Source organism: Streptomyces sp. NPDC091387, from assembly GCF_044756945.1.
Lineage (GTDB): Bacteria > Actinomycetota > Actinomycetes > Streptomycetales > Streptomycetaceae > Streptomyces.
Genome location: NZ_JBIVTZ010000020.1, coordinates 1 through 56,125, shown reverse-complemented (window position 1 = coordinate 56,125; position 56,125 = coordinate 1). Strand labels below are relative to the sequence as shown.

Annotated in this window: 53 protein-coding genes and 1 pseudogene (1 of these 54 cut by a window edge); 36 read left to right on the top strand and 18 right to left on the bottom strand. The window is 71.7% G+C overall.

The genetic code is table 11. The annotated features are described in order from the left end of the window. The 3 genes from ACIQM0_RS32690 to ACIQM0_RS32680 all read left to right on the top strand — a co-directional run. Positions 1–201, top strand: the 3' portion of a protein-coding gene (locus ACIQM0_RS32690; RefSeq protein ID WP_363027321.1) for a DUF4229 domain-containing protein. The gene continues 54 nt to the left of window position 1, outside the view; 201 of the gene's 255 nt are visible here — the last part of the coding sequence; its start codon lies beyond the left edge, outside the window; the stop codon is at positions 199–201. Between the two features lie 397 nt (positions 202–598). After that, the gene (locus ACIQM0_RS32685) at positions 599–1,945 is read left to right on the top strand and encodes a dicarboxylate/amino acid:cation symporter (protein ID WP_401293728.1); all 1,347 of its coding nucleotides are present in this window, start codon (positions 599–601) and stop codon (positions 1,943–1,945) included. A gap of 255 nt (positions 1,946–2,200) precedes the next feature. Next, positions 2,201–2,836: a TetR/AcrR family transcriptional regulator gene (locus ACIQM0_RS32680; RefSeq protein ID WP_401293868.1), complete on the top strand. Its 636-nt coding sequence runs from the start codon at positions 2,201–2,203 to the stop codon at positions 2,834–2,836. 79 nt (positions 2,837–2,915) lie between these two features. Here ACIQM0_RS32680 and ACIQM0_RS32675 read toward each other — a convergent pair whose 3' ends face one another. Next, the gene (locus ACIQM0_RS32675) at positions 2,916–3,263 is read right to left on the bottom strand and encodes a hypothetical protein (protein WP_401293725.1); all 348 of its coding nucleotides are present in this window, start codon (positions 3,261–3,263) and stop codon (positions 2,916–2,918) included. Positions 3,264–3,286: 23 nt separating this feature from the next. Between ACIQM0_RS32675 and ACIQM0_RS32670 the strand changes: the two genes are divergently transcribed. Then, a complete protein-coding gene (locus ACIQM0_RS32670; RefSeq protein ID WP_401293723.1) occupies positions 3,287–4,015 on the top strand; it encodes a hypothetical protein in 729 nt (242 codons plus the stop codon). A gap of 22 nt (positions 4,016–4,037) precedes the next feature. Here the strand turns inward: ACIQM0_RS32670 and ACIQM0_RS32665 are convergent, their stop codons facing one another. Together ACIQM0_RS32665 and ACIQM0_RS32660 are read right to left on the bottom strand one after the other, a co-directional pair. Beyond that, positions 4,038–4,898 carry a MaoC family dehydratase gene (locus ACIQM0_RS32665; RefSeq protein ID WP_401293720.1) on the bottom strand — a complete coding sequence of 287 codons (861 nt, stop codon included), beginning with the start codon at positions 4,896–4,898 and terminating at the stop codon, positions 4,038–4,040. 4 nt (positions 4,899–4,902) lie between these two features. Next, positions 4,903–6,222, bottom strand: a complete 1,320-nt coding sequence (locus ACIQM0_RS32660) for a 3-oxoacyl-ACP reductase (RefSeq protein ID WP_401293717.1) — start codon at positions 6,220–6,222, stop codon at positions 4,903–4,905. A 76-nt stretch (positions 6,223–6,298) separates the two neighbouring features. Between ACIQM0_RS32660 and ACIQM0_RS32655 the strand changes: the two genes are divergently transcribed. The 10 genes from ACIQM0_RS32655 (at position 6,299) to ACIQM0_RS32610 (ending at position 19,795) form a co-directional block, all read left to right on the top strand. Further along, positions 6,299–7,576, top strand: a complete 1,278-nt coding sequence (locus ACIQM0_RS32655) for an acetyl-CoA C-acetyltransferase (RefSeq protein ID WP_401293714.1) — start codon at positions 6,299–6,301, stop codon at positions 7,574–7,576. Positions 7,577–7,766: 190 nt separating this feature from the next. Next, complete coding sequence (locus ACIQM0_RS32650; protein WP_401293711.1) at positions 7,767–9,671, top strand: AMP-dependent synthetase/ligase; 1,905 nt, start codon at positions 7,767–7,769, stop codon at positions 9,669–9,671. A gap of 110 nt (positions 9,672–9,781) precedes the next feature. Then, entirely contained in the window at positions 9,782–10,414 is a 633-nt protein-coding gene (locus tag ACIQM0_RS32645) for a hypothetical protein (protein WP_401293708.1), read from the top strand. A 109-nt stretch (positions 10,415–10,523) separates the two neighbouring features. Continuing rightward, positions 10,524–11,468, top strand: coding sequence for an LLM class F420-dependent oxidoreductase (locus ACIQM0_RS32640; RefSeq protein ID WP_401293705.1), 945 nt, complete (start codon positions 10,524–10,526; stop codon positions 11,466–11,468). Between the two features lie 10 nt (positions 11,469–11,478). Continuing rightward, positions 11,479–12,264 (top strand): SDR family NAD(P)-dependent oxidoreductase, encoded by a 786-nt coding sequence (locus ACIQM0_RS32635; protein ID WP_401293702.1) that lies wholly within the window; start codon positions 11,479–11,481, stop codon positions 12,262–12,264. Between the two features lie 124 nt (positions 12,265–12,388). After that, positions 12,389–13,510 carry an LLM class flavin-dependent oxidoreductase gene (locus tag ACIQM0_RS32630; RefSeq protein ID WP_363027295.1) on the top strand — a complete coding sequence of 374 codons (1,122 nt, stop codon included), beginning with the start codon at positions 12,389–12,391 and terminating at the stop codon, positions 13,508–13,510. A gap of 127 nt (positions 13,511–13,637) precedes the next feature. Further along, positions 13,638–15,377 (top strand): D-aminoacylase, encoded by a 1,740-nt coding sequence (locus ACIQM0_RS32625; protein WP_363027293.1) that lies wholly within the window; start codon positions 13,638–13,640, stop codon positions 15,375–15,377. Beyond that, the gene (locus ACIQM0_RS32620) at positions 15,374–16,837 is read left to right on the top strand and encodes an aldehyde dehydrogenase family protein (protein ID WP_401293697.1); all 1,464 of its coding nucleotides are present in this window, start codon (positions 15,374–15,376) and stop codon (positions 16,835–16,837) included. Before ACIQM0_RS32625 ends, ACIQM0_RS32620 begins: the two co-directional genes overlap by 4 nt. Before the next feature lie 213 nt (positions 16,838–17,050). Further along, a complete protein-coding gene (locus ACIQM0_RS32615; protein ID WP_401293694.1) occupies positions 17,051–18,433 on the top strand; it encodes an MFS transporter in 1,383 nt (460 codons plus the stop codon). Between the two features lie 57 nt (positions 18,434–18,490). Continuing rightward, positions 18,491–19,795: a DUF4157 domain-containing protein gene (locus ACIQM0_RS32610; RefSeq protein WP_401293691.1), complete on the top strand. Its 1,305-nt coding sequence runs from the start codon at positions 18,491–18,493 to the stop codon at positions 19,793–19,795. A gap of 17 nt (positions 19,796–19,812) precedes the next feature. On the opposite strand, the gene ACIQM0_RS32605 is transcribed toward ACIQM0_RS32610, so the two are convergent. Next, positions 19,813–21,357 carry a CehA/McbA family metallohydrolase gene (locus ACIQM0_RS32605; RefSeq protein ID WP_401293688.1) on the bottom strand — a complete coding sequence of 515 codons (1,545 nt, stop codon included), beginning with the start codon at positions 21,355–21,357 and terminating at the stop codon, positions 19,813–19,815. A gap of 219 nt (positions 21,358–21,576) precedes the next feature. On the opposite strand from ACIQM0_RS32605, the gene ACIQM0_RS32600 reads away from it, so the two are divergent. The 7 genes from ACIQM0_RS32600 to ACIQM0_RS32570 all read left to right on the top strand — a co-directional run bounded on the left by ACIQM0_RS32600 (position 21,577) and on the right by ACIQM0_RS32570 (position 26,370). After that, positions 21,577–22,242: a DinB family protein gene (locus tag ACIQM0_RS32600; RefSeq protein WP_401293685.1), complete on the top strand. Its 666-nt coding sequence runs from the start codon at positions 21,577–21,579 to the stop codon at positions 22,240–22,242. Positions 22,243–22,330: 88 nt separating this feature from the next. Beyond that, positions 22,331–23,176 (top strand): LLM class F420-dependent oxidoreductase, encoded by an 846-nt coding sequence (locus ACIQM0_RS32595; RefSeq protein ID WP_401293682.1) that lies wholly within the window; start codon positions 22,331–22,333, stop codon positions 23,174–23,176. A gap of 74 nt (positions 23,177–23,250) precedes the next feature. Continuing rightward, positions 23,251–24,279, top strand: a complete 1,029-nt coding sequence (locus tag ACIQM0_RS32590; protein WP_401293679.1) for a phosphotransferase — start codon at positions 23,251–23,253, stop codon at positions 24,277–24,279. Positions 24,280–24,412: 133 nt separating this feature from the next. Then, a complete protein-coding gene (locus tag ACIQM0_RS32585) occupies positions 24,413–24,754 on the top strand; it encodes an ArsR/SmtB family transcription factor (protein ID WP_401293676.1) in 342 nt (113 codons plus the stop codon). A gap of 3 nt (positions 24,755–24,757) precedes the next feature. Next, the gene (locus ACIQM0_RS32580; RefSeq protein WP_401293673.1) at positions 24,758–25,264 is read left to right on the top strand and encodes an SRPBCC family protein; all 507 of its coding nucleotides are present in this window, start codon (positions 24,758–24,760) and stop codon (positions 25,262–25,264) included. Continuing rightward, on the top strand, positions 25,264–25,884 hold the full coding sequence (locus ACIQM0_RS32575; RefSeq protein WP_401293671.1) for a dihydrofolate reductase family protein: 621 nt from the start codon (positions 25,264–25,266) through the stop codon (positions 25,882–25,884). Before ACIQM0_RS32580 ends, ACIQM0_RS32575 begins: the two co-directional genes overlap by 1 nt. A gap of 87 nt (positions 25,885–25,971) precedes the next feature. Further along, positions 25,972–26,370 (top strand): hypothetical protein, encoded by a 399-nt coding sequence (locus ACIQM0_RS32570; RefSeq protein ID WP_401293669.1) that lies wholly within the window; start codon positions 25,972–25,974, stop codon positions 26,368–26,370. Here ACIQM0_RS32570 and ACIQM0_RS32565 read toward each other — a convergent pair. Then, positions 26,367–27,038, bottom strand: coding sequence for a class I SAM-dependent DNA methyltransferase (locus ACIQM0_RS32565; protein ID WP_401293666.1), 672 nt, complete (start codon positions 27,036–27,038; stop codon positions 26,367–26,369). The two genes, ACIQM0_RS32570 and ACIQM0_RS32565, sit on opposite strands and share 4 nt — an antisense overlap. Before the next feature lie 360 nt (positions 27,039–27,398). On the opposite strand from ACIQM0_RS32565, the gene ACIQM0_RS32560 reads away from it, so the two are divergent. Further along, a complete protein-coding gene (locus tag ACIQM0_RS32560) occupies positions 27,399–28,454 on the top strand; it encodes an NlpC/P60 family protein (protein WP_401293663.1) in 1,056 nt (351 codons plus the stop codon). 121 nt (positions 28,455–28,575) lie between these two features. Further along, a pseudogene (locus ACIQM0_RS32555) lies at positions 28,576–28,734 on the top strand (RraA family protein); the annotation flags it as partial. A gap of 32 nt (positions 28,735–28,766) precedes the next feature. Here the strand turns inward: ACIQM0_RS32555 and ACIQM0_RS32550 are convergent. Further along, positions 28,767–29,762: a hypothetical protein gene (locus ACIQM0_RS32550; protein WP_401293661.1), complete on the bottom strand. Its 996-nt coding sequence runs from the start codon at positions 29,760–29,762 to the stop codon at positions 28,767–28,769. Between the two features lie 336 nt (positions 29,763–30,098). Next, the gene (locus ACIQM0_RS32545; RefSeq protein WP_401293865.1) at positions 30,099–30,776 is read right to left on the bottom strand and encodes an HAD family hydrolase; all 678 of its coding nucleotides are present in this window, start codon (positions 30,774–30,776) and stop codon (positions 30,099–30,101) included. Positions 30,777–30,960: 184 nt separating this feature from the next. On the opposite strand from ACIQM0_RS32545, the gene ACIQM0_RS32540 reads away from it, so the two are divergent. The 5 genes from ACIQM0_RS32540 to ACIQM0_RS32520 all read left to right on the top strand — a co-directional run bounded on the left by ACIQM0_RS32540 (position 30,961) and on the right by ACIQM0_RS32520 (position 35,710). After that, positions 30,961–33,540: a bifunctional FO biosynthesis protein CofGH gene (locus tag ACIQM0_RS32540; protein WP_401293658.1), complete on the top strand. Its 2,580-nt coding sequence runs from the start codon at positions 30,961–30,963 to the stop codon at positions 33,538–33,540. 199 nt (positions 33,541–33,739) lie between these two features. After that, complete coding sequence (locus tag ACIQM0_RS32535) at positions 33,740–34,078, top strand: hypothetical protein (protein ID WP_401293656.1); 339 nt, start codon at positions 33,740–33,742, stop codon at positions 34,076–34,078. Positions 34,079–34,139: 61 nt separating this feature from the next. Continuing rightward, complete coding sequence (locus tag ACIQM0_RS32530; protein WP_401293655.1) at positions 34,140–34,499, top strand: hypothetical protein; 360 nt, start codon at positions 34,140–34,142, stop codon at positions 34,497–34,499. Between the two features lie 249 nt (positions 34,500–34,748). Continuing rightward, positions 34,749–35,123, top strand: a complete 375-nt coding sequence (locus tag ACIQM0_RS32525) for a PadR family transcriptional regulator (protein WP_385032126.1) — start codon at positions 34,749–34,751, stop codon at positions 35,121–35,123. Next, the gene (locus tag ACIQM0_RS32520) at positions 35,120–35,710 is read left to right on the top strand and encodes an HAAS signaling domain-containing protein (RefSeq protein WP_401293652.1); all 591 of its coding nucleotides are present in this window, start codon (positions 35,120–35,122) and stop codon (positions 35,708–35,710) included. The genes ACIQM0_RS32525 and ACIQM0_RS32520 overlap by 4 nt, the downstream gene beginning before the upstream one ends. Before the next feature lie 77 nt (positions 35,711–35,787). Here the strand turns inward: ACIQM0_RS32520 and ACIQM0_RS32515 are convergent, their stop codons facing one another. Continuing rightward, positions 35,788–36,696 carry an aminoglycoside phosphotransferase family protein gene (locus tag ACIQM0_RS32515; RefSeq protein WP_401293650.1) on the bottom strand — a complete coding sequence of 303 codons (909 nt, stop codon included), beginning with the start codon at positions 36,694–36,696 and terminating at the stop codon, positions 35,788–35,790. A 229-nt stretch (positions 36,697–36,925) separates the two neighbouring features. Between ACIQM0_RS32515 and ACIQM0_RS32510 the strand changes: the two genes are divergently transcribed. Next, the gene (locus ACIQM0_RS32510) at positions 36,926–38,041 is read left to right on the top strand and encodes an ADP-ribosylglycohydrolase family protein (protein ID WP_401293647.1); all 1,116 of its coding nucleotides are present in this window, start codon (positions 36,926–36,928) and stop codon (positions 38,039–38,041) included. Between the two features lie 119 nt (positions 38,042–38,160). On the opposite strand, the gene ACIQM0_RS32505 is transcribed toward ACIQM0_RS32510, so the two are convergent. Both ACIQM0_RS32505 and ACIQM0_RS32500 read right to left on the bottom strand, forming a co-directional pair. After that, positions 38,161–39,741: a sodium:solute symporter family protein gene (locus ACIQM0_RS32505; protein WP_401293644.1), complete on the bottom strand. Its 1,581-nt coding sequence runs from the start codon at positions 39,739–39,741 to the stop codon at positions 38,161–38,163. Positions 39,742–40,199: 458 nt separating this feature from the next. Next, positions 40,200–40,982: an SDR family oxidoreductase gene (locus tag ACIQM0_RS32500; RefSeq protein ID WP_401293642.1), complete on the bottom strand. Its 783-nt coding sequence runs from the start codon at positions 40,980–40,982 to the stop codon at positions 40,200–40,202. A gap of 79 nt (positions 40,983–41,061) precedes the next feature. Here ACIQM0_RS32500 and ACIQM0_RS32495 point away from each other — a divergent pair, with 79 nt between their 5' ends. Beyond that, positions 41,062–41,931 carry a hypothetical protein gene (locus ACIQM0_RS32495; protein ID WP_401293639.1) on the top strand — a complete coding sequence of 290 codons (870 nt, stop codon included), beginning with the start codon at positions 41,062–41,064 and terminating at the stop codon, positions 41,929–41,931. A 104-nt stretch (positions 41,932–42,035) separates the two neighbouring features. Here ACIQM0_RS32495 and ACIQM0_RS32490 read toward each other — a convergent pair whose 3' ends face one another. The 3 genes from ACIQM0_RS32490 to ACIQM0_RS32480 all read right to left on the bottom strand — a co-directional run bounded on the left by ACIQM0_RS32490 (position 42,036) and on the right by ACIQM0_RS32480 (position 44,354). After that, the gene (locus ACIQM0_RS32490) at positions 42,036–42,242 is read right to left on the bottom strand and encodes a DUF397 domain-containing protein (protein ID WP_363070652.1); all 207 of its coding nucleotides are present in this window, start codon (positions 42,240–42,242) and stop codon (positions 42,036–42,038) included. A gap of 268 nt (positions 42,243–42,510) precedes the next feature. After that, on the bottom strand, positions 42,511–43,380 hold the full coding sequence (locus tag ACIQM0_RS32485; protein WP_401293635.1) for a helix-turn-helix domain-containing protein: 870 nt from the start codon (positions 43,378–43,380) through the stop codon (positions 42,511–42,513). 251 nt (positions 43,381–43,631) lie between these two features. Next, positions 43,632–44,354 carry a GPP34 family phosphoprotein gene (locus ACIQM0_RS32480; RefSeq protein WP_024491270.1) on the bottom strand — a complete coding sequence of 241 codons (723 nt, stop codon included), beginning with the start codon at positions 44,352–44,354 and terminating at the stop codon, positions 43,632–43,634. Positions 44,355–44,533: 179 nt separating this feature from the next. On the opposite strand from ACIQM0_RS32480, the gene ACIQM0_RS32475 reads away from it, so the two are divergent. The 4 genes from ACIQM0_RS32475 to ACIQM0_RS32460 all read left to right on the top strand — a co-directional run bounded on the left by ACIQM0_RS32475 (position 44,534) and on the right by ACIQM0_RS32460 (position 50,275). Beyond that, positions 44,534–47,164 (top strand): serine hydrolase, encoded by a 2,631-nt coding sequence (locus ACIQM0_RS32475; RefSeq protein WP_401293632.1) that lies wholly within the window; start codon positions 44,534–44,536, stop codon positions 47,162–47,164. A gap of 261 nt (positions 47,165–47,425) precedes the next feature. Then, entirely contained in the window at positions 47,426–49,234 is a 1,809-nt protein-coding gene (locus tag ACIQM0_RS32470) for an MFS transporter (RefSeq protein WP_401293629.1), read from the top strand. Between the two features lie 136 nt (positions 49,235–49,370). After that, on the top strand, positions 49,371–49,886 hold the full coding sequence (locus ACIQM0_RS32465; RefSeq protein WP_401293626.1) for a hypothetical protein: 516 nt from the start codon (positions 49,371–49,373) through the stop codon (positions 49,884–49,886). 32 nt (positions 49,887–49,918) lie between these two features. Further along, positions 49,919–50,275, top strand: a complete 357-nt coding sequence (locus ACIQM0_RS32460; protein WP_401293623.1) for a winged helix-turn-helix domain-containing protein — start codon at positions 49,919–49,921, stop codon at positions 50,273–50,275. A 147-nt stretch (positions 50,276–50,422) separates the two neighbouring features. Here the strand turns inward: ACIQM0_RS32460 and ACIQM0_RS32455 are convergent, their stop codons facing one another. Together ACIQM0_RS32455 and ACIQM0_RS32450 are read right to left on the bottom strand one after the other, a co-directional pair. Further along, the gene (locus ACIQM0_RS32455; protein WP_401293620.1) at positions 50,423–51,664 is read right to left on the bottom strand and encodes an MFS transporter; all 1,242 of its coding nucleotides are present in this window, start codon (positions 51,662–51,664) and stop codon (positions 50,423–50,425) included. A gap of 46 nt (positions 51,665–51,710) precedes the next feature. Next, positions 51,711–53,096 (bottom strand): NAD(P)-binding domain-containing protein, encoded by a 1,386-nt coding sequence (locus tag ACIQM0_RS32450; protein ID WP_401293617.1) that lies wholly within the window; start codon positions 53,094–53,096, stop codon positions 51,711–51,713. Between the two features lie 105 nt (positions 53,097–53,201). Between ACIQM0_RS32450 and ACIQM0_RS32445 the strand changes: the two genes are divergently transcribed. Continuing rightward, positions 53,202–53,594 (top strand): ArsR/SmtB family transcription factor, encoded by a 393-nt coding sequence (locus ACIQM0_RS32445; protein WP_401293614.1) that lies wholly within the window; start codon positions 53,202–53,204, stop codon positions 53,592–53,594. Positions 53,595–53,705: 111 nt separating this feature from the next. Here the strand turns inward: ACIQM0_RS32445 and ACIQM0_RS32440 are convergent, their stop codons facing one another. The 3 genes from ACIQM0_RS32440 to ACIQM0_RS32430 form a co-directional block, all read right to left on the bottom strand. After that, on the bottom strand, positions 53,706–53,852 hold the full coding sequence (locus ACIQM0_RS32440; protein ID WP_401293884.1) for a hypothetical protein: 147 nt from the start codon (positions 53,850–53,852) through the stop codon (positions 53,706–53,708). Positions 53,853–53,939: 87 nt separating this feature from the next. Beyond that, positions 53,940–55,079 carry an ACR3 family arsenite efflux transporter gene (gene arsB / locus ACIQM0_RS32435; protein WP_401293611.1) on the bottom strand — a complete coding sequence of 380 codons (1,140 nt, stop codon included), beginning with the start codon at positions 55,077–55,079 and terminating at the stop codon, positions 53,940–53,942. Continuing rightward, a complete protein-coding gene (locus tag ACIQM0_RS32430; RefSeq protein WP_401293608.1) occupies positions 55,076–55,384 on the bottom strand; it encodes an ArsR/SmtB family transcription factor in 309 nt (102 codons plus the stop codon). Before ACIQM0_RS32430 ends, arsB begins: the two co-directional genes overlap by 4 nt. A 124-nt stretch (positions 55,385–55,508) precedes the next feature. On the opposite strand from ACIQM0_RS32430, the gene ACIQM0_RS32425 reads away from it, so the two are divergent. Further along, the gene (locus ACIQM0_RS32425; RefSeq protein WP_401293863.1) at positions 55,509–55,949 is read left to right on the top strand and encodes an arsenate reductase ArsC; all 441 of its coding nucleotides are present in this window, start codon (positions 55,509–55,511) and stop codon (positions 55,947–55,949) included. Positions 55,950–56,125: the final 176 nt, after the last annotated feature.

The following is a 56,125-nucleotide window of genomic DNA, read 5'->3' as shown; positions in this document are numbered from 1 at the left end:
TTCGGGCTGCTGCCCTCCGGGGCGGGAGGCTCCAACGTCATCTGGGTCATCCTGCTCGCCCTCGTGCTCTCCGCGCCGCTCAGCTACGTGCTGCTGCGCAAGCAGCGCGACGAGATGTCCGAGCAGATCATCACCACGGTCGACCGGACCAAGGCGCGCCTTGAGGCGAACCGGACCCGCGAGGACAGCGTCACCCAGTGAGTGCCGGGTAAGGGAAATGTAAGCTCCCTCACACCCACCCCTCTTCTTTTCGAAACCCCAGCGCCGGAGCGATCGCTCCTGTACTGGGGTTTTCGCGTTCTCCGGGCCCGGCGGGGGCTGTTCGTCCCCGATCGCACCCAAAGAAGACCTTTGAGGTTCTCAAAGTTCAAGTGTTAACGTGTTCGACATGACGACAGCTGTGCGCCTTCGATCTGCCGCGAGCACCCCGCTCGTGGCGCGCCTGCACGTCGATCTCTGCCGCTGTATGTCCGCGGTCTGTTGCCGCAACGTCTGAACGGCATCATGCAGCGGCGCCGCTCCTGACGCGGGCGCCGCACCCCCCGTCCCCCCGCACGCCGTCCCCGTGCGCCCCGATGCGTCACATCTGGAGTGTTTCGTGTCCGCGAATCCCGCGTCCACCACGACCGATGAGCCCTCCGGCTCCGGTTTCCGCATACCCAAGGTCCCGTTCTGGGCGCAGATCGTCGCCGGCCTCGTCCTCGGCGTCCTGCTCGGCTGGCTCGCCCGCAGCCAGGACATCGGCTGGCTCTACACCACGCTCGACAAGGTCGGCCACATCTTCGTCCAGCTGCTGAAGCTGGCCGTCGCGCCCCTCGTCTTCTTCGCGATCCTGGTGTCGATCACCAACCTGCGCAAGGTCAACAACGCCGCCCGGCTGGCCGGCCGCACCGTCCTCTGGTTCATGATCACCTCGCTGATCGCGGTCGCCATCGGCCTCGCGATCGGCCTGATCACCAACCCGGGCTCCGGCACCGGCCTCTCGCCCAAGGACGGCGAGCTCTCCGAGACCAAGGGCTCCTGGCTCGACTTCCTGACCGGCATCATCCCGGACAACGTCATCACGCCGTTCACCGAGCTGAACGTCCTTCAGATCGTCTTCATGGCCGCCGTCGCGGGTATCGCCGCGATCCAGCTCGGAGACAAGGCCAAGCCGATCCTCACCCTCAGCGAGTCGATCCTGGAGCTCCTCCAGAAGGCCCTGTGGTGGGTCATCCGCCTCGCCCCCATCGGCACCATCGGCCTCATCGGCTACGCGATCGCCGACTACGGCTGGGACCTGATCGGCAAGTACGCGACGTTCACCGCCGACGTCTACATCGGCTGCGCCCTGGTGATGTTCGGCGTCTACCCGCTGCTCCTCGCCACCGTCGCCAAGGTCAGCCCGCTCCAGTTCTTCAAGGGCGCCTGGCCCGCGATCCAGCTGGGCTTCGTCTCGCGCTCCTCGGTCGGCACCATGCCGGTCACCCAGCAGGTCACCGAGCGCCTCGGCGTCCCGAAGGAGTACGCCTCCTTCGCGGTCCCGTTCGGTGCGACGACCAAGATGGACGGCTGCGCCGCGATCTACCCGGCGCTGGCCGCGATCTTCATCGCCCAGATCTTCGACGTCCAGCTGGGCGTCGGTGACTACATCCTGATCGCGTTCGTCTCGGTGATCGGCTCCGCTGCCACCGCCGGTCTCACCGGCGCCACGGTCATGCTGACCCTCACCCTGTCGACGCTCGGCCTCCCGCTGGAGGGCGTCGGCCTGCTGATGGCCATCGACCCGATCCTGGACATGATGCGTACGGCGACGAACGTCGCAGGCCAGGCGCTGGTCCCGGTGCTCGTGTCGGCCCGCGAGAAGATCCTCGACCACGACGCGTACAACTCGGCCTCCGGCTCCCCGGTCGACGACGCCGAGGTCCGCGACAGCGAGCCGGCGAAGGTGCCCGTCCCCGCCTGATCCCCCGGAGCCGTGCGGAGTCCTTCGCGACCGCTTCCCGGTCCCGCGGAGTCCGCCGAATCCCGCTGCTGTGCCCCGTACCCTCACGCCTGGGTGCGGGGCACAGCCGTTTTGCGAATGCGTCGTTCACCGGCCACCCGGGCGTCACGGAAACCGGTCCGCACGACGGGGCCGGGCCCCGCGCCGTACTCTTACCGAGGAGTAGTGCAGCGGGGGCGGGAGGAAGTCGACGTGGGTGCTGTGAAGGGCAAACGGATGCCGCGCGCCGTGCGCGAGCAGCAGATGATGGACGCCGCGGTGCGGACCTTCGGGCAGCGTGGCTACCGGGCGGCCTCGATGGACGAGATCGCCGAGTTGGCCGGGGTGTCCAAGCCCTTGGTGTATTTGTACCTGAATTCCAAGGACGAGCTGTTCACCGCGTGCATCCGGCGTGAGGCGCAGGCGCTGCTGGCGGCGGTGCAGGCGGGGGCGGAGCCGGGGCTGCCCGCCGACCGGCAACTGTGGTCCGGGCTGCGGGCGTTCTTCACGCACACCGCGGAGAACCCGGACGGCTGGGCGGTGTTGTACCGGCAGGCGCGTACGCACGGGGAGCCGTTCGCCACCGAGGTGAGCGTGATGCGCGACGAGATCGTTGCGTTCGTGACGGGTCTGATCGGGGCCGCGGCGCGCGAGGCGCACCACGATCCGGCGCTCCCCGACCGCGATGTGGCGGGTCTCGCGCAGGCGTTGGTGGGCGCCGCGGAGTCGCTCGCCGGCTGGGCGAACGAGACTCCGGGCGTCTCGGCCAAGGAGGCCGCGGCCACCTTGATGAACTTCTCCTGGGCCGGCCTGGAGAACCTCATGCACGGCCGCACCTGGCAGGGGCAGGTGGCGGGGCGCGCCGCCCGGTGAACCGACGCGGTGGTCCGACGCGGTGGTCCGGACCCGTCGAGTGGCCGTGCGGCGTGGCCCGCGGTCGTGGATGCCGGTGTCAGGCCCGGCCCGTGACGGTCACGACCACCCGCACGGAGTCCGTGTTCCCCGGGAGCAGGGTGGCCAGGCAGGAGTCGACGGCCCTGCGGGTGGCCCGCGCGACCTCCACCGCGCGGGCGTCGCGGCGGGCGACGATCTGGATGTCCAGCCTGGCGGGAGAGGTGGCGCTCCCCCGGCTCATCCGCACTCCGGCCTGACGCGTACCGGCCCCGGTCCGCGCGGCGGAGGGCAGGGCCGAGCGGAGCAGTTGGGCCACCCCCGGCTTGAGGAACGCCACGCCCTCGACGCCCTCCACGGCCTTGGCGACTTCCTCCGTGAGCGTGGTCCGCGCGGTGTCGTGGGTCATCGGGCGCCCCTTTCCTCGGGGGAGTGATCGGCGGGCGGATCTCCGCCGGGCGGGCCTTCTTCGGGCGGGCTTTCCTCGGGGTCGAGCAGATCGGTGATGCGGATGTCGAGCTCCGTGATGTCGAGGCCCAGTCCGCCGTCCACCGCCTCGCGCACCCGCCGCCGCAAATGAGCGCGCGGCCCCGCCCCGCCGTGAACCGGACCGCTCTGGCCCTGGCCGGCCTGGTCCTCCTGGTGGGCGGAGTCCGGCTCGCCGCCGCCTGGCCGGAACTGGGCTCCCGGCTGCCCGGCTGGTGGCCGGCCGCCCGGCCGGACGGCGTCCTCCTGGACCGGGACGGGCTGGCGGCCCTGCGCACCCGCGGCTGGTGGACGCCCGCCGTCATCGCCGGCTCGACGGGGCTGACGCTGCTTCTCGTCCTGCGGTTCACGAGCCGGTTCCGCAGCGGCGGAAGCACTCCGCTGGCCCTCCCCTCCGCAGGCGGTGCGATGCGCGCGGGGGCCCTGGCCGAGGCCCTGGCCCAGCGGACGGCCTCGCTCGCCGGGGTCTCCCGCTGCCGTGTGGACATCACGCCCCGCCGGACGCGACTCCACGTCCGTACGCACGTCTGGCTCGATCCGGACGTGCCCCCGGCGGCCGTTCTCGCTCCGCTCGCCGCCCTGCGCGACGAGGCGGAGGAGTCGGCGGCGCCGTACCGAATCGTCGGCAGCGTCCGGATCAGGGCCCGGGACCGGCGGACGCCGCACGTCCGCTGAGTCCCGGGGCACCCGGCGGCCCTCAGCGTTCGGTCCGGGGTGCCGCCGTTCCGCTGAGGTGGACGCGGCCGCCCCCGCCCCCGCCCCCGCCCCCGCCTTCGCGGAGCTGGAAGCCGGTGCCGTCGGATGCGTAGGTGACCGTGCCGGGCAGCAGGACGGGCGCCCTGAAGTCGGCCCGTACGGTGTGGATCAGATGCGGCTGCGGGGCCTCGGCGAGGCAGCGGGCCACGGTCCACATGCCGTGCGCGATGGCCCGCGGAAAGCCGAACAGCCTGGCCGTCAGCGGGTACAGGTGGATGGGGTTGCGGTCGCCCGACGCGGCTCCGTAGCGCCGGCCCAGGTCGGCGGGCAGCCGCCACTCGGTGACGGCGGGCAGCGCCGCGGATTCCCCGGCGGGTGCGGCCGCGGTGGGTTCCGGGGCCCCCGGGCGCGTCGCGTGACGGGACAGATAGCCGCTGCGGGACTCCCACACCAGCTCGCCCGACAGCCGCGCCTCGGTGACCACGGTGACCTCGGTGCCGCGCCGGTGCGGCTTCAACTCCGCTGCGTACACGGTCAGTTCGAGAGCGTCCGTGGCATGCAGCGTGCGGTGCGCGGTGATCTCGATCCAGGTGTGGACGAGTCCGGTGACCGGCAGCGGGAAGCGCCGCCGGGTCATCAGCCGCATGGCGAGCGGGAAGGCCAGGACGTGCGGGTAGGTGACCGGCAGGGCGCCCGAATCGCTGAAGCCGCAGATCCTGCGGTACGCGGCCAGCGGCCCGGGGGCCGCGGCCCCGGCCGGACGGGTCGGACGGTCGGCCGGCAGGGCGGCGTCCGGGCGGCCGGGCCGTTTGAACGGGGAGGTGGCGGCTCCGCGCGCCAGCGACAGGATCAGGCTCGGCACCGGGTCACGCCCCCAGCAGGCTCTGGCCGCAGACCCGGACGATCTGGCCGTTGACGGCGCTCGACGCGGGCTGGGCGAACCAGGCGGTCGTCTCGGCGACATCGACCGGGAGCCCGCCCTGCGAGAGGGAGTTCATCCGGCGCCCCGCCTCACGGATGAAGAGCGGGACGGCCGCGGTCATCTTCGTCTCGATGAAGCCGGGGGCGACCGCGTTGACCGTGACACCGTGGTAGGCGGCGGCGCGCGGGGCGAGCGAGCGGACCAGGCCGATGATCCCGGCCTTGCTGGCCGCGTAGTTGGTCTGGCCGTTGTTGCCCGCGATGCCCGCGATGGAGGCGGTGGCGACGATCCGGCCGCCGCGGTTGACGGTGCCGCTCTTCAGCAGCGCGTCCGTGGTGCGCAGCACGCTGTCGAGGTTGACGTCGATGACCGAGGCCCAGCGGTCGGCGGGCATGTTGGCGAGCCGCCGGTCACGGGTGATGCCGGCGTTGTGGACGAGGATGTCGAGGCCGTCCGGGGCGGCGGCGGAGATCCGGGCCGCCGCGTCGTCCGCGGTGATGTCCAGCGGCAGCGCGGTGGCGCCGAGCCGGTCGGCGGTGCGCGCCAGGTCCTCGCGGGCCTGCGGGACGTCCAGGCAGATGACACGGGCCCCGTCCCGGGCGAGCACCTCGGCGACCGAGGCGCCGATGCCGCGGGCCGCGCCGGTGACCAGCGCGGTGCGCCCGGCGAGGGGGGCGGCCCAGTCGGCGACCGGGTCGGGGGCGGCCGAGGTCACCTCGATGACCTGGCCGCTGATGTACGCGGACCGGGGCGACAGCAGGAAGCGCAGGGTGGACTCGGCACCGGCGACCGCGCCGGGCGCGAGGCGCACCAGCTGCACGGTGGCGCCCTTGCCGATCTCCTTGCCCAGTGAGCGCACGAAGCCTTCCAGGGCCTGTTGCGCGGCGGCCTGGTGGTGGTCGTCCGGGGACGGGCGCACTCCGAGGACGACGACGCGGCCGCCCGGTGCGAGGGAGCGGACGACGGGGTGCAGCGCGGCGTGCACGTCCCCGAGCCCGGCGGCGGTGCCGACGGCCGTGGCGTCCAGGACGACCGCGGCCGGCCGGTCGGCGCTCGCCGTCACCTCCAGGCCGGTCGCGGTGAGGAGCGCGGCCAGCTCCTCGGTGGCGGTGGAGTCCCCGGCGGTGAGGTGGAGGACGGGGCCGGTCAGTGACGGGGTCGCGGGGGACCAGCGGGGCAGCGGTGCGGGCTGCGGCAGGCCGATTCTCCGGGTCAGGAACCGGCCGGTCGCTGTGCCGGTGAAGTGCAGATAGCGGTCGGCCATTGTCCAGACTCCCTGCTCGGTCTTAGATTTACTCAAGAGTAAGGTTACTTAAGAGTCAGGAGTTGGTCGAGATGAGTTGGTCGAGTTGATCCCCCTCGCACTCCCGCGGCCCCGCAGGGTCGCGGTCATCGGCGGCAGCCGTATCCCCTTTGCGCGCTCGGACGGGCCCTACGCGCAGGCCTCCAACCAGCAGATGCTGACCGCCGCACTGGACGGTCTGGTCGAGCGGTTCGGGCTCCGGGGGGAGCGGGTCGGCGAGTTCGTCGCGGGCGCGGTCCTCAAGCACAGCCGGGACTTCAACCTGGCCCGGGAGACCGTGCTCGGCTCGCGGCTCGACCCGCGCACCCCGGCGTACGACATCCAGCAGGCCTGCGGCACCGGCCTCCAGGCCGTCATCGCCGCCGCCGGCAAGATCATGCTCGGTGCGATCGACTCCGCGGTCGCGGGCGGCGCGGACACCACGAGCGACGCGCCCCTCGGCGTCAACGACGAACTGCGCAGGCTGCTGCTGTCGGCCCGGCGGGCGAAGTCGGCCGGAGGCCGGATCAAGGCGTTCACGGGCGTACGTCCCCGGCATCTCGTCCCGGACATCCCGCGCAACGCCGAACCCCGCACCGGCCTCTCGATGGGCGACCACGCGGCGGTCACCGCCCGGCAGTGGGACATCGCCCGCGCGGACCAGGACCTGCTCGCCGCCACCAGTCACCAGCGCCTCGCCGCCGCGTACGAGCGGGGGTTCCTGGACGACCTCGTCGTCCCGTACCTCGGCCTGGACCGTGACCAGAACCTGCGCCCCGGCTCCACGGTGGAGAAACTCGCCACGCTGAAGCCGGTGTTCGGCGCGGACCACCCGGACGCGACGATGACCGCGGGCAACTCCACCCCGCTCACGGACGGCGCCGCGACGGTGCTGCTGGCGAGCGAGGAGTGGGCGGAGCGGCGCGGGCTGGAACCGCTGGCCTACCTCTCGCTCCACGAGACCGCGGCCGTCGACCACGTGGGCGGTGAGGACGGTCTGCTGATGGCGCCCGCGTACGCCGTGCCGCGGCTGCTGGAGCGGGCCGGGCTGACGATCGAGGACTTCGACCTCTTCGAGGTCCACGAGGCCTTCGCCTCCCAGGTGCTCGCGACGCTGGCCGCCTGGGAGAAGGCGGGGCTCGCCCCGGTCGACCGGGAGAAGCTCAACGTGGCGGGTTCCTCGCTGGCCACCGGGCACCCGTTCGCCGCGACGGGGGCCCGGATCGTCGCCACCCTCGCCAAGCTCCTCGCGGAGCGGGGCACGCGGGGACGCGGACTGATCTCGATCTGCGCGGCGGGCGGCCAGGGCGTCACGGCGATCCTGGAACGCGTCTGACGCGCACAGGGCCTGACGCGCACGGGGCCTGACGCGTACAGGGCCTGACCCGAACAGGGCCGGACGGTACACGGCCTGACGCGTACCGCCGGCCCCTGTCACGTCCAGCGCCCGAAACGCACGGAACCCCTCATCCGCAGCGCCCGACCGGATCCACACCCGCCCGACCCCGATGCCCGAGGAGCCGCACGTGTCCACGCCACCCGCCACACCCACCGCGCCCGTCCTGGTCGAGCCCGCCAAGGTCAGGGCGGCCGACGGCAGCGTCCAGCAGGTCTCCGTACCGGCGTTCGCCCCGCCCGTCCGCCGCGGCTCGCTCGCCGAGATCCCCTTCGACAACGCCCGCGAGGCACCAGCCGACGCCGTCCTCAGCCGCAAGCAGCCCGACGGAAGCTGGCAGGACGTGACGGCGGCGGACTTCGCGGGCGAGGTGCTCGCCGTCGCCAAGGGCCTCGTCGCGGAAGGGCTGCGGGGCGGCGACCGCATCGCGATCATGGCCCGTACGACATACGAGTGGACACTGCTCGACTTCGCGGCCTGGGCCGCCGGTCTGGTCACCGTCCCCATCTACCCGACCTCCTCCGCCTTTCAGGCCCGCTGGATACTCCAGGACTCGGGGGCGGTCGCCTGTGCCGTCGAGACGGCCGAACAGAGCCGCGTCATCAGCCAGGAACGCAAGCAGCTCGGGAACCTCGCCCACCTCTGGCAGTTCGACACGGGCGCGCTGGGACGGCTGAAGAAGAGCGGGCAGGACGTTCCCGACGACGCCGTCGCGGCCCGGCGCGCCACGCTGGAACCGGAGACCCCGGCCACCCTCATCTACACCTCGGGCACCACCGGCCGCCCCAAGGGCTGCGTGCTGACCCACGGCAACTTCTTCGCCGAGGTCGACAACGCCATCGAGCTGCTGCACCCGGTCTTCAAGTCGGTCAGCAAGTACCCCGCGTCCACCCTGCTGTTCCTCCCGCTGTCGCACGTCTTCGGGCGGATGGTCGCGATCGGCTGCCTGCGCGCCCGGGTCCGCCTGGGCCACGCGCCGTCCATCCGGACCGAGGACCTGCTCGCGGACCTGGCGGGGTTCAAACCGTCGTTCCTGCTGGCCATCCCGTACGTACTGGAGAAGGTGTTCAACACCGGCCGGGCCACCGCCGAGAAGATGGGCCGCGCCTCGTCCTTCGACCGGGCCGCCCGGATCGCCCAGCGGTACGGGCAGGCCGTCGAGGCCGCAGAACACGGCACCGGACCCGGACCGGGAGTGGGGCTGCGGGCGGCCCGCGCGCTCTACGACCCGCTGGTCTACCGCCGCATCCGGGCGGCGCTCGGCGGCCAGGTCCGGTACGCCATCTGCGGCGGCTCCCCGCTGGGCAGCCGGCTCGCCGCCTTCTACGCGGGCGCCGGCATCCAGATCTTCGAGGGCTACGGCCTGACGGAGACCACCGCGGCCGCCACCGTGACCCCGCCCCTCAGGCCCCGGCTGGGCACGGTCGGCTGGCCGATGCCGGGCACCGCCGTCCGCATCGCGCCGGACGGCGAGGTGCTGCTCAGCGGCGGCCAGGTGTTCCAGGGCTACTGGGACCCCGAACGCGGCGAGGCCGTCCCCGCGCTGGACGGCGGCTGGTTCGCCACCGGAGACCTGGGCGCGCTCGACGAGGACGGCTACCTCACGATCACCGGCCGCAAGAAGGACATCATCATCACGTCCGGCGGCAAGAACGTCACCCCGGCCCCGCTGGAGGACTGGCTGCGCGCCCACCCGCTGGTCAGCCAGTGCATGGTGGTCGGCGACAACCGCTCGTTCATCACCGCCCTGATCACCCTGGAGCCGGACGGGCTGTCGCACTGGCGCCGGATGAAGAAGAAGGAGGACGTCCCGCTGCGCGAGCTCGTCCACGACGAGGAGCTGCACACCGCGCTGCAACGCGCGGTCGACGAGGCGAACCGGCTGGTCTCGCGCGCCGAGTCGATCCGCAAGTTCACCGTCCTGACGGTGGACTTCACCGAGGAGGCCGGCCATCTGACGCCGTCGCTGAAGCTGAAACGGGACGCGATCACACGGGACTTCGCGACGGAGATCGAGGAGCTGTACCGCAAGTAGCGCGGGCCGGCGCCGGGGACGGGGAGCCTGGCGCTGCCCGTCCCGGGCGGGTCCCTGTGCGGTGTGACGTGGACACTGCCCGCCCGGCTCGCGGCGCCGATACTGGACCGGTGCTGATCGTTGAGGCCGTCCTGGAAACCGCCGATGCGGCGAACCCGGTGCCGTGGCCCGTGACCGCCCTGCCGCCCTGCACCTTCCTGGCTCTTTCCGGCCACATGCCGGAGTCCGATGCAGGGGCCGCGATGGCGCTGCTCACCGACTGGTTCGCGACGGATCCCGACGACAGCGGCCGCGTGCCGGACGCCGCCGAGCGCGTGCGACGGCTGATCGCCTGTGACCGGGTCGTGGCTTCGGGAGGTCTGCGTGTCCGGGACGCGGCGACCGGTGTGACCGTGAACCCGGGATGCTGCTGTGGTCTGGAGGACTGGCGCGAGTGGCTCCGGCTGCTGGACGGCGATCCGGTGTACCTCGGGCACGATCCGACGCCGAGGGCCGAAGCCGACGGCCAGGTCATCCGCCTGTGGCCCGACGGCGGCGACGGCACGGAGCGTCCCGAGGCGCAGCCGGTCCGGCTGCCCGTGTCCGAACTGCCCGGCGTGCTGCGTTCGGTCCGCACGGATCTGCGGGGATTCCTCGCTCTCGCCGCCCGGTGGGCGGACCGCTACGTCCCCTCGCAGGCGGGGGAACTCATGGCCAAGCTCGACGCGGACCTGGAGATCGGTGCGCCGCTGACAACCTCCTGAGCCCCTTCTCCCCGACCACCCCTTGCCTGATGGTGCGTCAGGTACGACGATGACTCCGCTCGCAATATGACGAGCCGTCAGATTCGTGTCAGGGGAAGGAGGCCGTTCGGTGCCGATACTGCCCGCCGGACCGCTGTCGTACGGGATGCAGCTCCCGATCCAGTCGCAGAGCGCCATCTACGCGGAGCCGTGGGAGGCCGGGGCCACGCCCGCGGACCTCGCCGAGATCGCCCGCACCGCCGACCGTGCCGGGTTCGCCTATCTGGCGAGCTGTGACCATGTCGCCATCCCCCGCCGGCTCGCGGAGGGGATGAGTACCGTCTGGTACGACCCGGTGGCCACGCTCGCGTTCCTCGCCGGGGTCACCGAGCGCGTGCTCCTGATGAGCCATGTCGCCGTCGTCGGGCTGCGGCATCCGCTGGCCACCGCCAAGCAGTACGCGACCCTCGACCACCTCAGCGGCGGCCGGCTGATCCTCGGGGTCGGGGCCGGGCACGTGCGCGAGGAGTTCGACGCGCTCGGGGCCGACTTCGACGGGCGGGGCGCCGTCCTCGACGAGACCGTCGACGCGCTGAGGGCCGCGCTCGGGCCGGAGGAGTACCCGGAGTTCGCGGGGGAGCGGTTCTCCTTCAGCGGGCTCGGCCAGCTGCCCCGGCCCGCCCAGGAGCGGGTGCCGATCTGGGTGGGCGGCTCCTCGCCCGCCGCCGTGCGCAGGGCCGCCGTGCGGGGGGACGGCTGGCTGCCGCAGGGCGATCCGCGAGGAAAGCTGCCGGACCAGATCGCCCGGCTGCACGCGCTGCGGGAGGCCGCCGGGGTGGCGGAGCCGATCGTCGTCGGGGCCATCACCGAGCCGCTGTACGTGGGCGAGCCGGACTGGTCCGTGGGGCGGCGCACCCTCAGCGGGAAGCCGGAGGCGCTCGCGGAGTCGCTGCGGGAGTACGCGGCGATGGGCGTGCACCAGATCCAGGTGCGGTTCCGCAGCCGCAGCCGGGCCGAACTGACCGATCAGATGGCGGCGTTCGCCGCCGATGTCGCACCTCACCTCGACAGGTAGGAGTCAGGCCATGGGAAAGCTGGACGGGCGGACCGTGCTGATCAGCGGCGCGGCGCGCGGGCAGGGCGAGCAGGAGGCGCGGCTCTTCGCCGCCGAGGGCGCCCGGGTGGTGATCGCCGATGTGCTCGACGAGCAGGGCGAGGCGCTCGCGAAGGAGCTGGGCGAGGAGACCGCGCTGTTCGTGCACCTGGACGTGAGCCGGGAGGCGGACTGGCAGGCGGCGGTCGCCGCGGCGAAGGACGCCTTCGGGCAGATCGACGGACTGGTCAACAACGCGGGGATCCTGCGGTTCAACGAGCTGGTGGCCACGCCGCTGGAGGAGTTCCAGCAGGTGGTGCAGGTCAATCAGGTGGGGGCCTTCCTGGGGATCAAGACCGTCGCGCCGGAGATCGAGGCCGCGGGGGGCGGGACCATCGTCAACACGGCCTCGTACACCGGGCTGACCGGCATGGCGTTCGTGGGCGCGTACGCCGCGACCAAGCACGCGGTGCTCGGTCTGACCAAGGTGGCGGCGGTGGAGCTGGCGGCGAAGGGCATCCGGGTCAACGCCGTCTGCCCCGGTGCCGTGGACACCGCGATGACCAATCCCGCGGCCCTCGACCCGTCCGCGGACCCCGAGGAGTCGAAGGCCGCGGTGGACCAGCTCTACCGCAAGCTCGTCCCGCTCGGCCGGATCGGCCGGCCCGAGGAGGTCGCCGCCCTCGCGCTCTTCCTGACCTCGGAGGACTCCTCGTACATCACCGGGCAGCCGTTCGTCATCGACGGCGGGTGGCTGGCCGGGGTCAGCCTCTTCTGACCGTCGCCTCCGCCCATCTCACCTGACGAGGCGTCAGGTATTGACGGGTCAGGGTGTCGGTGGAACAGTCGGACGCATCAGAATCTGACGGAGTGTCAGAAACGATTGAGGACGGTGAACCCCCTTGGAATTCGGGCTCTTTGTACAGGGGTATGTGCCCGCCGCGCGGGCCAAGGCGGACCCCGGGGCAGAGCACAAGGCGCTGATCGAGGAGACCGAGTACGTCATCCAGGCGGACAAGTCCGGCTTCAAGTACGCCTGGGCCTCCGAGCACCACTTCCTGGAGGAGTACTCGCACATCTCGGCCAACGATGTGTACCTGGGCTACCTCGCCCACGCCACCGACCGCATCCACCTCGGGTCCGGCATCTTCAACCCGCTCGCCCCGGTCAACCACCCGGTGAAGGTGGCCGAGAAGGTCGCCATGATGGACCACCTCTCCGAGGGCCGCTTCGAGTTCGGCTCCGGACGCGGGGCGGGCAGCCACGAGATCCTGGGGTTCATGCCGGGCATCACCGACATGAACCACACCAAGGACCTCTGGGAGGAGACCATCGCGGAGTTCCCCAAGATGTGGCTCCAGGACGAGTACGTCGGCTTCCAGGGCAAGAGCTGGTCGCTGCCGCCGCGCAAGATCCTGCCCAAGCCGTACGGGAAGTCGCACCCGGCGATGTGGTACGCGGCCGGCTCGCCGTCCTCGTACGCCATGGCGGGCAAGAAGGGGCTCGGCGTGCTGGGCTTCAGCGTCCAGAAGGTCTCCGACATGGAGTGGGTCGTCGAGTCCTACAAGACGGCCGTCAAGGACGCCGAGCCGATCGGTGACTTCGTCAACGACAACGTGATGGTCACCTCGACGGCGATCTGCGCCGAGACCCACAAGAAGGCCGTCGAGATCGCGGTGGGCGGCGGGCTGAACTACCTCCAGTCGCTGCTGTTCCGCTACCACGACACGTTCCCCCGCCCGGAGGGCATCCCGGAGTGGCCGGAGCTGCTGCCGGAGTACTCCGAGGAGATCATCGAACTCCTCATCGCCGAGGAGCTGATGATCTGCGGCGATCCGGACGAGGTGCTGGCGCAGTGCCGGCGGTGGGAGCGGGCGGGCGCCGACCAGCTGAGCTTCGGGATGCCGATCGGGATCAGTCCCGAGGACACGCTGAACTCGATCAAGCTGATCGGCGAGCACGTGATCCCGAAGATCGACACGGACCCGGTCCACCGGACCACCCGGTTCCGCGACGCGGCGTAGGCCGCGGGGGCTCTGGGTTTCGCGGGCGGCGTCTTCCCGGACCGCCGCCCTGCGAGCCGGGGTGCGTACCGCGGCCGTACGCACCCCGGCGCACATCCACGTTTGGACCATCACGGAAGGGACCCTCATGCTCGACCACCTCATCCGCGGAGCGACCGTCGTGGACGGCACCGGCGGACCCTCCTACCGCGCGGACATCGGTATCCGCGACGGCCGCATCGCCGTCATCGCGGAACCCGGTACGGCCCCCGGGCCCGCCACGACCACAGAGGACGCCACCGGCCTCGTGCTCGCGCCCGGCTTCGTCGACCCGCACACCCACTACGACGCGCAGCTCTTCTGGGACCCGTACGCCACCCCGTCGATGAACCACGGCGTGACCACCGTCGCCGGCGGCAACTGCGGATTCACCCTCGCCCCGCTCCACCCGGACCGGCCCGAGGACGCCGACTACACCCGGCGCATGATGTCGCGGGTCGAGGGCATGGCCCTCAAGGCCCTGGAGGAGGGCGTCGACTGGAGCTGGTCCAGCTTCCGCGAGTACCTCGACGCGCTCGACGGGCGGATCGCCGTCAACGCCGGGTTCATGGTCGGGCACTGCGCGCTGCGCCGGCACGTCATGGGCGCCGACGCGGTCGGCGGACAGCCCACCCCCGCCCAACTCGACGCCATGCTCGCCCTGTTCCACGACGCGATGGACGCCGGGGCGTGGGGGCTGTCCACCACCCAGTCCTCCACCCACGCCGACGGCGACGGGCAGCCGGTCGCGTCCCGGCACGCGCGCCCCGAGGAACTCCTCGCACTCTCCCGCGCGGTCGGCGAGCACGAGGGCACCCAGATCGAGGCGATCGTCGCGGGCTGCCTCGACCAGTTCTCCGACGAGGAGATCGACCTCTTCGTCGACATGACCGCGGCCGCCGGACGCCCGCTCAACTGGAACGTCCTGACCATTGACGCCGCCGTCCCCGAACGCGTACCGCGCCAGCTGATCCCCAGCGAGCGCGCCCGCCGAGCGGGTGGCCGGATCGTCGCGCTCACGATGCCGATCCTGACCCCGATGAACATGTCGCTCGGCACGTTCTGCGCCCTCAACCTGATCCCCGGCTGGGGCGACATCCTGTCCCTGCCCGTCCCCGAGCGCATCGAGCGGCTCCGTGACGCGGACACCAGGACCGAGATGCTGCGTCGCGCCAACAGCAAGGAGGCCGGCGTCTTCCGCCGCCTCGCGAACTTCGGCCGGTACGTCATCGGGGACACCTACAGCGAGGCCAACGAGGGCCTCAGCGGCCGGGTCGTCAACGACATCGCCGCCGAGCGCGGGCAGGACCCCTTCCACTGCCTCGTCGAGATCTGCGCGGCCGACGCGCTGCGTACGGTCCTGTGGCCGATGCCCACCGACAACGACCCCGACTCCTGGGCGCTGCGGCAGCGGACCTGGGAGCACGAGGACGTCATGCTCGGCGGCTCCGACGCGGGCGCCCACCTGGACCGGATGTGCGGCGCCCCGTACACCACGCGCTTCATCGGCGACTGCCTGCGCGGCCGCAAGCTCGTCCCGCTCGAAGCGGCCGTCAAGATGCTCACGGACGACCCCGCGCGCCTCTTCGGCCTGCGCGACCGCGGCCGCATCGCGGAGGGCTTCCACGCCGACCTCGTCCTCTTCGACCCCGAACGCATCGACGCCGGCCCCGCCACCCTCGTCCACGACCTGCCCGGCGACAGCCCCCGGCTCGACTCCAAGGCCCTCGGCATCGTGTCGGTCCGCGTCAACGGGGTGGAGACGCTGCGCGACGACAAGGTGACCGGCGCGGTCCCCGGCACGGTGCTGCGCTCCGGCCGCGACACCCGGACGGTGAGCACGCAATGACCACCACGCCCCAGCGCCTCTTCATCGGCGGCGAGTGGACCGAGCCCGCGAACGGCCACTACGAGGTGGTCAACCCGGCCACCGAGGACGTCGTCGGCCTCGCCCCGGAGGCGAGCCGCGCGCAGGTCCACGAGGCGGCCGCCGCCGCCCAGGAGGCCTTCGCCACCTGGTCCCGGACCCGCCCCGAGGAACGCGCCGCGATCCTCGACCGCGCCGCCGACCTGATGCAACGCGACTTCACGGCCAACGCCGCCCTCGCCCAGGCGGAGAGCGGCGCCACCACCGGCACCGCCCGCGGGATGCAGGTGGCCGTCGGCGCCGCCCGGTTCCGGCGGTACGCGAAGGGCGCGCTGGAACCGGTGGAGGAGGCGGTCCCGCCGCAGATCAACGAGGCCGGGCCGATGGGCCGGGCCGGCGTCTTCGGGGCGCTCGCCGTCCGCCAGCCCGTGGGCGTCGTCACCTGCATCACCTCGTACAACAACCCCTGGGCCAACCCGGCCGGCAAGATCGCCCCCGCGCTCGCGATGGGCAACACGGTCGTCGTGAAACCGGCCCCGCAGGACCCGCTCTCCGTCTACCGGATGGCCGAGGCACTCGCGGAGGCGGGCGTACCGGCGGGCGTCGTCAACGTCGTCAGCGGTTCGGGGGCCGAGGCGGGCGAGGCCGCCGTCGACTCGCCGGACGTCGACATGGTCAGCTTCACCGGCTCCACCTCGGTCGGGCAGCGCATCGCGGAGGTGTGCGGCCGGTCCATGAAACGGCAGCTGATGGAGCTGGGCGGGAAGGGCGCCGCCGTGGTGCTCGACGACGCCGACCTCGACTCGGCGGTGGCCGGCATCGGCACCACGTTCTCCTTCTACAGCGGTCAGATCTGTACGGCTCCGACCCGCGTCCTGGTCCAACGGGCCGCCCACGACGCCCTGATCGAGAAGCTCGCGGGGTACGCCGGGTACCTGACGGTCGGCGATCCGACGGCGAAGGGCACCGTGGTCGGCCCGGTCATCTCCGCCGCCCACCGCGACCGCGTCGAGTCGTACGTCGAACTGGGCCGCAAGGAAGGGGCCCGGATCGTCACGGGCGGCGAACGCCCCGCCCCGACCGGCCGCGGCTTCTACGTCGCGCCCACGCTGCTGGCCGACTGCACCCCGGAGATGCGGGTCGTGCGGGAGGAGATCTTCGGCCCGGTCGTGGTGGTCGTCCCCTTCGACGACGAGGAGGAGGGCATCGCGCTCGCCAACGACAGCGACTACGGCCTGATCGACTACGTCTGGTCCGGCGACGTGGCCCGCGCCTTCCGCGTCGCCCGCAGGCTGCGGGCGGGCGGGGTCGGCGTGAACACCATCGGCCGGAACATGGAGGCCCCGTTCGGCGGGTTCAAGCGGAGCGGCGTCGGACGCGACGTCGGCTCGTACGCCCTGCACGCGTACAGCGAACTCCAGGCGATCGTCTGGCCGGGCTGAGGTCGCGTCCGCCCTTCCGGCGCTGGTCGGTCCGCAGCCGATTGGTCCCACGGACCGGAAGGGCGTGTGACGGGATACCGAGCAAGTATCTCGTCATCAAGTATCTTGACATCGAGAATAACTCCCGGCAGGCTTTCCCCGGTCTGCACGGCTGACAGCTCTGAAGCCGTAGAGCTACGCGGCCGTTGATGTCGAGGTATGCGGGGGTGGGCGGTGCGACGCACCAGGGGAAGCCAGGGTGAGCGGGCGTCCGAGCGGGGGCCGGGGCTCCTGGCTCAGTTGCGCGATCCGCCGGGCGGCCGGAACGCCCGGATCATGTTGCTCGCCCTGTCCGTCGACCGGACCGGATCCGGCCTGTGGGCCGCGTCCTCGGTTCTGTACCTGACCTTCGTCACGCATCTGAGCGCTCAGCAGATCGGGGTGCTGCTGGGGGCGGCCGGGGTGGCGGGCATCGTCGGTTCGCCCCTGGCCGGGCGGCTGGCCGGCCGGTTCCCGCTGCGGCCGTTGCTGGTCGGCTGCCATCTGCTCCGGCTGGTGACCCTGGCCCTGGTGCTGATGTGCTCGGGCTTCGAGGCGCTGCTGCCCGTCGTCGCCGTCACCTACCTGGGGGACCGGGCGGCGAAGACGCTGGAGATGCTGTTCGCCACCCGCGCGGCGGGCGAACGGCGCGTGGCCTACCAGGCGTTGTCCCGCAGCGCGGCGAACGCGGGTTACGGCGTCGGCGCCGGGATCGCGGCCATCGGCCTTGCCGTGGGCACGACGGACGCCTATCGCGCCCTGATCCTCGGCAACGCGCTGTCCTTCGCCGTCGCCGCGGTGCTGGTGTGGCGCACCGGCGAGCTGCGGGAGACGGCGACGGTCGAGGTGGCGCGGGCGGCGGGTCGCGCGGGCGCCGAGGCCGCCTCGTCGGCGGCCGTCGCGTCGCGCAACTCCGCCCGGCCGAAGAGCCCGTGGCGGGACCGGGGCTATCTCCGGTTTGTCCTGCTCGACATCCCGATGAACCTCGACGACTCCGTACTCGGCGTCGGCCTCCCGCTGTGGCTGGTGAACCGCACGTCCGCGCCGCACGCCCTCGTACCGGCGTTCCTCGTCATCAACACCGTGCTGGTCGTCGTGCTGCAACTGGCCGTGTCGAAAAGGGCCGAGGGCCCGCACCGGACGGTCCGGACGCTGCTGCTGTACGGCGGCCTGATGTTCGTGTGCTGCGCGCTCCTGGCCGGCGCCACCCGGTGCGGTACCTGGACGGCCGCGGCGGTCCTGCTCGCCGCGGCGGTGCTGGTCACGCTGGCGGAGCTGATGCGGTCGGTGAGTTCATGGGAGCTGGCCGTCCTGCTGGCGCCCCCGGAGGCGCGGGCCGCGTATCTGGGGGTGGCCGGGATGTCCCAGTCCATCCAGAAGTCCGCCGGGCCCCCGCTGCTGACCGGCGTGGTGATGGCCGCCGGGCCTGCGGGGTGGCTGGTGCTCGGCACGGTGATTGCCGGGCTGGCGGTGGCGCAACGACGCGCCTGCGCCCAGCGGTTCCGAACAATGGCCCGCCCCGACCGGGGTCCGCGGGGCCGGGCGGTGTCCGAGGAGTGCAGCAACCCTGCCCCGTGACCGCCCCGGGCGCCCATTGGCGGGCCGGGCGCGACGCGCTATCAATGGGAGGGACCGATGGCTGGAGGCACCGTGTCCGAGCACGAGCAGGAACGCCGCATCCCCCGCGCCCACCGTCCACAAGCTCAGGACCACGCGTCGGACCGTCCTCCGGGCCCCGTCGCGGCACCGGGCTCCGCTGCGGAGCTGGCGGTGTTGCAGCGGACCGTGGGGAACGCGGCCGTCGCCCGTATGCTCGCCGACCGCCCCGTGCAGAGGTCGGCGGTGCACGACGTGCTGGGCACGGCGGGGCGCCCGCTCGAACAGCCGGTGCGCGAGGACATGGAGGCCAGGTTCGGCACGGACTTCTCCGACGTCCGGCTGCACAACGACGCCACCGCCCAGCGCTCCGCCGCGGAGATCGGCGCCCGCGCGTACACGTCCGGGAACCACATCGTCCTGGGCGGTGCGAAGACCGACGAGCACACGCTCGCCCACGAACTGACCCATGTGGTCCAGCAGCGTTCGGGACCGGTGGCGGGAACGGACGACGGGACCGGGCTGAAGCTCTCGGACCCCTCCGACCGCTTCGAGCGGGCGGCGGAGGCCAACGCGCACCGGGTCATGGCCGGACCGCACTCCCACGCCACCACCCGGGCCGGGGTGCAGCGCAGCAGCGGGGGCGCGGCACGGGAGCACGCCGCCGTGCAGCGGGCTCCCGCCGCCGGCGGGCCCGCACCGGCCCTGGCCGCCGCGGTCCAGAGCGGCGAGAACCTGGAAGGGGTCTGCGGCAACTTCTCCCGTGTGCGGGAGTGGGCGGTCAGCAACCCGCAGCAGGGCGTGATCATCCAGAAGGTGACCAGGAACTTCGCCGTGGAGCGTCACACCGGCCAGGGCTGGGCCCCGATCGACGGGCCGGGGCTGGACGCCTACGTCCAGAACGGCGGGACGGTCAACGGGCACGAGCTCCAGTACTGGGAGCTGTGGGTGGTCAACGCGGACGGCACCATCAGTGACGGGGGCGACGACACGTTCGGCATGACCTCGCTGATCCAGACCGACGCCCAGGTGCACGACACCACGCGCGGGTCCTTCGCCATCAGCGGTGAGGCGTACTTCTACGCCACGGCGCAGGCCCCGACGGCCATGGGGTTCCAGCGCAACGGGGCGGTCTCCGCCGGCGGCCTGTTCAGCCGCACCACCGATCCGCAGGCGGAGCTCTCCGCCCTCGGCCTCGCCGCGGCGGGCGCGGCGATCCGGTACACCGCCCAGGCCTCCTGGAACAGCGCGGACCTGCGCACCGCCGCGGTGAAGGCCAAGCCCAGGACCACCGTGTACAAGCCGAAGGCGGCATGGAGCGACGTGACGGAGAGCGCGACCTGAGGCCCGGGGTCCGATCCCTAACCCTCCAGAAACACCGGATTCGTCAGCGCCGCCGGCGCTCCGGGCAGCCCCGGCACCGCGGCGGGGTGCCGGACCTCGGCCCGCACATAGGCGGCGTACGCGGGCGTCGTGCGCCACTCCACGGCCCCCGTACCCGACCTCGGAAGCGCCGCGGTGAACAGCGTCCCCTGGTCGGTGACGAAATGCGCGGTGCAGTCCGGGGCCCCGGTGGCCTCAAGCCGTACGGTGACGGGGGCGTCGTCCCCCGCGGCCCGCAGCCGCTCACCGATCCCCGCATGGCGCCCCCGCCCGTCAGAGACGCCGAAGGACAGGCTGACGGCGGACGACTCCGCGATGTAGGAGCGACCGGCGCGGATGCCCGCCACGATCGCCTCGCGCGACAGGCCGTCGGCGAGGACGACGGTCTGCGGGAGCCCGATCCGGTCCGGCTCCCGGTGCGCGTCGCTGTTGCCCATGGCCGGGACCCACGCCTTCGGCGAACGGAGCGCCGCCACGACGGAGTTGTCCCACTCGGCCAGGGCGGTCTCGTCCTCCGAGGTGTACGCCCCGTTCCACACCTCCACCGCGTCCGCCTCACCGAGGCCGAACTTCCAGTGGCAGCCGATGCAGGTGGCGTGCGGATGGGCGGGCACGACCAGGCCGCCGGCCCGGCGGACGGCCTGCGCGTAGCGCCGGAAGCGGTTGTCCCGGGCCCGGTAGCGCCAGTCGACGAACGTCCCCGGGTCGGTGGCGACCGCGAGCACGTGCCCGTTGCGGGTGGTGACCTCCTCGCCCGTGAGGACCAGCAGATCGTCACCCCACAGCCCGTCCCACGCGCCGTGCGCGGACGTGGTGTTGTGCTCGCTGCTGTTGATGAAGTCGAGCCCGGCGGCGCGGGCCGCGGCCGCGATCTCTGCCGGGGTCCGCCTGCCGTCCGAGTGGACGGAGTGCAGGTGGCAGTCCCCGCGGTACCAGGCGCGCCCGCGCCCCTTCGCGCGCTCCGGCGGATACACGGGCCGCGCGGTGGGCGCGGTGGGCCCGGGGCGCAGGGTGACCGTCACCTCGTACGGCAGCCCCTCCGGGGCGACGGTGTACGGCCCGAGGGCGATGTGCCAGGTCCCGGCCCCGACCGGTCCCGCGAGATAGCCGGGGGTCGCCTCGTCGGCCCGGATGAAGAAGCGGTCGCGCGCGCCGCCGGACCACCCCCGGAACCCCGGCCCGCCCAGCTCCGTGCCGCGCTCGTCGAAGATGCCGATGTCGAGGGCGTTGCCCTGCGTCCCGGCCGGGACGGGCGTCCTCTCGTACGTGTAAGAGACCGCGATCTCGGCGACCCCGCGCGGGACGTCGACCGGCAGGTACACGTAGTCGGGCGACCCGGCGGGCAGGACGCCCCGCACGGTACGGGGCCGGAGGTCGCCCTCGTCGGCGTCGGCGAAGCTCACGGTTCCCCACGTTAGGGCGGTGGCGGCCGCCCCGGCGAGAAGGCCACGCCTGGCGATCGGGCGGTGTACGGGACGCGGTGCGGGAATGGCTGCGCGAATCGGTTCGATCGGTGCGGGCATGGGCGCTCCCCGGGGTGTGGTGGACCGAGACGAGGTTCCGTACCGACACCGTGGTGGGGGACGGTGAATGCCGCGTGAACGCGACGAGTTCGGGGTGGGGCGGGCCGCCGATCCGGCCGGTCGTCGGTCGCGGCCGACGGCGCCGCCCGGTCGGTACGGTGACTGACGGCCTCGCCGGTACCCGCAATCCGCTCCCACAGGGGGCCGCAAGGAGAAGTGATGGGCGATCAGAAAAACGTTCCCGCGCGCCTGGTGCCGCTCCTGGACCAGTTCGACTTCGGCTGCGAGCGCCTGCTCGGCCGGATCGGCGGGCCGGTGGTGGACAGCGGCAACGGAGTGGAGGTCGAAGCCGCCCCGATGACCGACGCGGAGTACCTCTGGGAGCCGGTGCCCGACTGCTGGTCGGTCCGCCGGCGGGCGGACGGGCCGGGGGCCCGCGCCACCCTGCTGGTGGGGGCGGGCGACTGGGGCCGGGACTCGGCGGAGTCGCCGCACCCCGAGCCGCCGCCCTTCACCACCCTCGCCTGGAGGCTGACGCACCTCAGCGAGATGCTCGCCGTCCGCGCCGACCACGCCAACGGCACCCACACCCTCACCAAGGACGACTACCGGGCCGGTCCTGACGCGGCCGGGGCGATCGCGCGCTTCTCGGCCGCCGCCGCGTCCTGGCGCGAAGCGCTCCTCGCCGCCGACGACACCGTGCTCGACAGGGTCGGCCACTGCACCTACCCGCACGGCAGCGACCCGGAGGAGCCGTTCCTCGACGTCATCTGGTGGGTGAACCAGGAAGTCCTGCACCACGGGGCCGAGATCGCGCTGCTCCGCGACCTCTACCGGGACGGACGGTTCGCGGCCGGGCCGGCCGCGAGGGACCACGACGGCTGACCTTCTCGGGAGCCGCCGAAGGCTCGGTTTCGCGCACCGGACGGCATACGTTTGGGCGGTCACCCGACAACGACGGAGGTGTCCTCGCATGCGGATCGCCACAACGATCTTCCTCACCGACGAGACGATCACACCGGTACGGCTCGCGCACCAGCTCGAGCAGCGGGGATTCGCCGGGCTCTACCTCCCGGAGCACACCCACATCCCGGTGAGCAGGCGGACCCCGTACCCCGCGGGCGGCGAGCTGCCGCCCGAGTACGGCCGCACCCTGGACCCCTTCGTGGCGCTCGGGCAGGCCGCCGCCGTCACCGAACGGCTGGCGCTCGGCACCGGGATCACCCTGATCGCCCAGCACGACCCGATCGATCTGGCCAAGCAGATCGCCACCCTCGACCACCTCTCCGGCGGCCGCTTCACCCTGGGGCTCGGCTTCGGCTGGAACGTCGAGGAGGCCGCCGACCACGGTGTGGACTGGCGCACCCGCCGCGACCTCGGCCGTGACCGCATGGCGCTGATGCACGCCCTGTGGACCGACGAACCGACCGCGTACGAAGGTGAGTTCGGCTCGGTGCAGGCCAGCCACGCCCACCCGAAGCCGTTCCAGCAGCCCCGCGGCCCGGTCGTCGGCCCGCGCACCCTGATCGGCGGTGCGGCCGGACCGAAACTGTTCGCGCACATCGCGGAGTACGCGGACGGCTGGCTCCCGATCGGCGGCCGCGGGCTGACGGAGTCGGTGCCGCAGCTCCGTACCGCCTGGGAGGCGGCCGGCCGCGACCCGAAGGACCTCCAGGTGGTCCCGTACGCGGTCCTGCCGGACGCGGGCAAGCTGGCGCACTACGCGGACCTGGGCATCGAGGAGGTCGTGCTCCAACTGCCCCCGGCGGACGAGGCGGAAGTGCTGCGGACGCTGGACGCGTACGCGGAGTACCTCTGAAGCGCCCCGCGGAGGGCCGTGGGGCCGGTGGAAACCCGCTGGAGCGCCGCCGGCCGCGGTGATGCAATGACGCGATGCGACATGATGCGTCAGCGGCGGCCGTGGAGCGCGGGCAGTACCCGGACGCGGTGACCCCCTGGGAGGACCCGGCCTGGCGGGAGGCCGCCCTCGCCTGGGCGGAGCACGGCCTCGCCGCCCAGGGCCTGCGCACGGCGCGGCGGCTCACGGTGCGGCTGCGGCCGTGGTCGGTGCTCGTACGGATGACGGCAGAGGACGAACCCGATGTGTGGTTCAAGGCCGGCCCCGACGCCGGCGCGGGTGGCGCCTTCGAAGCGGGACTGGCCGAGGCGCTGGCCCGCTGGGTCCCCGGCCACGTACTGCAGCCGCTCGCCGTGGACGCCGCCCGCGGCTGGTCGCTGCTCCCGCACGGCGGCACGCTCTTCCGGGACGCGCTCCGCCAGGGCTCCGCTGGCGGACGGGCGTGGGAGGAACCGCTGCGCCAGTACGCGGCCATGCAACGCGCGCTCGGCCCCCGGGTCGGAGAGATGGGCCGACTCGGCGTCCCCGACGCCCGGACGGCCGTACTCCCCGGCACCTTCGACCGGCTCGTCGAGGAGAACGCCGCCCTGGACCCCGCCACCCGCACGGCACTGCGCGCACTGCGGCCCCGCGTCCAGGAGTGGTGCGACGAACTCGCGGCGACCGGCATCCCCGACTCGCTCGACCACTGCGACCTGCACGACGGACAGCTCTTCGCCCCCGTACCGGGCCGCTTCACCTTCTTCGACTGGGGAGACGCCGCGGTCTCCCACCCCTTCTGCAGCCTGCTCGTCCCGCTGCGCACGGCAGTTGACCAGTACGGGCCGCAGGTGATGCCGAGACTGCGTGACGCCTACCTGGACCCGTGGACGGACACCGGCCTCACCCCTGCCGAGCTGCGCCGCGCGGTGAGCCTGGCCTGTCGGCTGGGGGCCGTGGGCCGGGCGAGCTCCTGGGGCCGGCTCTTCCCCGGGGCGGGCGAGGGGCCGGCGACGCAGGGGGACGCGGCGAGCGCACGGTGGCTGCGGGAGCTGCTGGCGGAGCCGGTGACCTTCCAGTCGTGAGGCCCGGGGAGGCCGCTTTCGCGGTGGCCTCCACCGTTGCCTCCACCGTTGCTTCCACCGGGACGGCGCGCACGCGCCACGCCCGCAGCACGGCACGCTTGAACACATGCCGATATGGGTATACGTTTCTGTCATGGCACGAGCAGCGACCACGTCAGACGTCTTCAACGCCATAGCCGAGCCGCAGCGCCGGGGCATCCTGGTGCTGCTGCGGGCAGGCGAACGGCCGGTGACGGAGGTCGCCGAGGAGCTGGGAATGACGCAGCCCGGGGCGTCCAAACACCTGCGGGTGCTCCGCGAGGTCGGCTTGGTGCGGGACCGCAGGGCGGGAAAGCAGCGCCTGTACGGCCTGGACGCACGTGGGCTGCGAGCGGTTCACGAGTGGGCCGGCGGGTTCGAACAGTTCTGGAACGAGAGCTTCGACCGGCTGGACGCGTACGTGCAGGAACTCAAGCGGGACGGGCAACAGGAGTAGCTGATGAATCCGACTGGACGAGAAGCGCCGGCGCGGTCCGCGACGGCCGACCGCGAGATCGTGATCTCCCGCGACATCGACGCCCCACGAGAGCTGGTGTTCAAGGCGTTCACCGAGGTGCGGCACATGTCGCGCTGGTGGGGGCCGGAGGGGTTCACCACCACCACGCGGGCCTTCGAGTTCCGCGTCGGCGGGGTGTGGGAATTCGTGCTGCACGGGCCGGACGGCACCGACTACAGCGAGTGGATCACCTGGAACGAGATCGTCCCGCCGGAGCGGATCACGATGCTCCACGGCGAGTACCGCGACGACCCGAACGCGTTCGAGTCGGTCCTCACGTTTGCGCCCGCCGGGGAGTCGACCCGGATCGAGATGCTCACGGTGTTCCCCACCAAGGAGCTGCGTGACGAGGCGATCGAGAAGCACGGCGCGATCGAGGCCGGTCAGCAGACCCTCGGCAACCTGGCCGCCTACGTAACAGAGTTTGCTCGGAACGGAGTTGAGGGCTGATGGCCGGCAAGGTGTTCTTCAGCGTGTCGATGTCGCTCGACGGGTTCATCGCGCCCGCGTCCCCCGAAGAACTGATGGGACAGCAGTGGATGGAACTGCAGCAGTGGGTGTTCCCGCAGCGGTTCTTCCGGGAGAACCTGAAGCTCGGGAAGGGCGGTGAGGAAGGGCGCGACAACGACATCGTGCGGGAGACGTTCGAGCGCACCGGCGCAAGTGTGATGGGCAAGCGCATGTTCGAAGCCGGTGAGCAGGCGTGGCCCGAGGACCCGCCGTTCCACGTACCGGTGTTCGTCGTGACGCACGAGAAGCGTGACCCCTGGGTGCGGCAGGGCGGGACCACCTTCCACTTCGTCAATGACGGCATCGAGTCCGCGCTCGATCAGGCCCGCGCGGCCGCCGACGACCGGGACGTCCGCATCGCGGGCGGCGGCGCGACGATCCTGCAGTACGTGAACGCCGGCCTGATCGACGAGTTCACGATCGCGCTCTCGCCCGTGCTGTTCGGCTCCGGAATCCGCCTGTTCGAGGGCGTCGACGCGAGCCGGGTGGCGCTTGACCTGGTCGGTGCGGAGCCGTCCCCGAGGACGACGCATCTCAGTTACACCGTGCGTCGGCGGTAAGCGCGGAGGGGGCGGCCATGCGGAATCCCCTCTGGCGGTTCCTCCCGCACGTTGCGACGAGCCGCCCCGCGGACGAACATGGCCGTCATGGAGCGGCCGAGGCGGATCATCGCGTGCGGGGACTTCGTCCTGCGGTGCTTGCGGGAGCAGAGCGACGTCGCTCCGGCGTGCACGTTGATCGAGGAGTCCCTGGAGCACTTGCGCCCCTGGGAGCCGTGGGTCGCCCGGCACAGCGAGAAGAGCACCCGTGACTTCCTCGCGAAGTCCGAGCCGAACTGGGCGAGCGGTGACGTGTACAACTACGCCATAGAGATCGCGCACGACCTGTACAACACCTCAAGTGCCGCCGTACCGCGCCGGTTGGGCTTCACCGAGGTGCTGCGTGAACAAGCGACGCGGCCCGCGGCACCCGCGGGCAGCGGGATCGACGTGGTCTGGCGGCTGCACCGGCCCACGCCGCCCGTTGACGGCCCTCCCTGCCCCTAAAGGGCCACAGGGGGCCGATCGGCGCGCATCAGCAGGTGGCCCCGGCGGAACCGCTCCCCGTCGAGGGGCTCGCGCAGCATCCGGCCGACCTCGACGAACCCGGCCTCGCGGGCCAGTCCGGCGAGTTCGTCGACCGGCCACCGGTAGGCCGTCGTCACCTTGTGGTCGAACGCCTCAACCGGCCCGTCCCCGGACTCGAAGAAGGCAAACAGGAGGACGCCGCCCGGCGGCAGGAGCCTGCGGAACTCGGCGAAGTACGGAGGCAGTTCCTTCGGCGGGGTGTGGATGACCGAGTACCAGGACACGATGCCGCCCAGCTCGCCGTCGGCCAGGTCCAGCGCGTCCATCGAGCCGACCTCGAACCGCAGGTCCGGGAACTCCTCGCGGGCGATGCAGATCATCACCGGTGACAGGTCGATTCCGAAGACGTCCAGTCCCAGGCCCCGCAGGTGCGCCGTGAGGTGTCCGGGCCCGCATCCCAGCTCCGCGACCGGCCCGGCCCCGTCCGCCCGCGCGAGCTCGGCGAAGGCGGCGAGAAACGCGCGGTCCAACGGGACGGCGTCGAGGCTGTCACGGGCGAAGTCGGCGTAGACGACGGCCATGGCGTCGTAGGCGTCCGCCGTCGCGCGGAGGTGAGCGGGGGATTCGGCCGCGGGGGATTCGGTCATGGAGAACGACCCTAGGACGTTCCCTGCTGTCGCGTCCGTCGAACGGGAAGGAAGGAAAGCGGCTTCAGGCGCCCGGTGAACTATGTCGTGACTTGCCGGAAGTTACGGAACGGGCCGTCAGGTCACCGCTACACGTCGTGTGATGTGACCAAAATAAGTACCTCGTGTGCAGAGATTATCCCTGCGCAGATTGAACTGATTACAAGATGGTCACTATGGTTGGCTCTCGAACCTTCGCACGGTTGATCACCCATCCGGGGTGGCAGCGAAGGAACCGCCGATTCCGTGACATGCACGGAGCCGGGGATTCCCGTCCCCCACAGCCCGGTAGGCGGCTCGAGGAAGAAGGAGCTCGCCTCCGTGGCGTCCCACCGTCGTCCCAAGAACCCGAGCCGCGCCCGTGTGACCGTGCTCACCGCGACCGCCGCCGCAGCCGTCGCCCTGACCTCTCAGGCCGCTCACGCCGACCCCAAGCCGACCAAGACCGAGGTCAAGGCGGAGGTCGACAAGCTCTACCACGAGGCAGAGGTGGCCAACGAGCACTACAACGCCGCCAAGGACAAGCAGGAGAAGCTCGAGAAGCAGGTCGGCGCGCTGCAGGACAAGGTGGCCCGCGGGCAGCAGGAGCTCAACACGCTTCGCACCGGCCTCGGTTCGCTCGCCGCCGCGCAGTACCGCTCGGGAGGCATCGACCCCTCCGTGCAGCTCTTCCTCGCCTCCGACCCGGACAGCTTCCTCGACCAGGCCTCCGCCCTGGACCAGCTCACGGCCAGGCAGTCCGATGCGCTGACGAAGATCCAGAGCAAGCAGCGGACCCTCGCACAGCAGCGCAAGGAGGCCCAGGACAAGCTGGGCGACCTCGCGGACGTCCGCAAGACGCTCGGTACGAAGAAGAAGCAGCAGCAGGGCAAGCTCGCCGAGGCGCAGAAGGTGCTCAACACCCTGACCGCCGCCGAGCGCCAGAAGATGCGTGACGACGACACACGCGCCAGCAACGCCGCCAGCGAGAAGGTGCGAGCCAGCCGCAGCACCGGCGACCGGGTCGAACTCGGCAACGAGGCCCCCGCGTCCGCCCTCGGCGCGGCAGCCCTCCAGGCCGCCAACTCGCGTGTGGGCATGCCGTACCAGGCGCGCGCCACCGGCCCCAACGCCTTCGACTGCTCGGGCCTGACCCAGTGGGCCTACGCCCAGGCCGGTGCCCAGATCACCCGCACCACGTACACCCAGATCAACCAGGGCACCCGCATCGCGCAGAGCCAGCTGAAGCCGGGCGACCTGGTCTTCTTCAACGGCAACACGCACGTGGGGCTCTACGCGGGCAACAACACCGTGCTCCACGCCCCGTACCCGGGCGCCTTCGTCCGCTACGAGTCGATGAGCACCATCGGCTCCATCGTGGGCGCGGTGCGCATCTGATCACGCCCTGAGGGGCGAACTACCGCGCCCCGCAAGGAGATGACTGCCCGTCGGTGACCACGGTCCACCGGCGGGCAGTCGACGATGTCGGTTCTGCGGCGGCACCGAGCGGAGGATGCGTATGTACGACGTCAGCGCCTTCAGCGACATGTCACCGACCACGCTCGCCGACCTCCTCGGGCGCGGGCAGGTCATGGACATCGGCATCCGCCCGCTGCGGCCGTCGGGGCAGCGGGTCGCCGGACCGGCGTTCACCGTGCGGTGTCCCGCGGGGGACAGCCCTCAGGGTCTCCGGTTCGGCCGGGTCGCCCGCTACTCGTTCCGTTCCAGCTCGGCGCTGACCTGGCACTGCCTGTTCGCGAGGGGGTACGGGACGATCACCTCGACCTCCCCTCCCGGCTCGCCCGACCGCAGGACCATGTTCCTCTCGGCGAGTGACTCCATCAGGTCCCGGTCCTGGTCGAAGCCGAGAAGCGCCTTCACCAGACGCGCCGACGCCAGGGGCGAGGCGAACCCCAGCGCCGCGTAGTCGATGCCCGTCAGGTCGTAGGCGCGCAGGTTGGGGGTGGCTATCTCCAGCAGCACGCCCCCCTGGACCAGATAGCCGCGGGCGTGCGCCTGTGACGTCGCCAGGTACATACCCCGCCAGCCGTCCTCCGCGCGGCGGTCGCCGATCGAGAAGTCCTGTGTGGCGCCGGCGCCCCATCCCTCCCGGCGCGGGCGGAGGACCGACTTGTAGTGGGTGCCGGCCACGGAGACCGTCGGCGGGGTGCCGATCCGATCGAGGAGCTCCGCGGATATCTCCGTCTGCGCCGTCTCGGTGTCCATGGCCGTCGGCTTGGATATCGGCTGACCGGTCGTCCTGTGGACCAGCACTCCGCCCGGCGTGCACAGGACGTCTGCCGTGGTGAGCACGCTTCCCCTGTGCCACAGGTCGAACGGCGAGTCCGCTTCGAGGTACTTCAGGGAGCCCTGGTCCACCATGAGGCCGTGGCCGTCGGCCGTCTTCACCTCGGTGCTCTCGTCCGACGTCACGTAGACATCCCCGTACGGGTCGAAGAACGGCACCGCGTTCCCTTCCCCTCCCGCGCGCTGCACCGAGGGTCCGGTTCCCGCTCCGGCGTGCGCGGACCGCTCCGCGCCAGGGCTCCCGGCCCTGCGGAGCATCTGGACCACGGCCGCGTTGCCGGCCGTGGTCTGCTGCCCCAGGACGCCCTGGAGCTGCGCCGCTCCGACCCGGACGGACGTGCGGGCCGGGACCTGCCGGGTCTCCGCGGCGGACGATTTCGCTCGGTCGTGGCTGTGCAAGGGATCTCACTTCCTGCGCGGGCACATTCCTCCCCTGTATAGGTGCGACCGACCGCGCAGGCCATGTACGCAGGGGCAGAAGCGAGGGCAACGGCGAGGGCGGACCGGCGCGTCGCCCCCGAGATCAGCCGCGTCCCGGAGCGGTGGAGCTTCCGACGGGCGGGGCGTCGGACCGGCCACGCCCCGGCCCGCGTAGGCGCCCATGTCCGGCGGATCGGTGACGACTTGCCGTACGGGTCCTGTCGCGAGCGGCCCGTTGTCCGTGGAGGAGTGAGCGGGCGCGCGTGAAGGGGTCGGGTGACTCTCCGGCGCGGTGGGCGATGTGCGCGGCCGGGCCTACAGGGCCCGCAGGGCCCTCGGGCGGGGCGCGTCCGGCACCTTGTCCAGGAGGGCCGGGAGGTCCGTCAGCGCGTTGAGGCGGAAGTCCGCGTTGCCCACGACGTCGGGGTGGTCCGCCCACCAGTACCCGCACGCACCGCGCCGGAGGTGCGCGGCGAGCAGCCCGCACGACTTGGCCGGGAACAGATCGTTCGCCGGGTGGTCGCCCACGTACAGCGTCGAGCCCGGCTCCGCCCCGGACACCTCCAGCACCCGGTTGAAGAACTCGGGGTCCGGCTTCGACACACCCCACTCGTCCGAGGAGACGACGAGATCCGCGGGCAGGTCCAGCGCCCGCAGGAGTTCGCCCGCCCGCACCGTCCCGTTGCCCGCGACCACCACCCGTACGCCCAGCGCGCGCAGCTCCGCCAGCGCCGGCCGTACGTCCGGGTAGAGGTCCGACTCGGCCAGGTGCTCGCCGCGCCCGGCCGCCGTCCGGGCGAGCGAGGCCTCGTTGATGTCCATGTCGGGGCGCAGGATGCTCAGCGCGTCGGCGCTGTCCCGCCCCTGGGCGACCGCGGCCCCGACCAGCGCACTCAGCGTGTGCGGCGGGACACCGAGCCAGTTGGCCCAGGAGGCCCAGTAGCGGTCGTCGCGGATGAGTGTCTCGCCGATGTCGAAGACGATCGTTTCCATCACCGTGCCGACCCTACGGGGCGCGGACCGTTGTACGGCCGAGGCGCCAGGGGCGGGCGCGACCTGCGGCAGATCCGGCCCAGGGGCGGGCACGCCCTGTGGCGGGCGGGATGCCGGGGGGCGGGTGTGACCTGCGGGAGATCCGGCCGGTCACCGGCCGGCTACTCGCTCGTATGCTCGGTTCATGACCGATCCTCAGCGCGGACGCCCCACCACCAATTCCATGCGACGTGCCCTCAGGCGTGCCCGTGACGGTGTCGCCCTCGACGTGACCGAGGCCGCCGTCCTGCTCCGGGCGCGCGGCGACGACCTGACGGATCTCGCCGCCTCCGCCGCCCGGGTGCGGGACGCGGGCCTGGCGGACGCGGGCCGGCCGGGTGTCATCACGTACTCCCGCAAGGTCTTCATCCCGCTCACCCGGCTCTGCCGCGACAAGTGCCACTACTGCACCTTCGTCACCGTGCCCGGCAAGCTCCGGCGCGAGGGCCACGGCATGTTCCTGTCGCCGGACGAGGTCCTCGACATCGCCCGTAAGGGTGCCGGGATGGGCTGCAAGGAAGCGCTGTTCACGCTGGGCGACCGCCCGGAGGACCGCTGGCCGGAGGCGCGGGAGTGGCTGGAGGCCGAGGGGTACGACGACACCCTCGCGTACGTCCGCGCCATGGCGATCCGGGTGCTGGAGGAGACCGGACTGCTTCCGCATCTCAACCCCGGTGTGCTGACCTGGACGGACCTCCAGCGGCTGAAGCCCGTCGCCCCGTCCATGGGCATGATGCTGGAGACGACCGCGACCCGGCTGTGGTCCGAGCCGGGCGGCCCGCACCACGGCTCACCGGACAAGGAACCGGCCGTACGGCTGCGCGTCCTGGAGGACGCGGGGCGCTCCAACGTCCCGTTCACCACCGGCATCCTCATCGGCATCGGCGAGTCCTACGAGGAGCGCGCCGACTCCCTCTTCGAGCTGCGCAAGACCGCCCGCGCCTACCACGGCATCCAGGAAGTCATCGTCCAGAACTTCCGCGCCAAGCCCGACACCGCGATGCGCGGAATGCCGGACGCGGAGCTGGAGGAGCTGGCCGCGGCCATCGCCGTCGCCCGCCACATCCTCGGCCCGTCCGCCCGCATCCAGGCCCCGCCGAACCTCGTCGACGCCGAGTACGCGCTGCTCATCGGCGCGGGGATCGACGACTGGGGCGGGGTCTCGCCGCTCACGCCCGACCACGTGAACCCCGAGCGCCCCTGGCCGCACATCGACGAGCTGGCGGCCAGGACCGCCGAGAGCGGCTTCGCGCTGCGCGAACGGCTCACCATCTACCCGGAGTTCATCCAGCGCGGCGAACCCTGGCTCGACCCGCGCCTGCTCCCGCACGTCCGCGCCCTCGCCGACCCGGAGACCGGGCTCGCGAAGGAGGGGGCGATGCCCGTCGGGCTGCCCTGGCAGGAGCCCGACGAGGGCTTCAACGCCTCCGGCCGCACCGATCTGCACCACACCATCGACACCGAGGGCCGCACCACCGACCGCCGCGACGACTTCGACGAGGTGTACGGGGACTGGGAGGCGCTCCGCGAGGCCGCGGCCCCCGGCATGGTCCCGTCCCGCATCGACGGCGACGTGAAGTCCGCCCTGAGCCAGGCCGCCGACGACCCGACGAAGCTCACCGACGACCAGGCCCTCGTCCTGCTGCACGCGGACGGCCCGGCGCTCGACGAGCTGTGCCGGATCGCGGACGCCCTGCGCCGGGACGTGGTCGGCGACGACGTCACCTACATCGTCACGCGCAACATCAACTTCACCAACGTCTGCTACACCGGCTGCCGCTTCTGCGCCTTCGCCCAGCGGCGCACCGACGCCGACGCGTACACCCTCTCCCTGGACCAGGTCGCGGACCGGGCGGCGCAGGCGTGGGACGTCGGCGCGGTCGAGGTCTGCATGCAGGGCGGCATCCACCCGGACCTGCCGGGAACGGCGTACTTCGACATCGCGCGGGCCGTGAAGGAACGCGTCCCGGGCATGCACGTCCACGCGTTCTCACCGATGGAGGTCGTCAACGGCGCGACCCGCACCGGCCTGTCCATCCGCGACTGGCTGGTCGCCGCGAAGGAGGCCGGGCTCGACTCGATCCCCGGCACCGCGGCCGAGATCCTGGACGACGAGGTCCGCTGGGTCCTCACCAAGGGCAAGCTGCCCACGGCGACCTGGCTGGAGGTCATCAGGACCGCCCACGAGGTGGGCCTGCGCTCCTCGTCCACGATGATGTACGGCCATGTCGACCAGCCCCGCCACTGGCTGGGCCACCTGCGGACGCTGGCCGCCCTCCAGCAGGAGACCGGCGGCCTCACCGAGTTCGTGACCCTGCCCTTCATCCACACCAACGCGCCCGTCTACCTGGCCGGCATCGCCCGGCCCGGCCCGACCGACCGCGACAACCGGGCCGTCACCGCGATGGCCCGGCTCCTCCTCCACCCGCACATCACCAACATCCAGACCAGCTGGGTGAAGCTGGGCACGGAGGGTGCGGCCGAGATGCTCCGCTCGGGCGCGAACGACCTGGGCGGCACGCTGATGGAGGAGACCATCTCCCGCATGGCGGGATCGAGTTACGGCTCGTACCGGTCCGTCCAGGACCTGGTGGCCATCGCGGAGCTCGCGGGCCGGCCGGCGAAGCCGCGTACGACGCTGTACGGGGAGGTGCCGCAGGAGCGGGTCATGGCGGCCGCCGCCTCGGACGGCCACCTGCCCGAGCTGCTGCCGGTGCTGCCGTAGGGGCTGTGCCAGGAGGGCGGGGCCCCAGCCGTACCGCTCGTGACCGGCCGCTGCGGCGTCGGTCACGAGCGGGCCCTCCCGGGCCGGAAAGTGCGTCGTGCTCGATCGGGCCGACTGGTAACTTCCGTACGAAAAGGCCACCTTGGAGTGCGACGGGGCGCCGTCGCGGGACCTTCGGAAGGGCGGGTGACGGTCTCCCGTGTACTGGATTCGGCTGACACTGTGGGGCGTCACCCTGGCCTTCTTCTACGTACTGCTCTTCATCCGGCCCGCCAACGGGCCGTTGGCGGTGACCCTCATGGTGCTGTGCATGCTCCTGCCGGGGTGCGGCGAGGCGTACGCGGACCAGCGCCGCCGGAGGGACTGGTACGCGCGGAGATTCGCGTCCGTCGACGAACTGCGGTCGGTCGTGGCGGACGAGGCGGCGCTCCGGCGGATCCGCGACGAGAAAGGCGTGTTCAAGGCGGCACGCGAACTCAGGCGCCAGTTCCCCCGGTGCCCTGTCGCGGAATCCGTGAAGCTGGTCGAGTCGCTGTGACCGCCCCGCTCCACCCGCACCGTGCGGCCGTCACGGGCGGAAAGCCCGAATCAACAGGCAGGTGGACTTCATGTACGGGGTGCGGGTGGCTCTCTGGAGTGCCGGGATCGTGGCCCTCGGCGTGGCGATGGTTTTCGTCAGCTCCGGCATCGCTCTGTGGCTGTTCGTACTCTGCTTCGTTCTGGCGTTCGTGCTCCCGGTGGCCGCCGAGGTGCACGCGGATCTGCGCAGGCGGCGCGAGAATCGGGAGAGTTACGTCCGGACGTTCGGGTCGGTCGACGAGCTGCGGCAGGTCATCGACGGGCCGGGGCTCCGGCGGATACGCGACGAGGACGGGCTGATCGTCGCCGTGCGGGAGCTCAGGAGCCGGCATCCGGGGCTCCCGCTCGACATGGCCGTGACCCTGCTCAAGGAGCTGTGAGCCCGCGTCCGCGCTTCAGCCCGATGGCTGTCCCGTCGAGGGTGGCGTCGGCCCGGCCCCGGATGTACTCGACCCGGAGTACACGTGGGCCCGGCAGCAGCGGGAACGGCTCGCGGGGGACGGAGGTCACCGTCCGGACGCGCCCTGACACGAGGCCCCGGAAGCCGGTGCCGGGCCGCGGGCCCGTCGAGCCACCCGGCTTCCCGCCCGCCTTCCCATCCACTTGCCCAACAAGGTATCTTGCATCGCATGGAACCAGGTGATTCGGCCAAGCAGGCTCGGGCAGCCGCCCAACTGCGCAAGGGCGTCCTGGAGTACTGCGTACTCGCCCTGATGCGGGACCGCCCCCGCTACGGCGTCGAACTCCTCCACGCCCTGGAGGACTCCGGCGCCCTCGCCACCAGCCAGGGCACGGTCTACCCGCTGCTCTCGCGGCTGCGCCGCGACGACCTGGTCACCACCACCTGGCAGGAATCCGTCTCCGGACCACCCCGCCGCTACTACGCGCTCACCGACAGCGGCCGGGCCGCGCTCGACGAGTTCACCCGTGTCTGGCCCGGCTTCCGCAACGCTGTCGACGCCTTCCTGACCACACCCCACACCTCCACCGGAGACCTCGAATGAAGACCTCTGCCGACCCCGTACGCGACTACCTCTCGGCCGTCGAGCGCGAGAGCTCCGCGCTCCCTGCCGACCGTCGCCAGGAACTCGTCGCGGACCTCGCCGAGCACATCGAGGTGACGCGCACCGAACGCCCCGGCACCGCGGTCGGCGAGATACTCGCGGAGCTGGGCGACCCCCGCACGATCGCCGCGACGGCGCTGGCAGAGGCGGGCGACGGGACGGCCGCGACCCCGGTCGGGAGCGGTGCCGGTGCACCCGTCCGGCGCGGCAAGGTGCACCCCCTGGTCCCGCTCCTGATGCTCACCCTCTCGCTGCCCTTCATGATGGTCTTCCCCGACCTTCCCGGGCCGCTGTTCGGCGTCCTGTTCCGCATCACCGGCGCGGTGCTCCTGTGCACCTCGGTGCACTGGGTCGCCGTCCAGAAGACCACCGGTGTCCTGCTCACCGCCATCCTGCCGAGCGCCGTCATCGCCACCTGGAACCTGACGGACGGCCCGTCCGGCACCCCGGCCCTCGTGGCCAACCTGGTGACGCTCGTCCTGCTGATCTGCACGTCGGTATGGCTCTGGCGGGTCCGCCGCGCCTGAGAAGGCCGTTTCCGGTCCGGGGGCCGTGGGGGTGCGGGGCCGGCCTCCGTACCCCCACGGCCACCGCAGGAGGTCCCTCAGCCGAAGCGCTCGTGGTCGGCCAGCACCGCGTCGACCAACCGCAGTTCGGCGGCCGCCCGCCCGGGGTCCGTACCGGCGGGTCCCGTCAGGTTCAGCAGCGCCTTCCACAGCGCCCACCCGCGGGCCCGCGCCCAGGTCCCGGCATCCTGGCGGACACCGTGCCGGAACGCCTCCCGGCTGTCGCCGGAGAACATCCCCCACGCGATCACCAGATCACAGGCGGGGTCACCGACCCCCGACGTACCGAAGTCGATGACCGCCGTCAGTTCGCCGTCGGCGACGAGCAGGTTGCCGGAGGCGATGTCGCCGTGGAACCACACCGGTTCCCCGCGCCACGGCGCGGCGAGCGCCGCCTCCCAGACGGTGCGGGCCCGGTCCGTGTCCACGCGGCCCTTCAGCGCGGTCAGACAGCGCCGGGTCTCCTCGTCGTAGTGGGCGGGCGAGGCGCCCCGGTACCAGCTGTGCTCCCCGGCGAGCGGCCCGCCCGACGTGTCGCAGCGCTGGAGGGCGAGGAGGAAGTCCGCCACGGAGAGCGCGAACCGGGGAAGGTCGTCGACGCGGTCGGGGCCGGCCGTCTCGCCGCGCAGCCAGCGGCGGACCGACCACGGGTACGGATAGCCCTCGCCCGGAGCGCCCAGGGCCAGCACCGGAGGCACAGCGACCGGCAGTGACGGGGCCAGGCGCGGCAGCCAGTGGTGCTCCTTCGCCACCGCGGCGACGTAACCGGCGGCCGTGGGCAGGCGCACCGTCATCGCGTCGCCGAGGCGGTACGTCCGGTTGTCCCAGCCGTCGGCCTCCACCGGTCTCACCGGCAGACCCCTCCAGCGCGGGAACTGTGCGTCGATCAGGCGCTTGACGAGCGCGGCGTCGATTCCGGCGCGGCCGTCGGGGTGGGGGGATGCCATCAGACGATCATCGCGCCGGTGACCGGGCCGCGCAACGAGATATCGGCGGCGCGGGGGCGCGGCGGATGCGGGGTAATCCCCGGAGAATGCCGCGCAAAACTGAACCGAACCCCCACTTCGTACATACGGTTCCGCCCCCTTGGACGCGTGGTCGTTCGATTACAGTGCTGCGCAGTTACCGCACAGTCACCGCGCGGTCGCGAGGGGCGGACCGAGGGGGAGGGGCACGGTGAGCACAGGGACCACAGCTGTCTGGGGCCGTGCCGAACAGCAGGACTTCCGCAGCCGGGTGCGCGGCGCGCTGCTGGGCGGCGCCATCGGCGACGCGCTCGGCGCGGGCGTCAGCGGGCTCTCGCTGGAGGAGATCCGCGAGGCCCATGGCGCCGACGCCGTCACCGACTTCGTCCCCGCCCACGGCGGACGCGGCTGTGTCACCGCCGTCACCCAGCTCAACCTGTTCACCGTGGACGGGCTGATCCGCGCCCAGGTCCGCCGCGACATCGGCGCCTGGCATCCGCCCACCGACGTGCACCGGGCCCATCTGCGGTGGGCCGCCACCCAGCACGACTGGGGGCCCGACGAACGCCGCCAGGACAACGGCTGGCTCGCCGGGCAGGAATGGCTCTACACCCGCCGCGCCCCCACCCGGGAATGCCTGAACGGCTTCGGCGACACCACCATGGGCACCCTCGACCGGCCCAAGCACCCCACCGCACACGACTCGGCCGCACTCACCCGCTCCGCGCCCTTCGGGCTGCTGGTCGGCTGGGAGCCCCAACTCGTCCTCCAACTGGCCGTCGAGTGCGCCGCCCAGACCCACGGCCACCCCACCGCCCTGCTCTCCTCCGGCGCCCTCGCCGTGATGGTGCACGGGCTGGCGCGCGGCGAGACGCTGGACGGCTCCGTGCAGCACGCCCTCGCCCTGCTCGCCGGTCGGCCGGGCCACGAACCCGTCACCGAGGCACTCCAGCAGGCCCTCGGCGCCGTCCGGCAGGGGATACCCGGGCCCGCCCTCATCGAGTCCCTGGGTGCCACGGACTCCGCCGAGGAGGTGCTCGCGGTGGCCGTGTACTGCGCGCTGGTGGGCGAGGACGTCCGGCACGGCCTGCGGCTGGCCGTGAACCACGGCGGGCCGTCCTCGGCGACCGGGGCCCTGTGCGGGGCGCTGCTCGGCGTGCTGCACGGGGAGACCGCGCTGCCGCCGGCCTGGCTCGCCGAGCTGGAGGGCCGGGCGACCCTGCTCGAACTCGCCGACGACTTCGCCATGGAGATGACCCAGGGCCCCGCCCTGCACAGCCCGGCGGCCGTCGCGGCGGGCTGGCTGGCGCGCTACCCGCGCGGCTGAACACCCGGGAGCCCGCCGGAACCCGGCCGCGTACGCCAGTCGAACGGCGGGGGCGGGTCCCGGAACGCCGCCGCGCCCCGTACCCGCCCCCTTCACACCGTTCCGTACAGCCGCGGGCGTCAGCCGCTCACGCCCTTCGCGCCCTCGGTGAACTCCACGTCCCCGGGGCCGCCCTGCGCCGGCACGGTCGCGGCGGTGCCGGGCCCGTCACCGTCCGAGTTGATCCGCTCGATGATCGCGTCGCGCTCCGGGGTGTCCTCCGGCTTGACGAAGCCGATGACGATGTAGAGCACCAGCGAGATCGCCAGCGGCAGTGCCACCTGGTACTGCAGCGCCACGTCCGTCTTCACCGAACCGTCGAAGTTGTAGTTGGTGAAGTAGAACGCCAGCAGACCGGCCGCCCAGCTGGTGAGCGCCGCGGTCGGTCCCGACTTACGGAAGCGGCGCAGCAGACCAAGCATGAACGGGATCGCGATCGGACCCATCAGACCGGCGACCCACTTGATGACGACGGAGATGATGTCCTTGAACGTCGGCGAGTTGATCTGCGTCGCCAGCGCCATCGACAGGCCCAGGAAGCCGAGCGTGGACAGCCGCGCGGCCAGCAGCCCGGCCCGGCTGCTCCAGTTGCGGGCCGCCTTGGAGAAGACCGGGGCGATGTCGCGGGTGAAGACCGCCGCGATGGCGTTGGCGTCCGAGGAGCACATGGCCATCGTGTGCGAGAAGAAGCCGACGACGACCAGGCCCAGCAGACCGTGCGGCAGCAGCTGCTCGGTCATCAGCGCGTAGCTGTCGGAGGCGTCCGGCTTCTGCGCGTGGACCAGCAGCGGGGCGCACCACATCGGGAAGAACAGGACCGTCGGCCAGACCAGCCACAGGATGGCGGAGAGCCGGGCCGAGCGGGTCGCGGAGGCGGCGGAGTCCGTGGCCATGTAGCGCTGGGCCTGGTTCCACATGCCGCCGTTGTACTCGAAGGTCTTGATGAACAGGTACGCCAGCAGGAAGGTCACGGTGTACGGACCGGCCGTCGGGTCCGTGTGGCCCTCGGGCAGCTTGTCCCACACCGTCCACAGCGTGCTGAAGCCGTCCAGCTTGCTCATCGCGGTGACCAGCATCGCCACCCCGGCGAACAGCTGGATGATGAACTGCCCCAGCTCGGTGAGCGCGTCGGCCCACAGACCGCCGACCGTGCAGTAGACGGCCGTGATGATGCCGGTGATGAAGATGCCCTGGGTCAGGCTGATACCGGTGAAGACGGAGAGCAGCGTGGCGATGGCGGCCCACTTGGCGCCGACGTCCACGATCTTCAGCAGCAGACCGGACCAGGCGAGTGCCTGCTGGGTCTGGATGTTGTAGCGGTTCTTCAGGTATTCGAGCGGCGAGGCGACGTGCAGCCGCGAGCGCAGCCGGTTGAGCCGGGGGGCGAAGAGCTTGGCGCCGATCCCGATACCGATGGCGATCGGCAGCGACCACGTCACGAAGGACGTGACTCCGTACTGGTAGGCGATACCGGCGTAGCCGGTGAACATCACGGCGCTGTAGCCGGACATGTGGTGCGAGATGCCGGACAGCCACCACGGCATCTTGCCGCCGGCCGTGAAGAAGTCGCTGACGTTGTCGACACGCTTGTGGGACCAGAGTCCGATCGCGATCATCACGCCGAAGTAGCCGATGAGCACGACCCAGTCGAGACTGTTCATGTGCCCCCTCCTGGGGTCCGCCTTGTGAACGGGTACGCACTTCGTCAGTACGGCCGCTCAGCGGGGCCCCCGTGCGGGAGCCAGCGGGGCCCCCGTGCGGGAGTGGGGACATCGGGGATTGAACCGCCTGTCCGGTCCCTCGGTCAAGGTCCCCTGGGGTCAGAAATGTGAACATGGATCAGCAAGCCGAACGATTTTACGTGTTCTTGACCCACGAGGGCGTTGTCGTGAACGTGACGACGGCCACACCATGAGCAGGCACTTCGTCAGGCTGTGCGGAGAACGACAGAACGACGGAACGAGAAGACCGAGGACACGTCCAGGAGCGCCGAAGAGCACAGAAAGACCGCACGGGATGCGGGTCCCGTGCGGCCGAGAAGGAGGAGAACCGACGTTGTCCGACTCCCTGTTGAGCTGCGTGTCCGGCTCGCTCCGGAGCGGGCCGGCGCCGCGGCGCCTCAGCGCATCAGCTCGCCGGCGTTGACCAGCAGGGACTGCCCGGTGATCGCCCGCGCCCGGTCGGAGGCCAGGAACACCACGGCCTCCGCCACGTCGCCGTCCGTGGCCAGCTCCGGAAGCGCCATGCGCTCCGAGAGCCGCCCCAGTACCTCGGCCTCGGGCACCCCCTCGGTGTGGGCCGTGAACTGTACGTAGGCCTGCACCGGCGGACCCCACATCCAGCCGGGCAGCACCGTGTTCACCCGGATCCGGTCCGGCCCGAACTCCCGGGCCATGGAGTACATCGCGGAGGTGAGCGCGCCCTTGGAGGCCGCGTACGCCGCCTGCCGCACCTGGGACGGCGCGGCCACCGCGGACTGCGTGCCGATGACGACGACCGATCCACCCCGCTCCTTCAGGGCGGGCAGGCAGGCGCGCGTCATCCGCAGGGTGCCGAGCAGGTTGACGTCGATGACCGACTTCCAGGTGTCGAGGTCGGCGTCCTCGACACCCCCGAAGTAGCTGTCCCAGGCAGCGACATGGACCACCGCGTCGATCCGCCCGAACCGCTCGACGGCCAGCGCCGCGAGCGCCTCGCACTGCGCCTCGTCGGTGATGTCGGTGGGCAGGTACGCGGTGTGGAGCCCCTCGGGATCGATCTCGGCGGCCGACTTGGCGAGATTGGCCGCGGTGCGCGCCCCGAGGACCGCGTTGCCGCCGTCCCGTACGACGGTCGCCGCGATCCGGTGCCCGAGCCCGGCGCCCACTCCGGAAACGATGACGGTCTTCCCCGTGAGCAACATCGGTGCCTCCCGGCTCTGGCAGTTCGTCTGACGGGGCGTCAGAGTAGGTGCCTCCGGCGGAGTACGGAAGGGGAACGGCATGAGCGAGGGAACACGGGACGAGCCGGCGCGGGAGAGCGCGACGCGGAGCGACACGTACGCCGAACTGGCCGCGCTGGGACCGTACGGCGTCCGCCCCGGCCACGCGCTGATCACCATGGTGGAACCGCACCCGGGCCATGAGTACGCGTACAACCGCTGGTACGAGGACGACCACTACTACGCGGGCGCGATGGCGATGCCCTGGATGGCGGCCGGGCGGCGCTGGGTGGCCACCCGGGAACTCCAGGAGCTGCGGTACCCGGAGAAGTCCGCCATCGCGACGCCGGTCGCCGCCGGCTGCTACCTGTCCACGTACTGGGTGACGGAAGGGCGCTACGACGACCACATGAAGTGGACCGTCGGGATCAACAAGCGGCTGAACCGGGACGGCCGGGTCTACCAGGACCGCACCCATGTCTTCACGTCGTTCCAGGACCACGAGGCGACGGTCTACCGGGACGGCGCCGCGGGGCCGCGTGACTTCCACGCCCTCGATCATCCGTACCGCGGGCTGGTCCTGGAGGTGATCGACGCCGAAGGGCCTGAGCAGCGGGCCGAGTTGCTGGAGTGGCTGCGCTCACGGCACCTGCCGAAGCGGCTGAGCGGGTCGCCCGCGGCGATGGTGACGGTGTTCCGTCCCACCCCGTTGCCGGGCGACCGGATGACGTATGTGAAGCAGGTCGAGGGCGTCGACACCCGGCTGACCCTGCTCTGGTTCCTCCAGGAGGATCCGAGGGAATGCTGGGACGGGCACTTCACCGGGCTCGACGCGGCGGTCGCGGAATCGGGCCTGGGGCGGGTGGAGCTGGTGGCACCGTTCATTCCGACCGTGCCGGGCACGGACCGTTACGTGGATCAGCTGCGCTGACCTCGCGGGGAGCCCCCTCGGCCAGGACGGCGAACCGGGCGAGAGGGCTTCCGGCCGCACCTGAACCTGAACAGGTGCGGCGACAACGCGTGGGAATTCATCGGTCAGGCGTCGACGGCACCCTTGGCGACATCGCGCACGAACGTGTTCCAGGCGCCCGGGACGAAACCGATCGAAGGGCCCTCGGGGACCTTCGAGTCACGTACGGCAATCGCCTGCACGAGAGGGGACCTGACTTCGACGCAGGCGCCGTTGCCCCCGGAATACGACGACTTCGTCCACTTGTCCGTAGCACCCTGACGAATGGCCATGTTCACTCCGGTTCAGAGAGTTGTGTGAGTGGCGCCAACGCTGTTCTGTTGGCGTGATCGACGCTACTCGCCAAGCCCCGTGCGTGAAGGGGTCGTTCACTCGACCGGATGGCATATACCAGGTGGGTCTTCCGTTACGAGGTGGCGACGGTGTACCGTGCCGCCGCCTCACCCGTAACATCGCTTCTTTTCTCTCATTCCGGACTTCACGGACTGGCTGGTTCAGTGCCCGTTCGGCCGTGCCCCGGACCGTCTCTCAGGCCGTCCGTCAGGCCGGATCCAGCCGGGTGTACTCCTTCGCGATCCCGTCGATGAAATGCCGGGTCTGCTCCACATTCAGGGCCTGCGCCCGCAGGTGCTCGTACATGACGCTGTACCGCTGCACGTCATTCGCCTTCTCCAGATAGAGGTCGCTGGTGACTCCCTCGATGTAGACGACGCTGGAATCCGCGGCGTCCGGGAATTCCAGGATGGCGTACTGCCCGTTGATTCCCGGGTGGGCGCCCATCTCGAACGGCAGCACCTGGACGGTCACGTGCGGCAGGCGCGACAGCTCCACCAGGCGCTCCAGCTGCTCGATCATCACCTGCTTGCTGCCGACCGTCCGGCGCAGCGCGGACTCGTCGATCACGGCCCACAGCCGCAGCGGGTGCTCCGGGGCGTTGATCCGGTCCTGGCGGCGCGAACGGACGCTGACACGCTTGTCGATGTCGGTCTGCGGCGCCTCCGGCAGCGCGCCGTTGATCAGCGCCTCGGCGTACTGCCGGGTCTGCAGCAGGCCCGGGATCACCTGGGGTTCGTACACCCGCAGCGACTCTGCGTCGGTCTCCAGACCGATGTAGACGCTGTACGGGATGTCGCCGAAGGCATGCCACCAGCCCTGCTGGCGGGAGTCCTTGGCCATCTGCATGAGCGAGTCGACGATCCGGCGGTCCTCGACCTCGTACACCCCGCAGAGATCGCGGACATCGCGTTGGCTGATGGAGCGGCGGCCGTTCTCCAGGCGGCTGATCTTCGACTGCGAGACCAGCAGCCGTTCCGCCACCTCCTCGGCCGTCATGCCCTTGATCTCGCGCAGTCGGCGCAATTCCTGACCCAACCGGCGTCGTCTGACGGTGGGATTGACGTTGGACGGCACGGAAACGGCACCTCCGGCTATGTAGCTGTGCGTATCTACTGCTCAGCAGATTGCCACCCCCGCCCCCGGCCGCGCTGGGAAACGGCCACACGCAGCGGCGCGGGACAGCCGGTGGTACCGGCTGCCCCGCGCTTGGTGCGGCTCCCGAACCGGGTCTTTGGGGACGTCGGTGCGGCGGTATTCGGTTGTTGCCGTGGTGCGTTGGTGCGGTGCTGCGATGGAGCGGGTGATGCCTCGGCGTCCGTGCCGCCCTAGTGGGCCGCGGTGTGCGCCATGCTGTCGCGGCGTGACTGCGACTGCGCTTGCGGTTGCAACGGAACGCCGGCCGCCTGGTTGCGGCGCGGTTGTGCGACCGCCCCGTTCTGGACGTCCATCACGGCATGTGCCACGAGACCGCCCATCGGGTCGTGTCTGATCAGGTCCCGGAGCCGGGAGCGCGAAGAGCGCCCCTCGTTCCCGGGGTACAGGTGCTTGCCGAGTCCGACCGCGTGGGCCAGTGCGGCGAGCGCCGCGGTCCGCGGGTCCGGCGGTACGCCGGTGCGGATCGCACTGTCCAGCCGGGCCTTGATGTCCCGGCTGATTGCCGTGTCCGTCGCCTGGTAGCGAGTCGTCGGCAGCACTCCGCACATCTGGCCCGCCACGGCATGCACCATGCCGCACCGCTCCAGATGAGCGAGGTAGATCTGGCGAAGCCCCAGTCGGGGTCCGCCTATCCAGTGGACGGCCCGAACCGGGCTGCCGCGTCTGCGCAGCAGTTCCAGTGCGGAGTCCAGAGTCGGATCTCCTGTCGGCCGTGGCATCACCACGGCGATACGATCCCCGTCAGGGGCTATCCGTCCTGCCAGGGCCAGCTCTACAAGCTGGGCTCCGGCGAGGCCGAGGTCGAGCGACTGCGGCTGCGCTGTGGTACCCGTGGTCGGGTCCAGAGCGAGCAACAGAAGCTCCTCCGGAATTGTTCTGCGGCTCCTGCCCATCCATGCCTCCCCGCGTGGATGAGTGACAGGGTGACCCCTCTCACATCTGTCTGTCGAGGGTGCCTGGGTGCTTTGTACTGGAACCAGTAGGTATGTCGTTCTCGTCTAGCAGTCCAGCCGAGGGTTCACACGGGACACTGGTAGATGGTTCGGACAGCGCGGGGATGTCCCCGTGCCGCATGGAGGAGGCATCGGTGGCGGGCGAGTCCCCCGACAAGTCGGAGCAGCAGAAGTCGTCGGGAACGGCTCGGAGCGAGCACGATCCTCGGCTCGCGGTGTTCCGCGAACCCGACTCCCCGGCGGAGTCCGGCGGCAGGGCGGACACGGCGACGGCGGTTTTCAGCACGCAGCGGTCCGAGCCGGGGCCCGATGCTGAGCCCGCGGCCGTGACGGACGCGCCTGGAAGCCCTGAGAGCCCGGTGGAGGCCTCCGGGGCCGAGTCGGGTGCCAGGGAGGCGGCCAAGGAGCCCGAGGAGCCTGCGGAGGGCACCGAGCCCGCTGGGGCGACCGACACGGCGGAGGCCGGTGCGGCGGAAGCCGACGCGGCGGAAGCCGACGCGGCGGAAGCCGACGCGGCGGATCCGGCGGACGAGCCGGAGGAGCCGGAGAGCGCGGCTGCCGAGCCCGGGGAGGGCGATGCGCGGCTGCGTGCGGCGGTTGCCGCCTGGGTGACGACGGACGGCGACGCGCAGGAGGACGAGGCCGGTGACGGCCGGGCGGCCGACGAGCGGTCCGGCGACGCCCCGTCCGGCGACGAGCGGTCCGACGACGAGCCGGAACCTGTGGCGGAAGCCGAGGAGCCGGCCGAGAAGCAGGTCGGGCGCTCGGACGCGACCGCGGAGAGCGAGGCCCGTGTGCCCCGTACCCGTGAGGAATCCGGCGCGGAATCCAGTCCGGAATCCAGCCCGGAGCGCGACGAGGACTCCGAGCGGCGGGCAGAAGAAAAGCCCGACGGGAAGTCCGACGGGAAGTCCGACGGGAAGTCCGAAGAGGAGCCCGACGAAAAGTCTGAGCGGCAGCCTGACGCGAAGGCCGACAAGGAATCCGACAAGGAATCCGGCGAAGAGTCCAACGAAGATTCCGAGGAAGAGTCCGACGAGAAGGCCGACGGGAAGGCCGACGGGAAGGCCTCCGTCGGCGAAGGTGCCCAGGTCAGCGGCGCGGAGCGCGGGATCGACCAGGCGACCGCCGTCTTCAAGGCGCCCCGGCTGCCGCGCGTCGACCAGCCGACGACCGCGCTGAAGATCACGCCGCCGTCCGCCGGGAAGCCGAAGCCCGGGTCCGAGCCGGATTCCGCCCGGAAGTCCGAGCCCGAGTCCCCCGCCGAGCGGACCAGCAAGTTCGTACCGCTGCGCGCCGACGACGTACGGCCGGCGCCCGCGCCGCGCAGCCCGGAGGCTCCCGCGCCGGAGTCCGGCTCCGACCGGTCCGGTCCGGCGTCCGGTCCCTCGTGGGCCGCCCAGCTGCCGCCCGACGCGTCGCTCAGCGGTGCCGAGCGGACCCGGCAGCAGCCGATGCCGCCCAGGCCGCCGCTCGACCTGCTGGCCGAGCTGACGAACACCCCGCCGCCGCCGGAGACCCCGGTCCGCACGGCCGTGCGGAGGGTCAAGATCTGGACGCCGCTGGTCCTGCTGCTGCTGATCGCGTTTGCGATCGCGCAGATGGTGCGGCCGCTGCCCGACCCGGCGCTCGTGATGTCGGCGAAGTCGACGTACAGCTTCAAGGGCGCCGACCTGAAGCTCGACTGGCCCGCGCAGGGGCAGTCGGCGGTCAGCGTGGACGGTGTCGGTTCGCTCGGCTCGGCGGGGAAGCAGAAGCCGTCGCCGATCGCCAGTGTCGCCAAGATCATGACGGCGTACGTGATACTCCAGGGCCACCCGCTCGCCGGCAAGGACCAGGGCGAGAAGATCACGGTCGACCAGCAGGCAGAGGACGAGTCCAAGGCCGAGGACGAGTCCAAGGTGCCGATCACCAAGGGGCAGAAGTTCACGGAGCGGCAGATGCTCCAGCTCCTGATGATCCCCTCGGGCAACAACGCCGCCCGTCTCCTGGCCCGCTGGGACGCCTCCTCCGAGGCCGCGTTCGTCTCGAAGATGAATGACGCGGCCAAGAAGCTCGGGATGAGCCACACCACGTACACGGACCCGAGCGGTCTGAAGAAGACGACCGTCTCCACCGCCGACGACCAGCTCAAGCTGGCCGCCGCCGTCATGAAGAACGAGGTGTTCCAGGGGATCGTCGACACCCCGCAGATCAAGATCGACGGCGTCGACACGACGATCTACAACAACAACACCATCCTGCTGGAGCCGGGTGTGAGCGGTATCAAGACCGGCTCCTCCACCCCGGCCGGCGGCAATCTGGTCTGGTCGGCCAACACGGTCGTGGACGGCAAGAAGCTGTGGATCTACGGCGCCGTCATGGGGCAGCAGGCGGGCACGGGCCAGCCGTACGACAGCCTGGTGATGTCGCTCACCAACAGCCTCAAGCTGATCAAGGGCGCACAGGGGGCGGTGACCTCCGCCAAGGTGGTCCGCAAGGGCGATGTCGTCGGGTACGTCGATGACGGATTCGGCGGCCGCACGCCGTTGGTCGCGACCGCCGACCTGAAGGCGAAGGGCTGGCCGGGCCTGGAGGTGGAGCTCTCCGTGGCGGGCAACGGCAAGGAGATCTCGCGCACCATGACGGCAGGCACCGAGGTCGGGGTGGTGACCGTGGGAACGGGCAGCGCCAAGGTCAGTGCTCCCGTTGCCCTGCAGCAGGACCTGGCGGAACCGGGCATCGGCCAGAAGCTGACGCGCATCAGCTGACCCGGACCGAAGCCGATCCTGACCGAAGCCGACCCGCATCACCTGATGCGGGTCGGCTTCCGTCTGAACGTCTGAACGTCCGAATGTCCGAAGGCGGGGCGCGTGGTGCCCCCAGGGCCTTTCCGGACAGTGTCAGAAGCTGCGTGCTAGCGTCCCAGAAGCAACGCGTGTATCCCGGAACGCGTTTTCTGGCAATTGACGCCGACGCTGCGAGCGGGTCGGCGGTTTCACCGCGTCCGGGGAGGGACGGGGAGAATCGCAGTGACCACTGCTGAGCCGACACGGGCGAAGCGCGCCGAGGACGGGGTACGGGGCTCGGGCGGAGGATCCGCACCGGACGGTGCCGGTCGGCTCGACGCGTTCAAGCGGGGCTGCGTCCGTCACCCGGTCCTGCTGACGACCGCGGTGGCCGCGGCGGTCCACATCCTCTGGTTCTTCTTCTTCGCGAACAGCGGCGGCGACATCGCGGCCCAGGACGCCTGGGCCGAGTTCGTGGGCCGGCACCCCGGTACCGCGTACAACCTGGCCTGGTACGGGGGCATGCACCCCGTCTCGTACAGCGTCGTGTCGCCGTATCTGATGTCGGTGCTCGGTGTCCGTACGACGATGATGATCGTCGGTACGGTCTCGGCGGGGCTGACCGCGCTGATCCTGGTCAGGGTGCGGGCCGTCCGCAATCCGATCGCCTGCTCGATGGCCGGCGTCTTCGCTTACCTGTGCAACGCGATGTCGGGCCGGGTGACGTTCGGCCTCGGCATGATGTTCGCGCTCGGAGCGGTGGCGGCGGTGTTCTGCTGGCCGCACCGGTGGCGGTACAAGCGGTGGGCGAAGGCGGTCGTGGCCGCGCCGCTCGCCGGACTCGCGACGGCCGGCAGTCCGGTGGCGGGGCTCTTCCTCGGCGTGGTCGCCGCCGCCCTGTTCCTGAACAAGCGCCACCCCGGGGCGTACGCGCTGGGGCTGGCTCCGGTCGTGGTGGTGGCGCTGTCGGCGTGGCTGTTCCCGTTCTCCGGCACGCAGCCGATGTCGATCGCGACGCTGTCGCTGCCGTTCGTCTTCGCGGTCCTGGTCTTCTTCCTCGTCCCGCGCGACTGGAAGACGGTACGGACGGCGGCCGCGGTGTACGGCATCGGGACGCTGCTGACGTACGTCGTGGACTCGCAGATCGGCTCGAACGTCTCGCGGATGGCGATGCTGTTCGCCGGCGTGGTGCTGCTGGCCGCACTGCCGTACGCGGAGCCCCGCTCCCGGCGGTGGTACGCGCTGGTCCTCGCGTTCGCCGGGCTCAACTTCTGGATCGGCTACAAGGGCGTCGACGACATAGTCCGGACCGCACCGGACGCGTCCTGGGCGCGTTCGCTGGCTCCGCTGGTCAACCAGCTCCAGAAGGTCGGTGCCGAACGGGGCCGGGTCGAGGTGGTTCCCCCGAGCAGCCACCGGGAGGCGTCCGCGCTGGCTCCGGTGGTGAACCTGGCCCGCGGCTGGAACCGGCAGGCCGACATGGAGCGCAACCCGCTCTTCTACGACGACACCCTGGACGCGGTCAACTACCGGCAGTGGCTCGACCGCTGGGCCGTGCACTACGTGGTGCTGCCGCAGGGTTCTCCCGACTCCAGCGGCGCGCTGCAGGAGACGGAGCTGGTCAGCAAGGGGCTGCCGTACCTGAAGCCGATCTGGTCCAACGCCAACTGGCGGCTCTACTCCGTGGACAGCCCGGTGCCGCTGGCCGATCCGCCGGCGACGGTGGACGAGGCCGGTGCCGGGGAGCTGACCATCCATGTGAAGAAGGCGGGCCGGGTGCTGATCCGCATCCCGTACTCGCGCTGGCTCGCCCTGGTCGACGAGGAGGGCCGGAGCGTGGAGCGGCCCCAGGAGACCGAGGAGTCCAAGCAGCGTGAGGACAAGGACCTCCCCAAGGACTTCGTCAACACGAACGGCTGCCTGGTCAAGCTGGAGGAGGACCAGTACGGCGACGAGTGGACGGAACTGCTGGCACCGCGCGCAGGCGTGTACCGGCTCGGCGCGCCTTACCACCTTCCGCCGGGGACACCGTGCCCGGACGAACTGCGCTGACGCCGGAGAGGGGCGGGGCACCGGCGTCGGCATCGGTCATGGCAAGTACTTTCCGCATTGGAAAGTAAATGCCATGATGGGTCCTGCCGACAGCCGCCGGGCTGCTCGCGTGCCCTCAGGAAGGTTCGGTGTGCTCATGCCGTCGCAGGAGAACAAGTCCGCACCTCTGGAGGGTGAGGAGCGGTCGGCGGCGCATGCCGAGGACGCGCTGAAGGGCGTGGAGACGGCCAGGGAGCGGGCCCGGCTCACGTCCGGGCGGGTCCCGGCGTGGTACGGACCGGCGGTGGCGGTGGCGCTGGTGCTGCCGAACGCGGTGCAGGCCTGGAGCCTGGGCAGGGGCGGCTGGACGGCGGCGGTGGCGCTCCTCGTGTCGCTCCTGGGACTCGCCGCCGTGTTCGCGCTCGTCCGGGCCGCGCGGCGGGGAACGGGGGTCCTGGTCACGCACCCCTTGTCCACGCGCCTGCGCCGGAGCCGGATCGCACTTCCCGCCGTCCTCGCGGCGGGCCTCCTGGCGGGAGGGGCCTGCTGGGTGTCGGGGGCCGGGGAGGCCGCGACCCGGATCACGGCGTTCGCCGTATGGGGGCTCGGCGTGTGGGGCGTCTGCATCGCCCGTAACGCGGCGATCGACCGGACGCTACGGGAGCTCGCGTGAGAGGCGACCCGCCGGGACGGGAGCGGGCCGCCTTGGACGAGACCATCCACCATCCGACCCGACTGGCCGTGGTCGCGTTCCTCTCCGCGTGCGACGAGGCGGAGTTCGCCACCGTGCGTGAGGGCTGTCAGGTGTCCGACTCGGTTCTCAGCAAGACCGCGTCGACGCTGGAGGCCGCCGGCTACCTGACCGTCCGCAAGGGGTACGTGGGCAAGCGCCCCCGTACCTGGCTGTCGCTGACACCCGTCGGCCAACAGGCCCTGGCCGGGCACGTCGCGGCGCTCCAGAACATCGTGACCACGGCCCGCAGCGCGGGCGCGGGGACCGGGACGGCCGCCGCCCCGGCGGCCACCGGCACCCCACCGGACCACCCGGCGCCGCTGGAGTGAGCGGCTGGGCCTTCAGGGCCTCCGGCCGTATGGCCGCGACATCGGCCCCGTGGGTACCGGCCACAAGGCCCGCCCGGCCGGGCGGCACCTCCGCACGGGGTGCTGCGGATGCAGGCACTCAGGTCGGAGGCCGGGTCAGAGACCGGTTCAGGGGCCGGGGCGTCGAGGCGGAGCGGGGCCGGGCTCGACCGCTGTGTTCAGCGCGATCAGCGCCGCGAGTGCGGAAAGCGCGGCGAGCAGTGCGAAGAGGCGCGGGTAGCCGCCGAGTGGTGAGGCCAGTGCCGCGCCGGCGAAGGGGGCGAGTGCCGAGGCGGTGGTCGCGGGCGCCGCGAGGAGCCCGGACAGGCGGCCGTAGTGGGTGGTGCCCCAGCGGTCGGCGATGGCGGTCGCCTGCAGCAGGGTGAGGTTTCCGCGGACCATCCCGGCCGCGACCGACAGGGCGACCAGCAGGGCGTAGGGGCCGGGCGCGAAGGCGAGGGCGGCCGTGGTGACGCCACCGAGCGCGATCAGCGTGGTGGTGCGCGCGCTGACCTCGGTGCGGCGGGCGAGAGCCGCGTACAGCGTGCGGCCGAGGGTCTGTCCGGCGCCGCCCAGACCGAGCGCCCAGGCGGCCTGGTTGGTGGAGTACCCGCGCGCCAGGAGAAGCGGGACCAGGGCGACGACGACGGCGTGGACCGTGAACGCGGAGAGGGCCAGTGCGGTGGCCAGCATCCAGAAGGGCCGGCTGCGCGCCACCGCGGTCGCGGAGTCGCCGGCGTGAGCCGGTGCGGGCGGCGCCTTCGGCCAGGGCGCCTTCAGTGCCAGGGCGTGGGCGGGCACGGTCACCGCGGCGAGGACGAGGGCAAGGAACGTGTAGGTGGCGCGCCAGGTCAGGTGGTCGGCGAGCAGGGCGGTCAGGGGTGCGAAGACGGTGGAGGCGAGCCCACCGGCGAGGGTGACGACGGTGAGGGCGCGGACGTGGTCGGGGGCCCACCAGCGGGTGAGCGCGGCGAAGGCGGGCTGGTAGAAGGTGGCCGCCATCGCGAGCCCTGCCAGCGCCCAGCCTGCGAAGAAGACCGGCAGGCCGGGTGCGGCGGCGATGACGAGGAGACTTGCCACGCCGAGGACGGAGCCGGCGGTCATGACGGTGCGCGGACCGCGGTGGTCGATGATCCGGCCCACCCGGATCCCGGCGAAGGCGGAGATGAGCAGGCCCGCGGAGAACGCGGCTGTCGTCGCGCCGGTGGACCAGCCGGTGTCGGCGGTGATGGCGGGGTTCAGCACGGGGAAGGCGTAGTAGACGACGCCCCAGCTGGTGATCTGGGTGGCGCACAGGGCGGGGAGCGCGGCGCGGGGCCGCGACCGGTGCCCCGTTCCGGTCGCGGCCCCGCGGGCGTCGAGGCCGGTCACGGGTGGCGGCTACCGGGCTCGGCCGGCGCGGCCGGGCCCGCGCACCTCAGCACCCGCCGGACGCGGGGTCCTCGGCGACCGCCACCGGCAGGGAGAGGCCGGCGCCGACCTGCACGAGTGCGGGGGCCGGAGCGCAGCAGCCGCCTTCGTCGGCCTGACCGGCCGCCGGGTCGTCGAAGAGTCCGGCGCCGCCGCAGACTCCGGTCTCCGGGAGGGTGAGTTCGACGCGGTCGGCGGCTTCGGTGTCGCCCGCGAGGGCGGCGGTGACGGAGCGGACCTGTTCGTAGCCGGTCATGGCGAGGAAGGTCGGGGCGCGGCCGTAGGACTTCATGCCGACGAGGTAGACGCCCTGTTCGGGGTGGGACAGTTCGCGGTGGCCGTGGGGGTAGACGGTGCCGCAGGAGTGCTGGTTCGGGTCGATGAGCGGGGCGAGCTCCGCCGGTGCCTGGAGGCGTTCGTCCAGGGCGAGGCGGAGTTCGGACAGGAAGGAAAGGTCGGGGCGCAGGCCCGTCAGGACGATGACTTCGTCCACCGGGTCGAGGCGCCGCCCGTCCTCCCCGACCAGGACCGGACGGCCGTCGTCGGCGGGCTCGATGACCTCGGTACGGAATCCGGTGACGGCTTCGGCGTATCCGTTGTCGACGGCGGCCTTGGCCGCCAGGCCCAGGGCGCCACGGGCGGGCAGCTCGTCGGCGCTTCCGCCCCCGAAGGTGGAGCCGCTGATGCCGCGGCGCAGGATCCACACCGAGTGCGTGCCGGGCTCGTCCCTCGCCACGTCGGCGAGGGCGGCCAGCGCGGTGAAGGCGGAGGCCCCGGAGCCGATGACAGCGGTGCGCCTGCCCGCGTAACGGGCGCGGACGGCCGGGTCCTTGAGGTCGGGGACGCGGTAGGAGATCCGGGCGGACGCGGCGTGTTCGCCCAGCGCGGGGAGTCCGTCGGCGCCGATCGGGCCGGGGGTGGACCAGGTCCCGGACGCGTCGATCACGGCCCGGCCCAGCACCCGCTCCTCGGTGCCGTCGGCGAGGGTGACGCGGAGGGTGAAGGGCTGCTGTTCCCGGTCCGCGTCGACGACCCGGTCGCGGCCGAGGCGGGAGACGCCGGTGACGGCGGCGCCGTAGCGCACCTTGTTCCCGAGGGCATCGGAGAGGGGCTGGAGGTACTGCGCGGCCCAGTCGCCCCCCGTGGGGCAGGTGTCCGCGTCGGGCCTGGCCCAGCCGGTCGGCGCCAGGAGCTTCTCGGCGGCGGGGTCGGTGACTTCGCCCCAGGTGGAGAACAGCCGCACGTGCGCCCAGCCGCGCACCGAGGTGGCGGCCGTTGGCCCGGCTTCCAGGACCAGTGGTTCGATGCCGTGCCCGACCAGGTGGGCGGCGGCCGCCAGCCCGACGGGGCCGGCGCCGATGACGACGACCGGAAGGTCTGCGGTGGTGGTCATGGCGGTGATGTCCTCCGGGAGCGGCGACCGTCACCGGCCGTTAGTTCGATTGCTGTCTATATAACGAGCTTGCCGCTCGGTATCGATGAATGTCAACATAGACGCATGTCGAAGTCGGATAGTGTCGAGCTGCCGGTCCTGGACGCGAGCGCCGAGCTGCCGGTCCTGGACGCGAGCGCCGTGGTGCCGTGCTGCCCGCCGATCACCGCGGGGGAGCTGTCGCAGGTTGACGCCGAGAAGATGGCCGTGATGTTCAAGGCGCTGTCCGACCCGGTGCGGCTGCGCCTGTTCTCCAAGGTCGCCTCACATCCCGGCGGCGAGGCGTGCGTGTGCGACATCTCCGATGTCGGGGTCTCCCAGCCGACCGTGTCCCATCACCTGAAGAAGCTGCGCGAGGCGGGGCTGCTGACCTCGGAACGGCGGGGGACCTGGGTCTACTACAAGGTCGCCCCGCCCGTCGTGGCGGCCATGTCCGCGATGCTCGACCTGCGCGGCTGATTTCCGGGCCACGCCCGCGGGTCGGTCCTTGCCCTCCCGATCCCGGCCGGACGTGCCGGTTCAACCGCCCTCGACTGATCCCGACGGCCGGAGGCGCCCGTACAACCGCCTTCAGCGGCCGAGGAGTTCGGCGATCTCGCCGGCGGCCTCGCGGGCCGGGCGCCCCACGCCGAGGAGGGTGGCGGAGGCGGGGCCGGTCCAGTCGCCGTATCCGAGCGGGCTGCCGCGTCGGACGCTCCGGGCGGCGATTGCGGGCATGGGCCGCGCGGACCCCGGCTCCGCAGCCCTGGCAGACGCCGACGGTGGGGCTGTCCGTTCCCGCGGTGCGGCAGTCGAGGCGGTGCTTCAGGCATTCCCTTCCGGGGTGGTGAGGGCTGCGGGGGCGAACTTCTTGCGCCAGGCCAGCGCCACGTACACCAGCCCGATCAGGACGGGGACCTCGATGAGCGGGCCGACCACGCCGGACAGCGCCTGGCCGGAGGTGACGCCGAAGGTGGCGATGGCGACGGCGATGGCCAGTTCGAAGTTGTTGCCCGCCGCCGTGAAGGCCAGCGTCGCCGTGCGGTCGTAGGCGAGTCCGAGCGCCTTGCCGAGCAGGAAGGAGCCGAAGAACATGATCGCGAAGTACACCAGCAGCGGCAGTGCGATCCGTGCGACGTCCAGCGGCTGCGAGGTGATCGTCTTTCCCTGGAGGGCGAAGAGGACGACGATCGTGAACAGCAGCCCGTACAGCGCCCACGGCCCGATCCTCGGCAGGAACGTCGCCTCGTAGCTGTCGCGGCCCATCCTCTTCTCGCCGATGCGGCGGGTGAGGAAGCCGGCGAGCAGCGGGACGCCCAGGAAGACGATGACGTTGAGGGCGATGTGCCACACGGGGACGTCGAGGCCCTGTCCGTCCCCCAGGCCGAGCCACTGGGGCAGCAGGTCGAGGTAGAACCAGCCCAGCACGCCGAAGGCCAGGACCTGGAAGACCGAGTTCAGGGCGACGAGCACGGCGGCGGCTTCGCGGTCACCGCAGGCGAGGTCGTTCCAGATGATGACCATGGCGATGCAGCGGGCGAGGCCGACGACGATCAGGCCGGTGCGGTACTCGGGCAGGTCCGGCAGGAAGACCCACGCCAGGGCGAACATGACGGCGGGTCCGACGAGCCAGTTGATGACCAGCGACGACACCATCAGACTGCGGTCGCCGGTGACGCTGTCCAGCTTGTCGTAGCGGACCTTGGCCAGCACCGGATACATCATGACGAGCAGGCCGAGCGCGATCGGCAGGGAGATCCCGCCGACCTCGGTCTTCGCCAACGCGTCGTTCATCCCGGGGATCATCCGCCCCAGCCCCAGGCCGACGGCCATGGCGAGCAGGATCCACACCGCGAGGTAGCGGTCGAGGGTGGAGAGCTTCCTGACGACCGAGTCGTCCCCGCCCCCGGTCCTCCCGCCGTCCTGACCGGCGGCGGGGGCCGTGGCCGTACGTTCGACGGTCACGGGCAGGCCCGCTTGTTCTCGACCGCGGTACGGGCGGACTCGGCCAGCGCCGCGAACTGCGCCGAGAGGCCGGCGAGGACCTCGGGGCGCAGCTTGTAGTAGGTGAAGCGGCCGCACGGCTCCGTATCCACCACACCTGCGTCGCGCAGGATCTTCAGGTGATTGGACAGGTTGGTCTGCTTCGCCCCGGTCTCCTCGACCAGGTGCGTCGTACAGAGCGTCTCGCGCGCCAGCAGGGTCACGATCCGGAGGCGGAGCGGATCGGCCAGCGCCCGGATCAGATCAGGATCGACTGAAGTCAGCATGCACTGATACTTTCACATCATTGTCTACTGATGCCAGTGTGGACTGAAGTCATTGATGGCTGATGTCGCCGGGCGACGAAAGAGAGCGATCATCATGGCCGAGCCCTCCGACAAGCCGTCCGGTATGCCGTCCGGAAATCCCTCAGTCAATCCCTCCGGTAAGCCGTCCGTCCTGTTCGTCTGTGTCCACAACGCGGGCCGCTCCCAGATGGCCGCCGCCTGGCTGACCCACCTGGCCGGGGACCGTATCGAGGTCCGCTCCGCCGGCTCGAACCCCGGCGACGCCGTCAACCCCGCCGCCGTCGAGGCCATGGCCGAGGTCGGCATCGACATCTCCGCCGCGACCCCGAAGATCCTCACCGTCGGCGCGGTCCGCGAGTCCGACGTGTGCGTCACGATGGGCTGCGGCGACGCCTGCCCCGTCTTCCCGGGCAAGCGCTACCTCGACTGGACGCCGGCCGACCCGGCCGGTCGGGGCGTGGCAGCCGTCCGCCCCATCCGCGACGAGATCAGGACCCTGGTCGAGGGCCTGATCGAGGAGATCGCCCCGGAGGCCACGGTGTGAGCGGCATGCACGACGGGCGGGACAGGCGCGCAGGGGCGGCGGCACCTCGCCCGAAGGTCACGCGTCGGCAGGGGCGCTAGTTGTTCTGTCCACGGAGGTTGGTGACGGATCCCACGGCTGGGTGATCTTGAACAAGTGAGGGCCTTCCGGGTTCGGTGTGGATTGCGACATCTACA

Coding starts and splice junctions, on each gene's coding strand:
- ACIQM0_RS32680 (WP_401293868.1), top strand. CDS start 2,201: ATGCCGCGCGCCGTGCGCGAGCAGCAGATGATGGACGCCGCGGTGCGG.
- ACIQM0_RS32675 (WP_401293725.1), bottom strand. CDS start 3,263: ATGACCCACGACACCGCGCGGACCACGCTCACGGAGGAAGTCGCCAAG.
- ACIQM0_RS32660 (WP_401293717.1), bottom strand. CDS start 6,222: ATGGCCGACCGCTATCTGCACTTCACCGGCACAGCGACCGGCCGGTTC.
- ACIQM0_RS32635 (WP_401293702.1), top strand. CDS start 11,479: ATGGGAAAGCTGGACGGGCGGACCGTGCTGATCAGCGGCGCGGCGCGC.
- ACIQM0_RS32625 (WP_363027293.1), top strand. CDS start 13,638: ATGCTCGACCACCTCATCCGCGGAGCGACCGTCGTGGACGGCACCGGC.
- ACIQM0_RS32620 (WP_401293697.1), top strand. CDS start 15,374: ATGACCACCACGCCCCAGCGCCTCTTCATCGGCGGCGAGTGGACCGAG.
- ACIQM0_RS32610 (WP_401293691.1), top strand. CDS start 18,491: ATGGCTGGAGGCACCGTGTCCGAGCACGAGCAGGAACGCCGCATCCCC.
- ACIQM0_RS32605 (WP_401293688.1), bottom strand. CDS start 21,357: ATGCCCGCACCGATCGAACCGATTCGCGCAGCCATTCCCGCACCGCGT.
- ACIQM0_RS32600 (WP_401293685.1), top strand. CDS start 21,577: ATGGGCGATCAGAAAAACGTTCCCGCGCGCCTGGTGCCGCTCCTGGAC.
- ACIQM0_RS32595 (WP_401293682.1), top strand. CDS start 22,331: ATGCGGATCGCCACAACGATCTTCCTCACCGACGAGACGATCACACCG.
- ACIQM0_RS32590 (WP_401293679.1), top strand. CDS start 23,251: ATGCGACATGATGCGTCAGCGGCGGCCGTGGAGCGCGGGCAGTACCCG.
- ACIQM0_RS32585 (WP_401293676.1), top strand. CDS start 24,413: ATGGCACGAGCAGCGACCACGTCAGACGTCTTCAACGCCATAGCCGAG.
- ACIQM0_RS32580 (WP_401293673.1), top strand. CDS start 24,758: ATGAATCCGACTGGACGAGAAGCGCCGGCGCGGTCCGCGACGGCCGAC.
- ACIQM0_RS32575 (WP_401293671.1), top strand. CDS start 25,264: ATGGCCGGCAAGGTGTTCTTCAGCGTGTCGATGTCGCTCGACGGGTTC.
- ACIQM0_RS32570 (WP_401293669.1), top strand. CDS start 25,972: ATGGAGCGGCCGAGGCGGATCATCGCGTGCGGGGACTTCGTCCTGCGG.
- ACIQM0_RS32565 (WP_401293666.1), bottom strand. CDS start 27,038: ATGACCGAATCCCCCGCGGCCGAATCCCCCGCTCACCTCCGCGCGACG.
- ACIQM0_RS32545 (WP_401293865.1), bottom strand. CDS start 30,776: ATGGAAACGATCGTCTTCGACATCGGCGAGACACTCATCCGCGACGAC.
- ACIQM0_RS32540 (WP_401293658.1), top strand. CDS start 30,961: ATGACCGATCCTCAGCGCGGACGCCCCACCACCAATTCCATGCGACGT.
- ACIQM0_RS32525 (WP_385032126.1), top strand. CDS start 34,749: ATGGAACCAGGTGATTCGGCCAAGCAGGCTCGGGCAGCCGCCCAACTG.
- ACIQM0_RS32520 (WP_401293652.1), top strand. CDS start 35,120: ATGAAGACCTCTGCCGACCCCGTACGCGACTACCTCTCGGCCGTCGAG.
- ACIQM0_RS32515 (WP_401293650.1), bottom strand. CDS start 36,696: ATGGCATCCCCCCACCCCGACGGCCGCGCCGGAATCGACGCCGCGCTC.
- ACIQM0_RS32505 (WP_401293644.1), bottom strand. CDS start 39,741: ATGAACAGTCTCGACTGGGTCGTGCTCATCGGCTACTTCGGCGTGATG.
- ACIQM0_RS32500 (WP_401293642.1), bottom strand. CDS start 40,982: ATGTTGCTCACGGGGAAGACCGTCATCGTTTCCGGAGTGGGCGCCGGG.
- ACIQM0_RS32495 (WP_401293639.1), top strand. CDS start 41,062: ATGAGCGAGGGAACACGGGACGAGCCGGCGCGGGAGAGCGCGACGCGG.
- ACIQM0_RS32490 (WP_363070652.1), bottom strand. CDS start 42,242: ATGGCCATTCGTCAGGGTGCTACGGACAAGTGGACGAAGTCGTCGTAT.
- ACIQM0_RS32480 (WP_024491270.1), bottom strand. CDS start 44,354: ATGGGCAGGAGCCGCAGAACAATTCCGGAGGAGCTTCTGTTGCTCGCT.
- ACIQM0_RS32475 (WP_401293632.1), top strand. CDS start 44,534: ATGGAGGAGGCATCGGTGGCGGGCGAGTCCCCCGACAAGTCGGAGCAG.
- ACIQM0_RS32465 (WP_401293626.1), top strand. CDS start 49,371: ATGCCGTCGCAGGAGAACAAGTCCGCACCTCTGGAGGGTGAGGAGCGG.
- ACIQM0_RS32450 (WP_401293617.1), bottom strand. CDS start 53,096: ATGACCACCACCGCAGACCTTCCGGTCGTCGTCATCGGCGCCGGCCCC.
- ACIQM0_RS32445 (WP_401293614.1), top strand. CDS start 53,202: ATGTCGAAGTCGGATAGTGTCGAGCTGCCGGTCCTGGACGCGAGCGCC.
- ACIQM0_RS32440 (WP_401293884.1), bottom strand. CDS start 53,852: ATGCCCGCAATCGCCGCCCGGAGCGTCCGACGCGGCAGCCCGCTCGGA.
- ACIQM0_RS32430 (WP_401293608.1), bottom strand. CDS start 55,384: ATGCTGACTTCAGTCGATCCTGATCTGATCCGGGCGCTGGCCGATCCG.
- ACIQM0_RS32425 (WP_401293863.1), top strand. CDS start 55,509: ATGCCGTCCGGAAATCCCTCAGTCAATCCCTCCGGTAAGCCGTCCGTC.